The organism is Providencia sp. PROV267 (genome assembly GCF_028477825.1).
Taxonomy (GTDB): Bacteria; Pseudomonadota; Gammaproteobacteria; order Enterobacterales; family Enterobacteriaceae; genus Providencia; species Providencia stuartii.
The window spans coordinates 1-45,315 of record NZ_JAMPLX010000030.1 but is presented as its reverse complement, the minus strand read 5'-3'; the positions used below and the strand labels follow the sequence as shown (position 1 = coordinate 45,315).

At 42.2% G+C, this 45,315-nt stretch carries 39 protein-coding genes; 17 read left to right on the top strand and 22 right to left on the bottom strand.

Annotated elements, in window-relative coordinates:
• Positions 1 to 346 precede the first annotated feature (346 nt).
• On the top strand, positions 347 to 775 hold the full coding sequence (locus PR709_RS18670; protein ID WP_042116099.1) for a hypothetical protein: 429 nt from the start codon (positions 347 to 349) through the stop codon (positions 773 to 775).
• Between the two features lie 79 nt (positions 776 to 854).
• Here the strand turns inward: PR709_RS18670 and actP are convergent, their stop codons facing one another.
• From actP to acs, 3 genes are all read right to left on the bottom strand, one after another.
• A complete protein-coding gene (actP, locus tag PR709_RS18665; RefSeq protein WP_004916106.1) occupies positions 855 to 2,504 on the bottom strand; it encodes a cation/acetate symporter ActP in 1,650 nt (549 codons plus the stop codon).
• Positions 2,501 to 2,812: a DUF485 domain-containing protein gene (locus PR709_RS18660; protein WP_004916081.1), complete on the bottom strand. Its 312-nt coding sequence runs from the start codon at positions 2,810 to 2,812 to the stop codon at positions 2,501 to 2,503. Before PR709_RS18660 ends, actP begins: the two co-directional genes overlap by 4 nt.
• Positions 2,813 to 2,879: 67 nt before the next feature.
• Entirely contained in the window at positions 2,880 to 4,835 is a 1,956-nt protein-coding gene (acs, locus tag PR709_RS18655) for an acetate--CoA ligase (protein ID WP_004916080.1), read from the bottom strand.
• 423 nt (positions 4,836 to 5,258) lie between these two features.
• Between acs and sodA the strand changes: the two genes are divergently transcribed.
• The 4 genes from sodA to yiiM all read left to right on the top strand — a co-directional run bounded on the left by sodA (position 5,259) and on the right by yiiM (position 10,005).
• The gene (gene sodA, locus PR709_RS18650) at positions 5,259 to 5,885 is read left to right on the top strand and encodes a superoxide dismutase [Mn] (RefSeq protein WP_014657135.1); all 627 of its coding nucleotides are present in this window, start codon (positions 5,259 to 5,261) and stop codon (positions 5,883 to 5,885) included.
• A 207-nt stretch (positions 5,886 to 6,092) separates the two neighbouring features.
• Positions 6,093 to 7,790: an Hsp70 family protein gene (locus PR709_RS18645; RefSeq protein WP_014657134.1), complete on the top strand. Its 1,698-nt coding sequence runs from the start codon at positions 6,093 to 6,095 to the stop codon at positions 7,788 to 7,790.
• The gene (locus PR709_RS18640; protein WP_004916079.1) at positions 7,790 to 9,253 is read left to right on the top strand and encodes a J domain-containing protein; all 1,464 of its coding nucleotides are present in this window, start codon (positions 7,790 to 7,792) and stop codon (positions 9,251 to 9,253) included. The genes PR709_RS18645 and PR709_RS18640 overlap by 1 nt, the downstream gene beginning before the upstream one ends.
• Positions 9,254 to 9,324: 71 nt before the next feature.
• Positions 9,325 to 10,005, top strand: coding sequence for a 6-hydroxyaminopurine reductase (yiiM, locus tag PR709_RS18635; protein ID WP_272571097.1), 681 nt, complete (start codon positions 9,325 to 9,327; stop codon positions 10,003 to 10,005).
• Positions 10,006 to 10,010: 5 nt separating this feature from the next.
• Here yiiM and PR709_RS18630 read toward each other — a convergent pair whose 3' ends face one another.
• Complete coding sequence (locus tag PR709_RS18630; RefSeq protein WP_004916077.1) at positions 10,011 to 11,642, bottom strand: ATP-binding cassette domain-containing protein; 1,632 nt, start codon at positions 11,640 to 11,642, stop codon at positions 10,011 to 10,013.
• A complete protein-coding gene (locus PR709_RS18625) occupies positions 11,639 to 13,321 on the bottom strand; it encodes an ABC transporter ATP-binding protein (protein WP_014657129.1) in 1,683 nt (560 codons plus the stop codon). Before PR709_RS18625 ends, PR709_RS18630 begins: the two co-directional genes overlap by 4 nt.
• 186 nt (positions 13,322 to 13,507) lie before the next feature.
• On the opposite strand from PR709_RS18625, the gene PR709_RS18620 reads away from it, so the two are divergent.
• Positions 13,508 to 14,419, top strand: coding sequence for a LysR substrate-binding domain-containing protein (locus tag PR709_RS18620; RefSeq protein WP_004916076.1), 912 nt, complete (start codon positions 13,508 to 13,510; stop codon positions 14,417 to 14,419).
• 56 nt (positions 14,420 to 14,475) lie between these two features.
• Here PR709_RS18620 and PR709_RS18615 read toward each other — a convergent pair whose 3' ends face one another.
• Complete coding sequence (locus PR709_RS18615; RefSeq protein WP_004916075.1) at positions 14,476 to 15,351, bottom strand: pirin family protein; 876 nt, start codon at positions 15,349 to 15,351, stop codon at positions 14,476 to 14,478.
• Between the two features lie 266 nt (positions 15,352 to 15,617).
• Between PR709_RS18615 and PR709_RS18610 the strand changes: the two genes are divergently transcribed.
• The 3 genes from PR709_RS18610 (at position 15,618) to PR709_RS18600 (ending at position 18,190) form a co-directional block, all read left to right on the top strand.
• Complete coding sequence (locus tag PR709_RS18610) at positions 15,618 to 16,295, top strand: hydrolase (protein WP_004916074.1); 678 nt, start codon at positions 15,618 to 15,620, stop codon at positions 16,293 to 16,295.
• Between the two features lie 97 nt (positions 16,296 to 16,392).
• Positions 16,393 to 16,959 (top strand): YceI family protein, encoded by a 567-nt coding sequence (locus PR709_RS18605; protein WP_004916073.1) that lies wholly within the window; start codon positions 16,393 to 16,395, stop codon positions 16,957 to 16,959.
• 52 nt (positions 16,960 to 17,011) lie between these two features.
• A complete protein-coding gene (locus tag PR709_RS18600; protein ID WP_169342358.1) occupies positions 17,012 to 18,190 on the top strand; it encodes a lactate oxidase in 1,179 nt (392 codons plus the stop codon).
• Positions 18,191 to 18,247: 57 nt separating this feature from the next.
• Here PR709_RS18600 and PR709_RS18595 read toward each other — a convergent pair whose 3' ends face one another.
• The 12 genes from PR709_RS18595 to pilM all read right to left on the bottom strand — a co-directional run bounded on the left by PR709_RS18595 (position 18,248) and on the right by pilM (position 28,901).
• A complete protein-coding gene (locus PR709_RS18595) occupies positions 18,248 to 18,985 on the bottom strand; it encodes a 3-oxoacyl-ACP reductase family protein (RefSeq protein WP_004916069.1) in 738 nt (245 codons plus the stop codon).
• A 174-nt stretch (positions 18,986 to 19,159) separates the two neighbouring features.
• Entirely contained in the window at positions 19,160 to 20,203 is a 1,044-nt protein-coding gene (gene trpS / locus PR709_RS18590) for a tryptophan--tRNA ligase (RefSeq protein WP_102781047.1), read from the bottom strand.
• A gap of 19 nt (positions 20,204 to 20,222) precedes the next feature.
• On the bottom strand, positions 20,223 to 20,915 hold the full coding sequence (locus PR709_RS18585; protein WP_004916066.1) for a phosphoglycolate phosphatase: 693 nt from the start codon (positions 20,913 to 20,915) through the stop codon (positions 20,223 to 20,225).
• Positions 20,912 to 21,586 carry a ribulose-phosphate 3-epimerase gene (gene rpe, locus PR709_RS18580; protein ID WP_004916064.1) on the bottom strand — a complete coding sequence of 225 codons (675 nt, stop codon included), beginning with the start codon at positions 21,584 to 21,586 and terminating at the stop codon, positions 20,912 to 20,914. Before rpe ends, PR709_RS18585 begins: the two co-directional genes overlap by 4 nt.
• 34 nt (positions 21,587 to 21,620) lie before the next feature.
• Positions 21,621 to 22,505 carry an adenine-specific DNA-methyltransferase gene (dam, locus tag PR709_RS18575; protein ID WP_004916061.1) on the bottom strand — a complete coding sequence of 295 codons (885 nt, stop codon included), beginning with the start codon at positions 22,503 to 22,505 and terminating at the stop codon, positions 21,621 to 21,623.
• 80 nt (positions 22,506 to 22,585) lie between these two features.
• Positions 22,586 to 23,491 (bottom strand): SPOR domain-containing protein, encoded by a 906-nt coding sequence (locus tag PR709_RS18570; protein WP_014657126.1) that lies wholly within the window; start codon positions 23,489 to 23,491, stop codon positions 22,586 to 22,588.
• Between the two features lie 319 nt (positions 23,492 to 23,810).
• Positions 23,811 to 24,905 carry a 3-dehydroquinate synthase gene (gene aroB, locus PR709_RS18565; RefSeq protein WP_004916059.1) on the bottom strand — a complete coding sequence of 365 codons (1,095 nt, stop codon included), beginning with the start codon at positions 24,903 to 24,905 and terminating at the stop codon, positions 23,811 to 23,813.
• A 34-nt stretch (positions 24,906 to 24,939) separates the two neighbouring features.
• Positions 24,940 to 25,461, bottom strand: a complete 522-nt coding sequence (gene aroK / locus PR709_RS18560) for a shikimate kinase AroK (RefSeq protein WP_004916057.1) — start codon at positions 25,459 to 25,461, stop codon at positions 24,940 to 24,942.
• A gap of 503 nt (positions 25,462 to 25,964) precedes the next feature.
• Positions 25,965 to 27,002 carry a secretin N-terminal domain-containing protein gene (locus PR709_RS18555; protein WP_014657124.1) on the bottom strand — a complete coding sequence of 346 codons (1,038 nt, stop codon included), beginning with the start codon at positions 27,000 to 27,002 and terminating at the stop codon, positions 25,965 to 25,967.
• Positions 26,992 to 27,540, bottom strand: a complete 549-nt coding sequence (locus tag PR709_RS18550) for a hypothetical protein (RefSeq protein WP_004916055.1) — start codon at positions 27,538 to 27,540, stop codon at positions 26,992 to 26,994. Before PR709_RS18550 ends, PR709_RS18555 begins: the two co-directional genes overlap by 11 nt.
• Positions 27,533 to 28,072 (bottom strand): PilN domain-containing protein, encoded by a 540-nt coding sequence (locus tag PR709_RS18545; RefSeq protein WP_004916052.1) that lies wholly within the window; start codon positions 28,070 to 28,072, stop codon positions 27,533 to 27,535. The genes PR709_RS18550 and PR709_RS18545 overlap by 8 nt, the downstream gene beginning before the upstream one ends.
• A complete protein-coding gene (gene pilM / locus PR709_RS18540; RefSeq protein WP_014657122.1) occupies positions 28,059 to 28,901 on the bottom strand; it encodes a pilus assembly protein PilM in 843 nt (280 codons plus the stop codon). Before pilM ends, PR709_RS18545 begins: the two co-directional genes overlap by 14 nt.
• Positions 28,902 to 29,017: 116 nt before the next feature.
• On the opposite strand from pilM, the gene mrcA reads away from it, so the two are divergent.
• Positions 29,018 to 31,549: a peptidoglycan glycosyltransferase/peptidoglycan DD-transpeptidase MrcA gene (mrcA, locus tag PR709_RS18535; protein ID WP_042116095.1), complete on the top strand. Its 2,532-nt coding sequence runs from the start codon at positions 29,018 to 29,020 to the stop codon at positions 31,547 to 31,549.
• Between the two features lie 128 nt (positions 31,550 to 31,677).
• On the opposite strand, the gene nudE is transcribed toward mrcA, so the two are convergent.
• Positions 31,678 to 32,229, bottom strand: a complete 552-nt coding sequence (gene nudE, locus PR709_RS18530) for an ADP compounds hydrolase NudE (RefSeq protein ID WP_004916049.1) — start codon at positions 32,227 to 32,229, stop codon at positions 31,678 to 31,680.
• Positions 32,230 to 32,650: 421 nt separating this feature from the next.
• Here nudE and PR709_RS18525 point away from each other — a divergent pair, with 421 nt between their 5' ends.
• The 4 genes from PR709_RS18525 (at position 32,651) to pckA (ending at position 37,985) form a co-directional block, all read left to right on the top strand.
• Positions 32,651 to 34,744, top strand: coding sequence for an IgaA/UmoB family intracellular growth attenuator (locus PR709_RS18525; protein WP_004916096.1), 2,094 nt, complete (start codon positions 32,651 to 32,653; stop codon positions 34,742 to 34,744).
• A 51-nt stretch (positions 34,745 to 34,795) separates the two neighbouring features.
• Complete coding sequence (gene hslR, locus PR709_RS18520) at positions 34,796 to 35,203, top strand: ribosome-associated heat shock protein Hsp15 (protein WP_004916047.1); 408 nt, start codon at positions 34,796 to 34,798, stop codon at positions 35,201 to 35,203.
• An 85-nt stretch (positions 35,204 to 35,288) separates the two neighbouring features.
• A complete protein-coding gene (gene hslO, locus PR709_RS18515; RefSeq protein WP_004916045.1) occupies positions 35,289 to 36,161 on the top strand; it encodes an Hsp33 family molecular chaperone HslO in 873 nt (290 codons plus the stop codon).
• A gap of 204 nt (positions 36,162 to 36,365) precedes the next feature.
• Positions 36,366 to 37,985 carry a phosphoenolpyruvate carboxykinase (ATP) gene (gene pckA, locus PR709_RS18510; RefSeq protein ID WP_004916041.1) on the top strand — a complete coding sequence of 540 codons (1,620 nt, stop codon included), beginning with the start codon at positions 36,366 to 36,368 and terminating at the stop codon, positions 37,983 to 37,985.
• An 86-nt stretch (positions 37,986 to 38,071) separates the two neighbouring features.
• Here pckA and PR709_RS18505 read toward each other — a convergent pair whose 3' ends face one another.
• Positions 38,072 to 38,770 carry a pirin family protein gene (locus tag PR709_RS18505; RefSeq protein WP_004916039.1) on the bottom strand — a complete coding sequence of 233 codons (699 nt, stop codon included), beginning with the start codon at positions 38,768 to 38,770 and terminating at the stop codon, positions 38,072 to 38,074.
• 538 nt (positions 38,771 to 39,308) lie between these two features.
• Complete coding sequence (locus PR709_RS18500) at positions 39,309 to 40,511, bottom strand: NAD(P)/FAD-dependent oxidoreductase (protein WP_004916038.1); 1,203 nt, start codon at positions 40,509 to 40,511, stop codon at positions 39,309 to 39,311.
• Between the two features lie 477 nt (positions 40,512 to 40,988).
• Here PR709_RS18500 and pitA point away from each other — a divergent pair, with 477 nt between their 5' ends.
• Positions 40,989 to 42,476, top strand: a complete 1,488-nt coding sequence (gene pitA, locus PR709_RS18495; protein WP_004916035.1) for an inorganic phosphate transporter PitA — start codon at positions 40,989 to 40,991, stop codon at positions 42,474 to 42,476.
• A 120-nt stretch (positions 42,477 to 42,596) separates the two neighbouring features.
• Here the strand turns inward: pitA and uspB are convergent, their stop codons facing one another.
• On the bottom strand, positions 42,597 to 42,932 hold the full coding sequence (gene uspB, locus PR709_RS18490; protein WP_004916033.1) for a universal stress protein UspB: 336 nt from the start codon (positions 42,930 to 42,932) through the stop codon (positions 42,597 to 42,599).
• A 473-nt stretch (positions 42,933 to 43,405) separates the two neighbouring features.
• Between uspB and uspA the strand changes: the two genes are divergently transcribed.
• On the top strand, positions 43,406 to 43,840 hold the full coding sequence (uspA, locus tag PR709_RS18485) for a universal stress protein UspA (RefSeq protein WP_004916030.1): 435 nt from the start codon (positions 43,406 to 43,408) through the stop codon (positions 43,838 to 43,840).
• 265 nt (positions 43,841 to 44,105) lie between these two features.
• Positions 44,106 to 45,315: NADP-specific glutamate dehydrogenase (gene gdhA / locus PR709_RS18480; protein WP_272571096.1), on the top strand; the 1,210-nt coding region annotated here is incomplete at its 3' end.

The following is a 45,315-nucleotide window of genomic DNA, read 5'->3' as shown; positions in this document are numbered from 1 at the left end:
AAAAAGGCAATGAGCATTGATAAGCAAGCTTTATAACTTTAATAATTAATTTTTTATAAATTAATTTGTTTAAATGTTAAATAAAATCCGTTTAAGTTAGATCATTTTTCAACTTTACTTTTAATATCAATAGATAGGCCATAAACACGGTTTTGTGATCATCGGGTTTGTTGTTCTATATCTTCTATTTACCTACTCTTCTTAAGATACTTTCCCATTAAAATAGATAACAAATGTTAAATTGATGTTGCAAAAAGTTAAACATATACTATCAATAAGTAACTTAATTAGATGTTATGAATGATTTTTACACACGATAATGCGCTTGTTTATCAAGGTGAATATAATGAAGAATATAAAATCTGTTAATAGCCAAATATTTAGGGATATTGTTGCCGTTAATAAGCAAAAGGAACACGAATTCAACAATGGTCAAGATGGGGCAATTATCTTATCTCTGCTGGTGATGTTTTTTACGCCTTTCTTACTACTGAATGAGGCTCGCCAGCTTCTACACATAGATTACAGTTTTGCTGCTATGGCTGGTATAGCAGTGGTTAGTTTTGTATTGGCGGCGATCCTCTATAAGGTATTTAATATTAGCCAGAAATTTGCGAACAAAGAAATATCGCTAAATATATTATTATCAATGTATGTACCTAATAACAAATCTGAGTTTGAGAACTTTAAAGTCGAAGTAAAAAACCAACCAGCACGCTTTTTTGAGTTAGTTGATGAGTGGGTAAACACTGAAAAAATGACTTATGCGAGATAACGTGGTTTTATACAGATTAAAAAAGCGGCTTATTAAGAGCCGCTTTTTTTATGTTTCTTTCTAGAGGTAATATTAAGGGTTAGTGAGATTTACCTTGCTCAATACCTAAGCCAATTTGTGAACGTACAAATTGCTCTCTAAAGCGTTCTCTCTCGAATTTGCCTCTTTCTGAGTTATCTGTGATAGAGAATAACCAAGAAGCGACAAATGCCACTATCATCGAGAAGAATGCAGGATACTCATAAGGATAGATAGGTTTCTCATGATGTAAGATGCTTACCCAAATAGTTGGCCCTAATATCATCAGCACAACGGCGGTAATAAGTCCTAACCATCCGCCTGCTAAGGCACCACGTGTTGTTAATTTCTTCCAATACATCGATAACAGGATGATAGGGAAGTTACAGCTTGCAGCGATAGAGAATGCGAGGCCTACCATGAAGGCGATATTTTGGTTTTCGAACAAAATACCTAATCCGATAGCAACAAAGCCTAAGATCACTACCGTAATTTTGGATACACGTAACTCCTCTTTTTCATTTGCCTTACCGTCTTTGATTGCCATGGCATAAAGGTCATGGGAAACCGCTGAGGCGCCGGCGAGTGTTAGCCCCGCAACAACAGCTAATATCGTGGCGAAAGCAACAGCAGAAATAAAGCCAAGGAAGAAGTTCCCTCCGACGGCATCTGCAAGGTGTACGGCGGCCATGTTTGTTCCACCGATCAATTTGCCTGCTGCATCTTTAAAGTCAGGGTTTGCACTAACAAGAACAATCGCACCAAAACCGATAATGAAAGTTAAAATATAGAAGTAGCCAATGAAACCTGTTGCATAGAACACACTCTTACGAGCTTCTTTCGCGTCACTGACCGTAAAGAAACGCATAATGATATGAGGTAGCCCTGCTGTACCAAACATCAGCGCTAGCCCAAGTGATAAAGCCGATATAGGATCTGAAACTAATCCTCCTGGGCTCATAATGGCAATGCCATTTTTATGTACTTCGACGGCTTCTTTAAATAGGGTATTGAAATTGAAACCAACATGTTTCATGACCATTACGGCCATAAATGTTGCGCCTGCTAATAAGAGAATTGCTTTGATGATTTGTACCCATGTAGTGGCTAACATTCCACCAAATAGGACGTATAACACCATCAAAATACCTACAATTACGACGGCAACATGGTAATTAAGACCAAACAGTAGTTCGATCAACTTCCCTGCACCAACCATTTGTGCAATGAGGTAGAGTGCAACGACAACAAGAGAGCCAACGGCAGACAGTATCCGTATTGGTCTTTGTTTTAATCGATATGACGCAACATCGGCGAAGGTATAACGACCGAGGTTACGTAAGCGTTCAGCAATTAAGAAAAGAATAATAGGCCAGCCAATTAAGAAGCCGATGGAGTAGATCAAGCCATCATAACCGGAGGTGTAAACCAGTGCTGAAATACCTAAGAATGAGGCTGCGGACATAAAGTCACCCGCAATGGCCATCCCATTTTGAAAACCTGTAATTTTACCGCCTGCGGTGTAGTAGTCTGAGCGAGAACGCGTTCTTTTAGATGCCCAATAAGTAATATAGAGAGTAAACCCGACGAATAACAAGAACATGATAATGGCTTGAATATTCACAGGTTGCCGCTCGACATCCCCTGTCAGTGCATCAGAAAATGCGGCTGAAGAGGCGAAAAGTAAGATGAGAGGAAGGAGTTTTATCATTTTTGCACCTCTTTTAAGATTTCAGCCGTTAAACGGTCGTATTCACCATTTGCCCGAATAACATATAGGCCAGTTAATAAGAAAGAGATGACAATCAATCCTACACCAATAGGTATACCTCGTGTGATATAGGATCCTTCACTAATCGGCGTTCCAAGCCAACTTGGGTTAAAAGCAATAAGAAAGATAAAACCGACATACAATATTAATGTGATAGCTGACAACAACCATGAAAATCGACCGCGTTTCCTTACCAATTCTTTAAAGCGAGGGTTATTCTCTACCTCTTGATAAGCAGTAGCATTCATCAGAGTTCTCCTCTGTTATCGTCTTATTGGAATGTATGTAAGGTCGCCATAAAGGCGACCTTCAGGCTTATGACATACTCATTGATTGTTTTTCTTCGAGTAGTTTTTCGACAACGCCAGGATCTGCCAGTGTGGAAGTATCTCCTAAGTTACTAGTATCTCCTGAGGCAATTTTACGTAGGATACGGCGCATGATCTTACCGGAGCGGGTTTTAGGTAAAGAGTCCGTCCAGTGTAGAACATCAGGTGTTGCAATTGGACCGATTTCTTTTCGAACCCAATTACGAACTTCGGTATATAGCTCAGGTGAAGGCTCTTCCCCCGAAATTAAGGTGACATAAGCATAGATAGCTTGCCCCTTAATATTATGAGGAATACCAACAACGGCTGCTTCTGCAATTTTTGGGTGTGCAACTAATGCAGATTCAATTTCAGCAGTACCTAGGCGGTGACCGGAAATATTTAATACATCATCAACACGGCCCGTGATCCAGAAATAGCCATCTTCATCGCGGCGAGCACCATCGCCACTGAAATACATACCTTTAAAAGTAGAAAAGTAGGTTTGCTCAAAACGCTCGTGGTCACCAAATAAGGTACGTGCTTGACCAGGCCATGAGTCAACAATGACGAGGTTACCCTCTGTTGCACCTTCTAATGGTTCCCCAAGATTATCAACAAGAGCAGGACGAACCCCGAAGAAAGGTAACGTTGCTGAGCCTGGTTTTAGCATGGTCGCTCCCGGTAGCGGAGTGATCATAAAGCCGCCAGTTTCTGTTTGCCACCATGTATCAACAATTGGGCAACGACTATCACCAATCTTCTTATAGAACCATTCCCATGCTTCAGGGTTGATAGGTTCACCAACGGATCCTAGGATACGCAACGAGCTACGGTTGGTGCCTTCAATGGCTTTATCACCTTCAGCCATTAGGGCGCGGATAGCAGTCGGCGCGGTATACAGGATATTAACTTGGTGCTTATCGACCACTTGGCTCATGCGATTGACCGCAGGGTAGTTAGGCACGCCTTCAAACATCAATGTCTTGGCACCATTAGATAGAGGGCCATATAACAAATAGCTGTGACCCGTTACCCAGCCAACATCGGCAGTACACCAATACACTTCACCGGGATGGTAGTCGAAAGTATATTTAAAGGTGAGTGTTGCATAGACTAAATAACCGCCAGTAGTATGCAGTACACCTTTTGGTTTACCTGTTGAGCCTGAAGTATACAGAATGAATAATGGGTCTTCTGCGTTCATTTCTTCAGGTGGGCAGTCGGCGCTGACGCCATCAATCACATCATGCCACCATAAGTCACGCCCTTCTACCCAGCTTGGAACATTCCCAGTACGACGGTAGACAATGACATTCTTAACGGTGGTGACATTGGCATTGGTTAATGCGTCATCAACGTTTTTCTTGAGAGGTATTGAGCGGCCAGCACGTAGGCCTTCATCGGCTGTAATAATCAGTTTTGCTTTACAGTCGATAACACGACCCGATACCGCTTCTGGAGAGAAGCCAGCAAAGATAACAGTATGAATCGCCCCAATGCGAGCACAAGCTAACATTGCGACGGCAGCTTCAACCACCATTGGCATGTAAATCGCGACAACATCGCCTTTACGAATACCATGTTGTTTTAATACGTTAGCGAACTGACTAACATCATGATGCAGTTCACGGTAAGTGACATTTTTTGATTGAGAAGGGTCATCACCTTCCCATATGATTGCGGTTTGATCGCCCTTATCTGCCAGATGACGATCTAAACAGTTAGCGCTTAAGTTAAGGGTGCCATCTTCAAACCAGCGAATGCTGATATGGCCAGGATCGAAGGAGGTGTTTTTTACTCGGGTATACGGCTTAATCCAATCAACAACCTTTCCTTTCTCCCCCCAAAACGTTTCAGGGTCTTGAATAGAGAGTTGATACTCATTGTTGTACTGTTGCTCGTTTATCAGGGCATTTTCTGCAATTTCAGCAGTAACGGGATGCTTAGTTATTTGAGTCATATTTTTATCTCCTTGCAGATGTTAATACTATGTCAAAAAATGGTTAACTAAAGCAGGAAATATAAATTTGTTTTTCTTTTGAGCGGGAGATCACGTATTAATTGTAATGGATTTAACAGGATTATCATTTGATGCGAAATCGTCAATTAGATTAATCATCTGATTATCTGTATAAGGGTAGAATTAAAGAAAAACAAAGCAGGGCGATATTGGTATTAGTTGCTAAATAAATCAACAATGATAGTTGATGAGAAAGACCATATAAATATCATGGGTTTGATAATGATTTTCATTAACAGTAAAATAACTATAATTGATACCGACTCACAAGGTGTGAAGTTTCTGAAGTGTATACCCTATGTGTCTTGGCATTGAGTGAGAGATATAGAGGTATATGTCAATAAGTCACTGGAGACAAATACAATGAGCTATACATTACCTGCTTTACCTTATGCTTATGATGCGCTGGAACCTCATTTCGATAAGCAAACAATGGAAATCCATCACACCAAGCATCATCAAACCTACGTTAACAACACTAACACTGCGTTAGAAAAATTACCTGAACTGGCTAACCTAGACATTGATGATCTGATCCAACAATTGGATAAAGTTCCTGCTGATCAACGTACTTTTGTTCGTAACAATGCTGGTGGTCACTCAAACCACAGCCTGTTCTGGAAAGGCCTAAAATTAGGTACTGAACTAAGCGGTGATCTGAAAGCAGCTATCGAGCGTGATTTTGGTAGTGTTGACGCTTTCAAAGAACAATTTGAGAAAGCAGCAGCTTCTCGTTTTGGTTCTGGCTGGGCATGGCTAGTTCTAAAAGATGACGGTAAGCTAGCGGTTGTTTCTACAGCTAACCAAGACAGCCCTCTGATGGGTGAAGCGATTTCTGGTACTTCAGGTTACCCAATTATTGGCCTTGATGTTTGGGAACACGCTTATTATCTGAAATATCAAAACCGTCGTCCTGACTACATCAAAGCATTCTGGTCAGTCGTTAACTGGGATGAAGCTGCAAAACGTTTTGCAGAAAAAACTAAATAATTCATTAAATTAAATGATAATTAGATGGGCGTAACCCTTTTGGGGTTGCGCTTTTTTTATGCCTCTCTTTTTCTTTTTTCTATTAATCTCAGCTTTGTCTCGTTTTAATATCTTGTGTTTTGTTCATAATGTGTCTCATAAGTACAAAAAACAGATTGATATTCTATCCAGTAATAATTCAATAAAGTGAATGATAAGGGAGATAATATGGCGGCTGACATGGTTATGGGGATTGATCTTGGGACCAGTAATAGTGCAGTGAGTTTATGGATTGAAGGGCGAGCGGTATTGGTACCCAATAAACAAGGTGATGTTTTAACGCCATCTGTTGTTGCTCTTGATGATGATGACCAGATCTTGGTCGGAAAATTCGCTCGTGAACGTCTACAGAGTCACCCCCATTTAACCCAAGCCAGCTTTAAGCGCTTTATGGGCACGGATGCAACGTTATCATTAGGCTCTCTGACTTTTCGGGCTGAGGAGCTTTCTGCTTTATTATTACGGCAATTAAAAGAGGATGTTGAAGCTTGGCTTGGTTACCCCGTTAAAGATGCAGTGATCACGGTTCCTGCTTATTTTAATGATGTTCAGCGTCGGGCGGTTAAAACAGCGGGACAACTCGCTGGGCTAAATGTTTTAAGGTTATTGAATGAACCTACTGCGGCATCGTTGGCCTTTGGGTTACTCGAAAACAAAGAACACAAATACCTAACCTTTGACCTTGGTGGGGGAACGTTTGATGTTTCGATAATTGATATGTTTGAAGGCGTTATTGAGGTTTGCGCGAGTAGTGGCGATGTCCGTTTAGGCGGTGATGATTTCAGTGAAGCTATTTATCTGTGGATGTTAAAGCAGCATCCTGAACTGAAAGAAGCCCAAGCAGATATTCGCGCGGAATTACTCAAACAAGCAGAAACATTAAAAATCGCATTAGGTCAAAGCAATGAAGCGACGGCTTCGCTACGGTGGAATGATCAGGATTGGCATTGGACAATGACAGATCAGGAGCTAGCTTCTTGTTGTCAATCTTTATTAGCACGATTGCAACAACCTATTTTGCAGGCTTTGCATGATTCTCGTTTTACTCTTAATGATTTGGACGACATCTTATTAGTTGGTGGTGCAACACGAATGCCACTTATCCGACAAACGGTAGCGCGTCTGTTTGGACGTTTTCCTCGCCATGACCTTAATCCAGATGAAGCCGTTGCATTAGGTGCAGGGGTTCAAGCGGGTATGGTGATGGCAGATACAGCCCTTGATGATGTTATTTTAACCGACGTAATGCCATTTTCTTTGGGGATTGAAACCTCAAAAAGAAACGGAACCCATTATGATTCGGGTTATTTTTTACCTTTAATTGAGCGAAATACCTTTTTACCTGTGAGCAAGATGCAAACGGTCAGCACGATTGAAGATAACCAAAAAATGATTTTATTAAAGATTTATCAGGGGGAAGCGCGTCGCGTCCAAGATAACGTATTTTTGGGGGAGATGGCGATTGATATCCCTCAGAAGCCTGCTGGAGAAGTGGATATTGATGTCCGGTTTACCTATACCGTTGATGGATTACTAGAAGTTGAGTGTCGTTATCAAGGTAACCCTGAGGTGTTTCGGCTAGTGATAGAGAAAGTTCCGGGGCAAATGAATGAAGCGCAAATCGAACAAAGCTTATTAAAAATTGCTGATTTAAAACAGCATCCGAGGGATAGAAAAGAGAATCGCGTGTTATTGTCACGCTGTGCTCGGTTATATGAGTTTTTACTGGGTGAGGATCGCTATTGGATGGATCAAGTCACAACGGAGTTTGAAAGAGCGCTCGATAGCCAAGATCCACGCCGTATTGCGGCCATTCGTCAACAAGTGGAACAATTTTTGAGTCGCTATGAGGGAGACTCGCATTAATGAGTATATGGCAAACATTGGGAATCACTCAAACAAACGATGAAAAGGAAATTCGGCGTGCTTATGCGCGGCAGGTAAAAAAATATCGACCCGATAGCCACCCTGAAGAGTATCAACAATTACGTGAAGCTTTTGAGGAGGCAAAAAGATATGCCGCTTACGCTATTTATGATGATGAATCTGCCGATGATGAATATGTTGAAGAGCAGGCGAATATAGACGTTGATGTGCCTCATTTAGAAAGCCTCTTACACCAAGAGGCTGTTAATGAAGAAGCCGTTGATGATGATCAACAACAGCAAGAGCTGTCTGAAATTCAGATTACTTACCCATTTTCAGATGTGTTGTTAGATGATTATCAACCATCGATTAATGAATTACCGGTTGTTGAAACAGCTTATACCCAAGAGTTAATTGATTGGCTCGCGAAGCTGTTTATTATTGATGAAAACGCGGCAAAACGTGAATTAGTCGAATTGTGGGAAAACGTCTCTCAAAAAGGCAGTTTGCAGACACATCAGCAATTTCATCAAGATTTTGCGTGGGCATTATCAGAGCAAGAAGGTTTAACCGAAGCTGTTGTGGAACATGTTTCGTCTCTATTAGGCTGGCGGCTTGATGAATATAACTCAGAGCAAATTATCCCGTTTTATATTCAAAACGCATTAACTGAACAGCTACGCCAGACTGAGGTGGCTCGAGCATGGAAGCAGTGTCAGATTGATGCTGTCCATGGAGACTATATCGTTTCTCAATCTTTACGTGTACTGACGAGTAAAAATGAGAAAGTTTCTTATAAAGTTCGCTTGATACCTGGATTGATCCCTCAAATCGCTGAGCAAGTGAAACAACGAACCAGTGAATACCCAGAGCTAAAGGATAAATTTAACCCTGCTATTTTATCTTTCATACAGCAGCCTAGGCTAGCGTTCAACTGGCGCGGGGTCTTCTTATGTATTTTTTGGGGATTGTTATTGAACATGGTTGCTACTCAGCCTGATGTTAATAGCGGCGTGGCAATAGTTGCTGGTGTGATTATTTTATTCTATTTATTTTTCAATGACCTGATTATGTTTGGGCTTCATTCTAGGAAAAAAGCATTCACTGTATTTTTGGTCAGTGAATTTTTTATAACGTTATTCGTTATCCTGATCTTTTTTCTTGGTCTGTCTGAGGTACTCTTATTCTTTATCACTGGCTTGGATATTGGGCCTGCACATGGTGCACAAGCGATGGTGATTTTTATTCTTATGTGGCTTTTTTGGTATGCATGGCCGAAAGATAAACCTAGTATACGCAGACCGGGCATAATGATGTATCGGGTGTTTGCGAGTCCATGGAAATTTTTGGAGTACTTTAAGTTTTCATGGTTTTCACTCGTTTGGTTAGTTATTATCTATTTGATTTATTATAGTGCTATGCATAACTTATTGAAGTATTGTACAGAATTTCTAGTAAATTGAACTCTGATGCTCGTTCAACGTGATAATGATGAGTTCATTGAATTTAAAGCCACGATAAAGGTGTAATCGCAATGCAAATTCATCCTCAAGTCTATATCGGCGAAGTCAAAGCCACATTAGATTGTGGTCAGAGCGCTATTCATAAGCGTCAAGTGGATGGGCCGTTGCCATTAGGGCAATTAGGGCTTGAGGGAGATGAGCAAGCTGAAAAACGCTTTCATGGTGGCCCTGATCGGGCGCTATGCCATTATCCGGCAGAGCACTATCAATTCTGGGCTAATGCTTATCCTGAACTTGAATCTCTTTTTACGCCACCAGCGTTTGGTGAAAATATCTCGACTCAAGGTATGACAGAAGAGAATGTCTTTATTGGTGATATTTATGCTTGGGGTGATGCTCGTATTCAAGTCACCCAACCACGCTCGCCATGCTATAAGCTCAATGGCCTGACAGGCGTTGAAAACTTTGCTCAAATAATGCAAGAAAATGGTCGTTGTGGTTGGTTGTATCGAGTGATAAAGACGGGGTCAGTCAGTGCCGCAACACCGATCACCCTTTTAAGTCGTAATAGCGATATTTCTGTTCAAGAAGCGATTATGAGCGCTTTTCATGCCCCATTCGATGAAGAGTTATATCAACGTTTGCTAGGAGCCGCGGGGCTGTCTGCAAGTTGGAGCCTGACGATGCAAAATAGGCTTGAGCATCGCCGTATTGAAGAGTTCAGCCATCGCTTATTTGGTAAGCGAGGCTGATATTCTTAAAGGCTGCCGCTGATAAATTGTTGATACCAAGGCTCACGGGCTAATAATTCTGCATGTGTTCCTTGGTCAACGATTTCGCCAGATGCCATCACAATAATATGATCGGCTTGGCTGGCAAGCATCGGTTGGTGAGTCACAACAATACGTGTCTGCTGGTTGGCAGTGAGTAGCTGTTCAATAACAGCGGCAGTATTGATGTAATCAAGGCTAGCTGTCGGCTCATCCATCAAAATAATATCAGGACGGCTTAATAGTAGTCTTGCAATACACAAACGTTGCCTTTGTCCACCAGAGAAAATTTGCCCGCCAGCACCTACATCTCCATCTAGTAAAGTATGATCTGCATCGATATTGAGTTGTTGAAGCATGGCGATGATTGATGGATCATCGATCTCTTCTGAACTGGCAGTCATATTTTGCCGTAAACTGCCTTTAAACAGCCGGTTATCTTGAAATAATATGCCTCGCTTACTACAGAGCACTGCTTGCGATAATTGAGCGATATCTTTATTGCCATACCGCACTACGCCTTGTGAAGGGTCTTGCAAGCGCGCCAACAAATTCAATAACGTGCTTTTTCCAGCGCCAGACGCCCCCACAATGGCCGTGAATGTATTTGCTTTAAAAGTTAAGTCGAGCGGTTTTAATAGGACTTTCCCCTCCTCTGTACGCTGAGATAAGGCGTTACAGCTCACGGTATTTTCAGATGGGGTTTGAGATGAACGAACAAAATTAAGCTCAGGTGTTTCCAGTGCTTGGGTTATCTGATTGAGCGATTTTTTAGCTTGGCGTAATGCTTGGTCTAAATGGGAAAGCAACCAGAGTGGCTCAATAAAACGCGCTAATAACAGCATGGCGGCTAACCACATAGGTAGGGTAAGTGTTTCACGATTGACCGCCAATAAGCCGAAAGCTAATAAGCCGATAAAGGTTACTTGAATAGCGAATGAAAACAGCAAATGAAAAGGCAAGCTACGGCGTTGAAGTTGTTTTTGTGTCTGATATTGCTGAGTCAGGCTCTGCTCTAAACCTTGCTGCTGCTGTTGACTGACACCCGCTCTGCGAAGCAGCGGTTGATGTGTGGCAAAGTGGCCTAATTCATCGATAACCTTCTGCTGTGAGGCGTGTACTTGCTTTTCGGCGAATGACACGTGTTTGGCGGAAAAACGTAAAATAAGTAATAACATGAAGCCAATCATTAACAGGATGCTTCCTAGCCAAAAGTTCAGAATCAATGCCCCTAAGATCACGGTTAAAGGGGTGACAATACCGCTAATGATTGGGTGTAATAAGTGAGCAGGAATGGACATCACATGGGAAATTGGCCCAGAAACTAAACTTGTCGCACTCGGGATTGGTTTTAATGAGACAGGTAGATGGCGTATTAATGCGTTGGTGAGCGTGCGCATAACAATGCCACCTGCAAGGTAGCCTTTCTGAGTGGCGATAAAAATAACGGTTAATGACACTAAGCTACTCACCAGTAGCCAAATCAGCGCACTTATATCGTCGGAGCCCCAATTGATGATCACAGGAACGAGTAGCAACCCGCTGATACCATCTAAGATAGCAGCGAATATCATCCATAATAGCGCACGACGGACGGTACTTAAGAACAGACGGATCATGCGGCGTCCTCCAATGCACTTAGTAATTGTTGATATTGGGGAGTATGTTCAGATAACTGTAGGTGTGTACCTTGAGCAATTATTTGCCCTTCTTCCAGTAAGATCACCGTATCTGCATGGCATAAATAGCTCAGATCATGGGTGACCAAGACTCGTGTACGCTGCTCTTGGTTTAAAAGCTGGAAAAATAACTCGGCATTTTGCGGATCTAATGCAGATGTTGGCTCATCAAACAACAAAATAGGGACTTTAGAGAGCAGCACGCGAGCGATGGCTAAACGTTGAGCTTCACCACCTGATAAGGTGATATCATGACCGACTAAACTGTCTAGCCCCTTTGGTAATTGCTGGAGCCGTGTTAGTAGATTTAATTTTTCAAGGTAGTCAGTGATTTCGACCGCTGTCGCATCGGGGGCAAATAGCTGTAGATTTTCTTTCAGCGAACACGGCATAGGTTGAGTATTCTGCATCACAATAGATACTTGCTGGTTTAACCCTGCTAATGAGAATTGAGGTAGGGGCGTCGTATTAAAGTATAACTCGCCACGAGTTGGGTCGAGGAACCGTGCCATCAATTGTAAAAGTGTACTTTTTCCTGCTCCCGATGCACCAACAATAGCGACAAGCTGACCGGGTTGAATGGTTAAGTTGATGTTAGAGAGTAAAGTTTTATCCTGTACACAATAATCCACATCGTGAATATGAACGGCACAAGGCGCTCCTTGCAGTGATTTATCACCATACTGCATTTCTGTTTGCTCAAGAAAATGGCGAATACGCTCTGAAGCGGCGACTGCATGGTTGAGGGCATCGGCACCATGCCCCATGGCAGCGATTGGAGCGGTAATGCTATGCATCAAAAGAATAAACAACACCATTTGCGACAGTGACACCGAGGTCGGCACTACCAACGACCCAATAATCACCCATAACGTCAGTAATGTGGTACTCATTCCAATTTGAGTCAGTGAACTGAATGCGCCGATTTTGTTAATCCAGCGATTAAAGGCCACGAGAAAAGCGGAGAGTGCTTGTGTCACAGCAAGTTGAATGGCGCGGTTTGGATACTGTCTTGCAAGTAATGGGTTATCGGCAAACTCTGCATATTGAGCATATAAATTCCCCATCGTCTGGTCACGAGCAGTGAATAGCGATTGATAACGTGGTGAGCGTAGCTGGCGGAAAAGGTAAATGGTGATGATTAAAGGAAGTAGGCAAAAAATCATTAATGCCCAGTTGGTCCATAATAAGATCAGCGTTGCGGTTATTGGAACGACAAACAGTTGAGCCAAGTCGGCAGGTGCATGGGCGGTGAGTTGATGCAGCAAGCGCACATCGCGATCAACAATTTTTTGGATCCCTTCTTTACCTGAATAAACAAACTCACTCAAAGGAAGTCGATTGAGTTTATTGAGTATTTTTAGCCTTAATTGATAGCACAATTGGTTATCCGTTTGATGGGTTAGGTATAGGGCAAGTGTTTGGCAAACGAGCCATACGACTCCGCTAATAAATGCAATAATGACCCAAGTGTTCCCTTGTTCAACAGGGGATAAGGCGATTTGGCTAATTGCAACCCAAGGGATCAGGGAGCTAATGCCAGCGATAGCTTGTAAAATAACAGCAAATATTAAAACGAAACGATAAGGGCGTAACAATGCCCAAAGTGCGCGGTACATAGAAACCTCCATAGCCGGGTAGTTACTTTAATTGATTTCCTTGTTTAACTGGCAATGAGTTGTTTCGATACCGAAACTATTTGTTTGGCTAACGGGTCTTATTGACGGGGTAAATGGCGTAATTTAAGCAGACTTATTATCGATTTTCAGTAATATAAATAGGTTTTAGTAAAAAGGGGAATAGGGATGCGGTACGATTTAAATGACCTCTACTACTATGTCAAAGTAGTCGAGCATGGCGGGTTTTCACAAGCAGGTCTTGCTTTGGGGATCCCGAAATCTAAACTTAGCCGCCGTATTGCTGATCTTGAGCAGAAACTCAATGTTTCCTTAATTTATCGTTCAACACGCCAGTTCCATGTGACTGAAATCGGCCAAACCTTTTATCAACAATGCAAAAATGTTGTCGATGAAGCGAAAATTGCTGAGGAGCTGATCTGCTCTGTACAAACTGACCCGAAAGGGATCATTAAATTGTCTTGTCCTGTCGCTTTACTTCAAGTGTATCTGCAAGATTTATTAGTCGATTTTATGGTGAAGTATCCGGAGATCGATGTACAAATCTTAGCTGTTAATCGGCCCGTTGATGTGATCAGTGAAGGGTTAGATATGGCGCTGCGAGTGCGTTCGCTGCCGTTAGATGATTCGGGTTTAATGATGAAAGTATTGGGTTATTCACGGCGGGTTTTGGTCGCTAGCCCGCTGTTATTTAAAGGCGGAGAGCCGCTGCAACAACCTGAAGAGTTAGTGAATTACCCAATATTGGCAAATACCGAACATTCCCAAAATTATACGGTGACACTGAAAAACAGTGAGGACTTAAGCTTCACTCAGCACTTTATCCCCAAATTAGCAACAACCGATATTTTGACCTTGTATAAAGCCGCATTAAAGGGGATTGGTATTGCTCGATTGCCTTATGGTGTGGTGGAAAAAGACTTAAGTTCAGGGGCATTGATTGAAATATTACCTGAATGGCGTTTTCCTGAAGATATTATTCATGCGGTTTACCCATCAAGAAAAGGTTTATTGCCATCAGTACAACTATTATTAAATTATTTGGCTGAGAATATTTCACCAACTGTTAAATCATCATAATCCATCACCGTAAAAAGATAACTCCTCAATAGTCACCCTATCGAGGAGTTATTATCTTATTGATTTTGAGGGATTCGGCCAAATTTACCACGATTAAAATCATTAACCGCTTCGATAATTTCTTTATCGCTATTCATCACAAAGGGACCATAGCCGACAACGGGTTCATCAATGGGCTCACCGCTTAAGAAGAGTACAACAGCATCTTCCGTGGCTTCCATAACAATATTACTGTCACTACTATCAAGGATGAGCAGCTCTCCCTCATTTAAACTAGCGTGACCATCAACAATTAACGAGCCATGTAACATCACTAAACCAACATTACGGCCGGCTTTAGTTTGTAACCCTACTGTTTTACCTTTTTTCAGTTTGAGATCCCAAACATCTAAAGGGGTAAATGTACGTGCAGCACCATTATTTCCTAGATAGTTACCTGCAATGACGCGTAAATAGCCTGCATCATTAGGTAAAGCAATATTCGGAATATGGCTACTTTTTAGCAGTTGGTATCCCGGAGACGCCAATTTATCTTTAGCCGGTAAGTTGACCCACAGTTGCACCATATCTAAGGTGCCGCCATTTTTCATAAAATCATCGGATTGGTATTCTTGATGTAAAATACCGGATGCCGCAGTCATCCACTGAACATCTCCTGGACCAATCACGCCCCCTTCACCTGTAGAATCATGATGTGCAACCTCACCATCATAGACGATAGTTACTGTTTCGAACCCTTTGTGCGGATGCTCTCCAACACCACGGTTCTCAGCATCTGAGCTTGGGAAGGTAAAAGGCCCCGCTCTATCAAGTAAAAGAAATGGGTTGAGATATTTCCCGTGGTTGTTATAGCTAAATAATGAGCGAACAGGGAAGCCATCTCCAACCCAATGACTGCGAGGTGCGTTATAAATACCAATGATCTTTTTCATGGTTATGCTCCTAAAATAGATTCTGATGTATTTATCATAGGGGCACGATTTCGTTATCAGTAGTGGTAAAAATAGGTTTCATTGTTTCATTATTAGAACAATAGTTCTGGTTTCCATTATCCTATTTTTAGAACAGTGTTTACTAAAAACCGGACTACTCAACAAAAAATCGATGAATTAATGTAAATAACAAGAGAGCGGGGCAACGATTGTTCTATTTCTCGTTTAAAAGCATTTCATTATTTTATTGATTGAGAGGTTTCATTATGAGTAATCCGGCAAACTTCAATGGACAGCGTCCTGTTATTAATCCAGATGATGCAGTGATGTTATTGATAGACCATCAAAGCGGCTTGTTCCAAACTGTCGGTGATATGCCAATGACAGAGCTGCGAGCACGTGCTGCTGTTCTCGCAAAAATAGCTTCATTGGCAAAAATGCCTGTCATCACAACAGCATCTGTACCACAAGGCCCGAATGGCCCTCTGATCCCTGAAATTCACCAAAATGCGCCACATGCACAATATATTGCACGTCGCGGTGAAATCAACGCATGGGATAACCCTGAATTTGTTGAAGCAGTTAAAGCAACGGGTAAAAAACAACTGATTATCGCGGGCACGATAACCAGTGTTTGCATGGCTTTCCCTGCTATTAGTGCGGTAGCTGACGGTTACCAAGTTTTTGTCGTCATTGATGCATCTGGTACTTATAGCAAAATGGCACAAGAAATCACCTTAGCACGCATGGTCCAAGCTGGTGTGGTACCAATGGATACAGCCGCGGTCGCGTCTGAAATTCAGAAAACGTGGAATCGTGAAGATGCGGCAGAATGGGCACAAGCTTACACGCAAATTTTCCCTGCATATCAACTGCTCATTGAAAGCTATATGAAAGCTCAAGATGTTTTGAAAAACAATGAGCAATTAGATTCAGAACGCTAAGCCTCATTTTTAACTCGAATTATCCGTAGCCTTTACTAAAAGTAGAGGCTACCTATCTGTATTAATTTAGATAAAACAAATAATTAGGATGTATTCCATGAAAAAGATTGTATTGCCATTATTGGCTTCACTATTGGTAGCCGGTACTGCTCAAGCCGCAAATTATCAGTTAGATCCAACCCATACTAAAGCGGTTTTCTATATTGATCACTTTAATACATCGACCAATAGCGGTGGTTTCTACAACATTCGTGGTGATATGAGCTATTCCCCAGAAAAAAACAAGGGAAGCATTAATGTCAAAATCCCAGCGGAGACATTAAATACCGGTCTAACAGCGTTTGATAACCATATTAAGAGCGCCGATATGTTAGATGTAGCGAAATACCCAACCATCGAATTTAAATCAACTAAATGGAACTTTGCGGATAATAAACCTGTTTCTATTGATGGCATTTTAACCATGAAAGGACAGTCTCATCCCGTTCAGTTGAAAACAACGAAATTCGGCTGTTATTTCAGTCCTATTTTTAAAGCGGATGTTTGTGGTGGTGACTTTGAAACGACCATTGACCGTACAAAATGGGGGGTGGATTTCCTTGCAAAAGAGGGAATGGCAAAAGAGGTAGTGATAAAAATACAAGCGGAAGCTATCAAACAATAAGTTGAGGAGGTGGAGTATGTTACACAGAGCAAAAAAACAGCCCATCGCGGTGATGTCATCGGCGATACTGGCTTTGACCTTATCCGTTGGGGCTGCACAAGCCGCGGATTATCAAGCGAGTACCAAAGAAGGACCGATTAAAATTATCAATTTAGATGAGCTAGAAGACCAAGTTGCGAAAAACATGGAAAAAGGGGCTTTTGGCTATATTCGAGGTGGGGCCGAAGATGAGCTGAACTTAGATAAAAATACGCGTAGCTTTGATAGAAAATACATTATGCCGCGGGTAATGCAGGGGATTGAAATTAAAGATATTGACTTATCAACCCAATTTTTAGGGATTGATTTAAAAACGCCAATTATTCAAGCCCCAATGGCAGCTCAAGGTTTGGCCCATCAAGACGGTGAAATTGCGACAGCCAAAGGGATGGCGAAAGCTGGCTCAATTTTTTCATTAAGTACTTATGGTAACAAGACTATTGAAGAAGTCGCCGAAGTTTCAGGGGAAAGCCCATTCTTCTTCCAACTTTATATGAGCAAGAATAATGCTTTCAATGAGTTTACCTTGAAACGAGCTAAAGAGAGTGGTGCTAAAGCGATTATTTTAACGGTGGATTCGCCTGTTGGTGGCTATCGCGAAGATGATATTCGCAATAACTTCCAATTCCCACTTGGTTTTGCCAATTTAGAACTGTTCGCTAAACAAAATGATGATGGCTCTAAAACAGGTAAAGGGGCAGGGATCAGCGAAATTTATGCTCAAGCTAAACAAGCCTTTACCCCAGCAGATATTGCTTACGTGAAAAAACTATCGGGTTTGCCTGTGATAGTGAAAGGGATCCAATCACCTGAAGATGCAGATAGAGTGATCAAGGCTGGTGCAGATGCAATTTGGGTATCTAACCATGGTGGGCGACAATTAGATAGCGGCCCAGCTTCTTTTGATGTTTTGCCTTCCATTGCAAAAGTGGTCAACAAACGTGTTCCTATTGTTTTTGATAGTGGTGTTCGCCGTGGCTCCCATGTGTTTAAAGCGCTAGCAAGTGGTGCTGATGTTGTCGCGGTGGGTCGTCCAATTTTATATGGATTAAATTTAGGGGGCGCGGAAGGGGTGAATTCCGTTATTCAGCAACTGAATAAAGAATTATCCATTAATATGATGTTGGGTGGCGCGAAAAATATTGAAAGTGTAAAAGCAACGAAGCTTTATACCGATATGGATTTTCAATAAATTTCATTAAGTGAAAAAACGGGAGATGCCTCCCGTTTTTTTATGCTATTAAGATAATTAGATGCTAAATCCACCATCAATATTTAAGCTTGCACCTGTGATATAAGCAGCGGCAGGGCTGGCTAAATAAACGACAAAACTGGCTATTTCATCGGCGCTGGCATAACGTTTTAATGCCATGATCTGTTTTAAACTCTCTGCAAACTCACCTTGTTCAGGATTCATGTCCGTGTTGACAGGACCGGGCTGGATATTATTCACAGTAATGCCTCGGCTAGCGACATCACGAGCCATCCCTTTAGTAAGCCCTACGATAGCGGCTTTGCTCATCGCATAAGCACTACCGCCTTCAAATGGTACTCTTTGTGCGTTAATGCTACCAATATGAATAATGCGCCCATTATTATTCATCACTTCTAATGCAGCTTGGCTGGCAATAAATAGGCTGCGAACATTGAGGTGATAGGAGCGATCGAACGCTTCTAATGATAGGGTATCTAATGTTCCTAGCTCTAAAGTACCAACATTGTTAACTAAGATATCAAGGCTACCAAATGTATTGGCGGCTTGTGTGATGGCGGCTTTTATTTCATTTTCATCAGCGCTATTTGCTTTGATTGCCAATACGTTACCTGAAAATTGCTCAATTTCAGCCACTAAAGCTTTAGCTTTATCGTCAGAAGAGGCGTAGGTAAAAGCGACACTGGCCCCAGCTTGAGCAAATTGTTTGACGATAGCAGCACCGATACCTCTTGATCCACCTTGAACAAAAGCATATTTATTTTTGAATAACATAGATTCACCTTAACGTTATTACATATCAATGAGTGAGCTATTTGACTGAGAAAAGCACAGAGACACCAGAGAGATAAATCGATGAGGTTGTTGAAAATAATTGAAGGTGAAGAGAAAGGTGAGTTTTTAAATTAAAAGCCCTTACCTTTTAGAAGAGATAAGGGCGTGTATGAATTACAGCTGAGGGCGTTTTACAAAACCAATGGCTTCATAAACTTTATCAACGGTTTCTTGCGCGCGTGCAGCCGCTTTGGTTGCGCCTTCATCCATAATTTTGTTGAGCAGCGCTTCGTCATTACGGAATTGATGATAACGCTCTTGGAGTGTAGCCAACATGCCAGAGACGGCATCTGCCACTGCCCCTTTAAGATGACCGTACATTTGACCTTCAAATTCGGCTTCAAGCTCGGCAATCTTTTTACCCGTTACGCCAGATAAAATATCTAGCAGGTTTGAAACACCTGGTTTGTTTTCGATGTCATAACGAACACGAGGCGGCTCTTCTGAGTCAGTGACCGCACGTTTGATTTTTTTCGCTGCTGATTTTGGATCTTCAAGCAGGGCGATAACGTTATTGCGGTTATCATCAGACTTAGACATTTTCTTCATTGGATCTTGCAAAGCCATGACACGAGCGCCACCTCCAGTCGGAATAAAAGGATCTGGCACGGTAAAGATATCGCCATAAATCGCGTTAAAACGCTGTGCAATATCACGGCTTAACTCAAGATGCTGTTTTTGGTCGATACCAACAGGAACTTGGTTAGTTTGATAAAGTAAAATATCGGCAGCCATTAATACAGGATAATCAAATAAACCAGCGTTAATGTTTTCTGCATGACGCGCTGATTTATCTTTAAATTGTGTCATACGGCTTAGTTCGCCGAAGTAAGTGTAACAGTTTAGCGCCCAGCTAAGTTGCGCATGTTGCGGCACATGGGATTGAACAAAAATAGTGCTTTTACTCGGGTCAATGCCACAAGCGAGGTAGAGTGCTAAGGTATCGAGGGTTCTTTTGCGTAGCTCGTCAGGGTCTTGACGTACAGTGATCGCATGTTGGTCAACGATACAATAGATGCAGTCGTAATCATCTTGCATTTGTACCCACTGACGTAGCGCACCCATGTAGTTACCGATGGTCAATTCACCGGAAGGCTGCGCGCCGCTGAATACGATAGGTTTTTGGGTTTGCTTTTGTTTTTCAGTGGGTTCACTCATTTCTTTTTATATCCTTTAATTATTTTGTGTCAGATAAACCGATGGTAGGCAGGATATCTGAAAAGTGTGTTAATACACAGTCAGGCTCACTCAGAGCGATTGATTCACCATAGTTATAACCGTAAGTTAGGCCAACGCTAGGGCATTGTGCGCTTTTTGCCGCAATAATATCATTACGGGAATCACCGACAAAAAGCAATTCCTCTTTACGTAAACCAAGCTTGCCCATGGTGAGATACAGTGGCGCTGGGTGTGGCTTTTTCTCTTTCACATCATCGCCGCCAAGCACTAACGAAAAATAGCGATCAATGGCTAATTTTTTCAGTAATGGCGCGATAAAAGGTGTGGGTTTATTGGTCACTATGGCCATAGGGATGTTATGGAATGCGAGCTTTTCTAACGTCTCTTTGACTTCTGGAAATAGTTCGCTGCCCGTTGTCACAGCGGTGGCATAGAATTTATCAAAACTGTCACGGGTCGCTTGGTGAAGCTCGGGAGTGATGGTTGCTCCCGCCCATGTTAATGCGCGTTCAATCATGACATCGGCACCGTTACCTACCCAAATTGAAACACGCTCTTTCCCTGCTGGTGGAAAACCTTGTTCTTTTAATGCGTTATCTAGCGCTTCAGCTAATCCACCGGCACTGTCAACGAGAGTACCATCTAAATCAAAGGCAATTGCTTTGATGTTTTCTAAACTCGGTTGTGTCATTGAGATACCTTTTGTAATTCCTTACGCATTTGATCAATGACGGTTTTGTAATCAGGCTGACCAAAAATTGCAGATCCTGCAACAAAGGTGTCGGCACCAGCAGCGGCAATTTCGGCAATATTATCAACTTTAACACCGCCATCGATTTCTAAACGAATATCATAGCCACTTTCATCGATCATTTTACGGACTTGGCGCAATTTAGTCAGCGTATGTGGAATAAAGGATTGACCACCAAAGCCTGGGTTTACCGACATGAGTAGGATCATATCGACTTTATCCATCACATACTCTAGGTGGCTCAATGGTGTTGCTGGGTTGAAAACGAGGCCAGCAGTACAGCCATGTTCTTTGATTAACTGTAGTGTTCTATCGACATGTTCGCTGGCTTCAACGTGGAAGCTGATATGATTTGCGCCTGCTTTTGCAAAGTCAGGGATAATTCTGTCGACAGGTTTAACCATCAAGTGGACATCGATTGGCGCAGTAATTCCGTAGTCGCGTAGGGCTTTACAAATCGGTGCACCGAACGTGAGGTTAGGAACATAGTGGTTGTCCATAACGTCAAAATGCACGATATCCGCGCCAGCGGCTAGTACTTTTGCGGTATCTTCGCCTAAACGGGCAAAATCTGCAGATAAAATAGATGGGGCAATGAGAAAATCTTTCATTATTGTCTCCGATTATTTAAACGTCACCTGAGAGTCATTCCACGCCAGACGAGAGGCGCTTGATGTTTTTCTTATCAGCGTTTTTGGGGAGTTTTAGCGCAGGCTCCCCGTTATATAGTGCCAACAACTCATTGACTTTCGCGCGATTAAGTATGTTTCGACTGATTGTTCGACGCACTTTGACAATGTGTAATTTAGCTTGATGATACCACTCTCTTGTTGCTGGCGTGTCATGATTTGAAATCAGAACCGGAATTTTGCGATCTGAAGACAAATAATGGGCTAATCGCGCAAGATTTTGTTGTTCTTGAGCGCTAAAGGCATTGGTGTGATAGGCCGTAAAGTTCGCTGTTTCGGAAAGCGGAGCATACGGAGGGTCACAATAAACGACCGAGCCTGATTCCGCAGATAGCAGCGTACTTTCATAATCTTGGGTCACAAAGGTCGCTTTTTGCGCTTTATCGGCAAACCACAGTAGTTCTTCTTCTGGAAAGTAGGGCTTTTTATAACGACCAAAAGGCACATTAAATTCGCCGCGTGAATTATAACGACATAGCCCGTTGTAGCAGTGGCGATTTAGATATAAAAATAATACGCTACGTTTGATAGGGTCTGTAGATTGGTTAAATTCTTGACGTTTAATGTAATACTGCTCGGCGGTATTAAATTCAGGCGTAAAGATCTCGCGTACTTCTCCGATGAAAGAGTCTGTACGGTATTTTACGGTATTGTAGAGGTTAATGAGGTCGCTGTTGATATCAGCTAGGACATAAGCATCGTAGCTGGTATTTAGGAAAACAGAACCTGCTCCTACAAAGGGCTCGATCAAGCAATCACCCTGTGGAAGATGTTTTTTGATATCTTCCACTAGAGGGTATTTGCCGCCGGCCCATTTCAAAAAAGCGCGTGTTTTTTTCATGCCGTCTTATTGTTACAAACGTTTAGAGTAGTATTGGGTACTCTGTCAGGACAGCATAATGCGCCCGCTATAAAACGTTGTTATTTCTGATCCTGTTGAACTTGCTTCATATTTCTAACCCATGGTTTTTTCGCTTGAATTTCGGCTGGTAAAGTCGCAATAGCGCTTTTAGCTTCATTGACGGAGCGATAGTTGCCGTGGATCAGAACATACCAAGTTTGCCCATTACGGATTGTTTTATAAACTTTATAGTTATTGAGTTTATGTTGTTTAGCGAAAGCTTCTAGTGTATCAGAACGGCTTGCACTGCTTAATTGTAATGTGTAGTTACTCGCAGGCGCTGACATTAAGTTACCACTTTGATTTTGGTTCGCCGTGGTTGTTTTTGCTGGCTGCTTAGGTTGAGCCGGTTGTTTAGTTTCAACAGGCTTTGTTTGCGTCCTCTCTGGTTTTGCAGGCACCGTTTGTGGCTTTTGAGCCGGTGGCGTTTGTGTCACAGGAGGCGGTGCAATATTTTGTGCCGGCGTATTCGCCGTGCCTTGGTTGAGTGATTGACCTTGGTTTAGAGCATCGACAACATCACCCGGGATTTCAATCCGTTCACCATAATTATTTGTTTGTTGCTGTTGAGTACCTTGGGTAGGTACTGGGTTCACAGGCGGTACGTTTATCTCTTGTGCCTGGCCTGATGGGCTTTGATTATTGCTAAGCGATGAAGAGCTAGACAAATCGATATTACGCTCGTTTGCCGTTGTATCAGTTTGCTGCTTTTCATGCTCTGTTGGAGCTTTTAAGGCTGAGCTAATGGCGATAATCAGTAATAACAGCACCAAAACACCTACACCAATCATAATATGTTGGCGAGATATCGTGAGTTTAGGTTTTGCTGTTGATGATGGACGGCTACGACCTGCCGGTCGGTCGGATGTATCTGGCCGTAGATCATTTTGTGTATTAGGCTGATTATCTGGTTTAAATTCGTCCATTTTGCCCTCCCGAATAAATATCACCTTGTAATCGAGATAAAATTTCTCTTTTCATTACGGCCTCTTCACGAGTAAATAGTGTATACCCGCGATGTTGCAAAGGATAGTCTTATACTTGTCATATCGTCTTCATATGATTAATACGACATATGATATTGCATGTCTAAAAGTCTAAGTGTTTGAGAGTGTGTTGTAACCTGAAACTTTAGGCATAGCTTATAATTTAACGATTTTAAGACATATCTGCCAGAAACATTTTAAAACCTCAAATTATCTGGATGGTTTTATCTGTTTCTGGCTGATAATCACACAAGATGGCTTAGGTTTCGGGTAAACAGGACGATATCGCATCTCGTACTGTTTGTGTTTCAATATCTGAGCGCATTTCTGCATGGCCGATTGTGGTAGGTAAGATAAGATGGAGTTTCCCGCCCATGACCTTTTTATCCCGCATCATATGAGGTAAATAGTCATCCGGTTTCATTTGCTCAGGACCCGTCACAGGTAGCTCAGCGCGTTCTAACAAGGCGATAATTCGCTGAGTTTGGTGTGCGGTGAATGTGCCTATGCGTTCTGCCGTTTTAGCCGCCATCACCATACCTGCTGCAACGGCTTCACCGTGCAGCCAAACGCCATAGCCCATATGGGCTTCAATAGCATGACCAAAAGTATGGCCAAGGTTAAGTAGCGCCCTTAAGCCGCTAGTCTCTTTCTCATCAGCCGCGACGACCTGTGCTTTTAATTCACAGCAGCGACGGATGCAGTAAGCCATGGCTTGATTATCAAGAGCCATTAGAGCGTCGATATTCGCTTCTAGCCAGCTGAAAAACTCACCATCAAGGATGATGCCATACTTGATGACTTCAGCAAGACCAGATGAAAGCTCTCTTTTCGGTAACGTTTTTAAGCAATCAAGGTCGATGATGACAGAGGCGGGCTGATAAAATGCCCCGATCATATTTTTGCCTAATGGATGGTTTACCGCGGTTTTGCCGCCTACGGATGAATCTACTTGTGATAACAAGGTGGTTGGTACTTGGATAAAACGAACCCCACGTTGATAACTTGCTGCGGCGAAACCTGTTAGGTCACCGATAACACCCCCACCAAGTGCTATGAGGGTGGTATCGCGATTATGGCGTTTTTCGAGTAAGGCAGTGAAAACATCGTTCATAATGAACAAGGATTTATACTGTTCCCCATCCGGTAAAATGATTGAATCTACTGTTACCCCTGCTGCTTCAAGAGCACGCGTCACTTTCTCAAGATAGATAGGCGCAAGTGTCTCGTTGGTCACCAACATAGCTCGTTGACCCGCTTTGAGTGGCCAAAAAGCATCTGGTTGGTTATAAAGACCCGGAGCAATTGTGATTGGATAACTGCGTTCATCCAGAGTAACAGTGACTTTTTCCATCTTGCTTTACCTTGTTGCCATGAGTAATGTTAAGTTAGTTTTTTTCTAACAGCTCAATGATTTGGCTTGCGACAACTTTGGCACTTTGCTCATCAGTATGAATGGTGATATCAGCAATTTCTTCATACATCGGGTTGCGTTCAGATGCCAATTTTTCAAGAACTTCACGAGCCGGTTCATCCACTTGTAATAGTGGCCGTTTTTTATCACGTTGAGTTCGAGACAACTGTTTCTCGATAGTGGTTTCGAGATACACAACAACACCACGAGCAGATAGGCGATTGCGAGTTTCTTTCGATTTTACTGAACCGCCACCCGTTGCCAGTACGATGCCTTGTTTTTCGGTAAGCTCATTGATGATTTTTTCTTCGCGCTCGCGGAAGCCTTCCTCGCCTTCTAGGTCAAAGACCCAGCCTACATCTGCACCTGTACGTTTTTCAATCTCGTGATCAGAGTCGAAAAACTCCATATTAAGCTGTTGAGCCAATTGACGACCAATAGTGCTTTTGCCGGCACCCATCGGTCCAACCAGAAAGATATTGCGTTTCTCTGCCATGTTTTTTGGTATTACTACGATTATTCGTTAATGATAACCCGCCCCGCCAATCGAATTAGCGACGGGACCTAAACTGAAACCTCATGAGTGATAAGTGAGATCAGATAAGAAAATTATCTCAATACATCAACCTGAATTGCAACTATATAAATGTGGCACTGAGCGAACAAAGTGCCACATTTGTGTTACTGGTTTCTTTTATTATGCCGTCTATTTTGCCTAACGTTTTGTTCAACATGAGTTTTAACAGTATTGCCACTGCATATAAAAGCAGAGGAACGTGTTAATTTATAGAGCAAATTGATTGCGGCTATTTTATAAGCGGCTGATAGCTTGTTCTTTAATCTACTGATAGTTAGAACACTCAATGGGTAACCTTGTATGCTAAAACGACGTCAGCGTCAAATTTATCCGGTAAGTTTATGGCATAAAAAATAATTTTCTCTGCTCACATTTCCTTTATATTCATTCAACTACTTGAAGTATCAATATTATTTTTTTATCTAAATATTGATCAGCTTTGGTGTGATAAAAACCACAAGAACTCTACGGTCAATATGTTCACCTGTATTGGTAAATAACTTTCCCAAAAGGGGAATGTTGGAAAGAAAAGGTAGGCCTGTTTCTGTTTTTTCTTGCTTCTGTTGAAAAATGCCGCCGAGTATCAATGTTTCATTGTTGCGTATCGTGACAGAGGTAGCGATTTCTTGCTTATTGATCGCTAAATAGTGTTCATCACTGGTGGTAATCGCTTTATCAGGGGAGTTATGACTGATTTTCAGTAGTAGCTCAACGTGATCTCCGCGTGAGAGAGTTGGCGTGACCTCCATTCCTAATACCGCATCTTTAAACTGAACGTGTGTTTTCTTTTCTGTGCTAGTGACATAGGGGATTTCAGACCCTTGCTGAATACTGGCGGGGTGTTTGTGTGAAGCCATCAAACGAGGGCTTGCGATAATAGAGAGCAAATTTTCTTTTTCTAAAGCATTAAGTTTAAGTTCTAACAGCCCTTCGCCCAGCCGAAGTAAATTAAACTGACCTGATGAAGAGTCATAGCGGTTATAACGCTGGTAGCGGCTATTATTGGGGCTACCCGATAACATTCCCCACTCCAAGCCTAACTCTTGCAGGGCTGTCCGGCTGCTGCTGATAATGTGTGCGGTAATTTGGACTTGCTGTTTAGGAACATCAAGTTGCTTTAACCACTCTTCAATCAGTTGTAAGCGGGTTTTTGTCTCTTTTATCACTAAACTATTTGTTGCAAAGTGGCTGATGGCGGTAGCTTGGCTCGATAATAAAGCATTTTCAGGGTGTTTTAACTGTTCGAGGGCATCTGTTGCACTTATGGATGTGAGTTTAAAGATTTTTTCGATGAATGGATTCTCGACGGGTTGATGAGAGGGAGTTGGTGAGGGAGAGGCGAGCTTTTGGTGAGTTTCATCTAAAGGCAGAGGGATGAAGGGGTCGCGCATCTCTTGAGCGATCACGTTTAAGGGAATAGTAAAAACAATGATTACAGCTAAAAACAGTTTATTGTTCATTAATATCATCCTTGATAAATGAGAGGGTGAATGTGGCTGTTAACTCGCCATTGCGAGGCGAAAAACGTACCTCAGAAATGAGACCTGTTTGGTATGATGCGGGCGTGATAATGGCATGGATGAAGCGGTAAATTTGCGGGTAATCACCTTGAACTTCAACCTGATAACGCTGCTCATTGGCCGCTACAGCCGCCGAGGGTTGTAAACGGTTAAGTACGACCTTTGTTTGGGTAACCATGTGTTGTATATGAGCCACAAATTGTGTTGCGTTTTGTTTTGATAATGTTAATTCTTGCTCCAGAGCCACCATTTGTTGCTCAAGTTGATGGAGTGAAGGAAGTTGTGTTAGTGCCTGCGTATATTGTTGTGATTGAGAGGCGATATGCTGAGTTTTATTTTTAAGTTCAGTCAGTTGAGACTCCACTTCCTGCCAATAAAAAAAGGTGTAAGCCAGTAAGATAGCAATCGTAGCAACCCAAAGAGGAATAGTTTGTTGCCAAAAAGGGCGATACCAAAACCCAGAGGCATTATCATTCATTCGTCTCCTCCTGATAGTGTGCACTTACATGCAAGTAGTTAACCTGACGAGTTTTCCCCATTTTTATGAGTTGTACTTGATGCAATAACGGGTTGCTTTCTAAGCGAGTGATCAATTGGCTAATATCGTGAAAATCATAGCTAACAGCAGCTATTTCTAGGTTATTACCAGTGAGTGAGACCTTCGCGAGCCAGCTTTTTTGCGGTGTAAGTTCAGGTAGCTTATAAAGAAGATTTAACCGAGTTCGGTTACTTTGTGCTTGCCGATTAAGGTGTTGTCGGTGCGTTTGCCATTCAGCGAGCTTGGCTTGTTTTTCGTTAATCACCTTTATCTGTTGCTGCTTTTGCGCGACATGTTGTTCGAGTTGCATTTTGGTGATCTGCCACTGTGTTTGTTCGAACTGCTGTTGTGAAGAACTGTAGATAACCACGATCGCGACTAGACAACTTTGCAGAATAAATAGCGCGAAACACCGCCGTTTATTGCGAGTAATACGCTGTTGCCGCCAAGGTAAAAAATTAACTTGATACATGGTCACGATCCTTATCGCGTAACGCTAAACCTGTTGCAACCACAAAATCACCGAGTTGGTGAGGGAGCCTAACGGTATGGTTATGAAAGGCTTGCAATAGGCTCCATGAATGTACTGCCTGAGACTTATGGTGATCGCCGATATAATAGAGAGGCAATTTTAGTGGTCCATTGTTTTCATTGAGTAGAGCGATAATTTGTGGAAGTGTGGTGATGTCATTTTCTTGGATTTGATTATAAGTTGCAGGTTGACTGACGGGGCCAGTCCATAGCCACTCCCCTTGGCGATAATGTATTAGCCAACTCTCATCGGGTAACCCAGCATAGCGTGCAATGTAACGTAAGACACAAGGGGCGACATCAATTGCGGTTAGCAAGAAGCCACTGTCATGTAATAAATTTTGCCAAAACACGATCTCTGACTTACGTACCCCGTTTAGGTAGGCTCGATTGTCTATCACACGATAATCGATCACCAAATCTTCTGAACTTAGTGGAAACAATTTTTCGGCGCAGCTTTGTAAGTACCAACCTAGCTCAGGTTGCTTTAAAGTCACTTGTTCAGGTAAAGTCACTTGCTGTTTTAATGTTCTCAGAGCAGAAAATGCCATTGAGACCTGACAATTTTTAGGTAATTTCCGACGCCATTGTATTAAAATTTTCAGTAGCATCTCGTATCTATCATGTTCAGATTGGCTGGTGATTTCGTTTGGAATATTATGTTGCCAACACTCGCATAAGTACCGCCGTTTGCGGTTTTGTTTTGTGGCAACAAGTTGAATTGAGGCTTGGCAAAGGTCTATTCCGATGTTCCATTTTTGTGAATACATAGATAATTTCCTTATCATCAACAAATAAATTACGATTTCTATTGAGCTGTATAAGCTTTATACTACGCGCCAGCTATATCTAAACCCTCCTGTCTGTTGAGTATGGGAATTATCCGGTGAAGTTCGTAAAATATTTTTTTATTATTGTTATTTGTTGCATTTTTTTGGGAACCGCCTCGATTTTTGGCATGTACAAATATGTCGAAAATGAGTTACCTGACGTCGCAACAATGAAAGACATCCGCCTACAAACGCCGATGCAAATCTTCAGTGCTGATGGTGAATTAATTGCACAATATGGTGAAAAACGCCGTATTCCGCTGCCATTAGCTGATATCCCACCCCTGATGATCAAGGCCTTTATTGCAACGGAAGATAGCCGTTTTTATGAGCATCATGGTATCGACCCTGTGGGTATTTTCCGTGCCGTTACGGTAATGGCATCTTCGGGTCGTGCTTCCCAAGGGGCGAGTACAATCACCCAGCAATTAGCCAGAAACTTTTACTTAAGCCCAGAAAGAACCATAATGCGTAAGGTAAAAGAGGTCTTTCTTGCGGTGAGAATTGAGCAGTTATTCACCAAAAATGAGATCATGGAACTGTATCTCAATAAAATTTACCTTGGTAACCGTGCATATGGGGTTGGCGCAGCCGCGTATGTGTATTTTGGTAAAACGGTCAATGAATTAACGCTCAGTGAAATGGCGATGATCGCGGGTTTACCAAAAGCACCTTCGACATCAAATCCTTTATTCTCTTATGAAAAAGCGATTAGCCGTCGTAATGTGGTGCTTGGGCGTATGCTAGAAGAAAAATACATCACCCAAGCAGAATATGAACAGGCAAAAAATGAGCGAATTGAAGCGTCTTATCACGCACCGAAAATTGATTTCTCAGCACCTTACCTCGCCGAAATGGCACGCCAAACATTGTATGAGCAACATGGTGAAGATGCTTATACTGACGGTTACAAAGTCTACACAACGGTTATTCGCAAAGACCAACTCGCAGCCACTGATGCGGTACGCAATAATTTAATTGATTATGATGTCCGTCATGGTTATCGCGGGCCAGCAGACGTGTTGTGGACAGCAGGAGAGCCTGCCTGGACGACAGAAAAAATTATCGAAAAACTTAAAAAATCCCCTGTTTATGGGCCATTATTACCTGCTGTTGTCCTTTCCTCAACGGACAGCGAAGCGACGGTGCAATTGGCCGATGGCTCAACAGAGAAAATCACTTTAGCGGGTGTGCGTTGGGCGCGTAAATTCATTTCCGATACCCAGCAAGGTGCCACGCCAAGTAAAGTGAATGCGGTGATGAAAGCAGGTGAGCAAGTTTGGATCCGCAAAGTAAAAGATATTTGGTGGCTGGGACAGGTTCCTGAAGTTAACGGGGCTTTTGTGGCATTGAACCCAAATAATGGTGCGATTATCGCCTTAGTGGGTGGCTTTGACTTTAATATGAGTGAGTTTAACCGCGTCACTCAGTCATTACGCCAAGTTGGCTCGAATATCAAACCTTTCTTGTATACAGCAGCGATGGATAAAGGCTTGACGCTGGCATCACTGTTAAATGATGTTCCTATCAGTCGTTGGGATGCGGGAGCAGGGTCAGATTGGCGGCCGAAAAACTCACCGCCTCGTTATGCAGGCCCTATCCGCTTAAGACAAGGGTTAGGTGAATCAAAGAACGTGGTTATGGTACGCGCCATGAGAGCGATGGGGGTTGACTATGCAGCCGATTACCTCACACGTTTTGGCTTCCCTGCGGAAAATATCAATCGAACTGAAGCCTTAGCGCTCGGTGCGCCATCATTTACGCCAATGCAGATGGTGCGAGGCTATGCGGTGATGGTGAATGGTGGTTATCTGATTGACCCTTACTATATCCAAAAAATTGAGAATGCAGAGGGTGAGGTGCTTTTTGAAGCTAATCCAAGAATAGCTTGCCCTGATTGTACTGATATTCCAGTGATTTATGGAAATACGGAGCGTACGATCGCCCTTAAAGGCGTTGATGACGAGTCGACAGAAGAAATTACTCAATCAGATGATAAACCAACGGAGCAAGAGCCAACGATGGAAGTGACATCTGCGGCACCAAAAGAAGCGACACCTCAAGATATGTATGCGCCTCATGTTATCAGCACACCTTTAGCGTTCTTAATTAGGGATGCAATGATGACGAATATCTATGGTGAACCAGGCTGGTTAGGTACTGGCTGGCGTGCAGCGAGAGATCTAGGTGGTCGCCGTGATATTGGTGGTAAAACAGGCACAACGAATAGCTCGAAAGATGCTTGGTTCTCCGGTTACGGCCCTGATGTTGTCGCCTCGGCTTGGATTGGTTTTGATGATAATAGGCGTACCTTAGGGCGCACAGCAATCAGCGGTGGTGAAGCGGGGGCGAAAAGCGCTCAACCAATATGGGATGACTTTATGAAGTCAATCTTAGAAGGTGTACCGGTTACGATGATGAAGCCACCGAAAGGGATCATTGCTGTTTCTATTGATAGTCGGACGGGTAAGCTAGGCAATTCTCGTAAAGAGTATTTTATTGAGGGTACTGAGCCTAAAGAGCATGCTATTCAAGAGGTTGGAACGACTATCTTTGAAGAGGGCGGCGAGAGCCAAGAACTGTTCTAATGTGTTTGGCTCCCTGTTCAAAGGGGAGCTAACAAGAGAGTAAATGTTAAATAGGAAAATCGTTGTATTGATTTTCCTATTTATTTTTAACGCAAAAATTAATTGGCGATCTATTTGGAAAAATGGCGCTAATTGTATTTTTTTAAATAACGCTCAAGATAGAATAAGGCACTGATATTACGCGCTTCATTGAAATCAGGGTGTTCAAGTAACTCCATCATGCGTGCAATTGGCCATCTAACCTGTTGTAAAGGCTCTGGTTCATCCCCTTCTAGCTTTTCATGGTAGAGGTCGCTTGCGATGAGAATATTCATCTTACTAGAGAAGTAAGAGGGTGACATGGTGAGTTTCGCCACTTGTGTGATGTGATTGGCACCAAAACCGATTTCTTCTTTTAACTCGCGTTGTGCTGCTTCTATTGGGGTTTCACCGGGATCGATAGCGCCTTTAGGGAACCCTAATTCGTAATCTTCAATACCGACAGCATATTCACGGATTAGGATCAAACTATCATTGATGATAGGAACAATGAGTACGGCCTCACGTTTCCCTGGACGCATCCTTTCATAAATGCGTTTTTCGCCGTTGCTAAACTCGAGGTCAACAGATTGGATACTGAATAACTTGGAATGAGCAACATCCTGAATATTCAAGATTTTTGGCTTTTTAAGCTCAGTCATAACAATTCCCGAATAGGGTGAGTGAATAAAAATATCAGCGACGCTACAATGTCGCTATTACACTGTTGTTAACTATGACCCATATCAAAAAAAATTGATAGAGATTATCGGGTTGATAAAATGCTGTTAGTATACCTATCGCACTTCTAGTTGTGTGAGAGGTATGATAATAAGGTACAGTGCTTCGTCTCTTAGGTTTTTATATTAAAATGGCGTACTTAGCATGTATACAAACATACAACTTGAATTATTTTATGTATATATGAAGTGTATAAAAAGAGCACAGATTAATAAATAAAATTTTTTAATTACAACATATTGTAAATTAACATAAAAACTAAAAATAGAATAGGAATTGGCTTATATAGCGATAGCGCCGTGATTGCTATGCTTTTCTTGATATTATTTCACTGGGGAAAAAATGCTTACTTACGTCATTATAATGGCTATTTTTATAATTAGCCTAACTATAATGGCTTCCTTTCTGTATTTCAGGCGGGGGCGGAATTCTGGTGTCTATCAGATCCCTTCTCAAGCTGAGCCATCTTACCGGAAGATGATAGATAACGACTATCAAATCATCTCTCAGTACTTACGTACCAACCCTTTTCCTTCCCAAAGCGCTGAGCAAACACCGTGGCAATTGAAGAAAAATGCCGTGATCGCAACGGTGTGTAATTCAGTCACTCGATTTAATTTGCGGCAAGAGCAAGCGAATAGTTGGCGTTATTTTATTGATACCATTGAAGTTAAACTTCCCCACCAGCTTGAACCTTATTTACAGCAAAAAAATGTGATGGAGTTAGTTGAAACTAACCATCTACCATTAATTATTTCTCTAAATAATTTCTCGTTAAAAGATTTTAATTATGAGTGGACCTCTGATGATATTCAGGAAATTGTTACCCCTGAAGCGGCAATTCATGAAAGAGGAGAACCTAATGTTCAAGTATTGCGTGTTCGCAAAGAAACTATTGAGGAGCATCGGCTAAATCATTCCTCTGGTTGGCTAGGCACTTTACTGATTTGTTTGAGCTTTTTACTTGGGTATTTAGCACTAATTGCCATTCCTTTTTTGCAGTCATGGGGGTTTGTCGGAGCCTTTTTCTGTTTTGTTGCGGGCCTATTGGCTCTCTTTCGCTTACGTGTCTTCCCTAAGAAATTACAAGATGTGCAGTGCGTTTTTGGGCAGCCGAAACGGTGGGAACTGTATGGGGAATTAGATAAAAGGCAATCATCGACCGTCTCTATAGGGGGGATCGATCTCTATTATCCTTCCCATTGGGAACCTTATATCCACCATGAGTTAAACAAAGCGACTCAGATAGACATGTACCCGTCAGGGCAGGTTTTGCGGCATGGGCAATTTCTATCATTGCACGAAGAGGAGCGCTATTACCCTTATCGGCGATATAAAAAAAATCTCCTGATACTCGCAACTGGTTTACTGGTTTTATTTTTGATGTTTTCCTACCAATCCATGTGCTTACCCATCAAACTCGGGTTTGCATGGCTTGAGGGCGCTGAAAAGATCAAGGTCATGAATGTGGCTGAACTGGAAACGCGAAAATTAAAAGTTGGTGATAGCTTAAGTGCGAAAGGGGTTGGGATGTGCTATCGGCCGCCTAATCTGTCTGATACGAATCATGCTCAGTTTGCGCCTTTTGATTGTTCAGGTGTGTATTGGAACAATATGAATTTGACGCCAGACCCGGAATCTGAAGTGATAGAGCGCGCAATTAGGCTACTTAATACAGTGCAAAAGCAGCTACACCCTGAAAAAAACAGTGTTGGGGTTAACCCGCGCTTACAGCGTGATATTATGAAATCAGGGATGAATATTATTTTTGATTTCTCTGAAATTATATTGAAAACCAACGAGTTATGTTACCAAGAACATGCCTGCTCTAAGCTGAAAAGTGCGCTAACCAATTTAGGCAGCACCGATGATTGGGGAACACTTGTTGTTAAAGCGTCCACAGGGAAATTAAGTGGCGCTCATGTTTTATTACGCGCAGGTAGTGCCGAGGCCTTGGAAAAGCTAGTTGAAGTCACCACATATGAATTTATCAAAGTCGAAGTTGAAAAAGAGGCTGCAAAACTGAATAGCCCTCCACCGGGTGGCGTGCTACTGATCAGTGATGAAAATAAAGCGCTCGTCGATTTTATCGTGGGGAGCACATTCAACGATATGACGCCTTTGCAACGCTGGGTGGAGCTTAAACGGATAGCGGGCTTGCTTATCAACACCCCGTTTGATGTCGAAGGTATTATCACGGATTTGTCGACGGATGCGAACGGGACATTACATATCACCCTTCATAGCAAACCGGATGAGAAGGTATTGTCGCAATATGTGATCAGTTCCTTATTCACTCTCTTTCTCGGCATTGGCGTGTTATTAAATGGTACTTTAGTCATATTCCGTATCATGAATAATAAAAAGCGATTACGTAATATTAAACGATATTATGATAAGTGCTTTGAGGCAGACAATCCCTCCAATCAAAGTTAGTTTCTAAATGATGGAGGCCTCATTTTAAAGATTGGCACTGAGGATAACATCATGAAACAATCACCTACAGAACAAGTTCGCCTAGATAAATGGTTATGGGCAGCGCGTTTTTACAAAACACGCTCGATAGCTCGCGATATGATTGATGGCGGAAAAGTTCATTACAACGGGCAAAGGACCAAGCCCGGTAAAATTGTTGAACTGAATGCGTTAATCAGGCTAAGGCAAGGTAATGATGAACGGACTGTCGAAGTATTGGAAGTGAGTGGTCAGCGCAGAGGCGCGCCAGAAGCCCAATTACTTTATCGTGAAACCCCCGAGAGCCAAGAGCAGCGTGAAAAATTGGCCCAAGCTCGGAAGATGAACGCATTAACGATGCCGCATCCAGAACGGCGACCCGATAAAAAAGAGCGTCGAACCCTGCTAAAATTTAAGCAGACAAATTCCCATGACGTGTAACCGTTGATGTTATTCGTATTTAAAAACATTTTAATCAAGGTGAGAGGTTTTTAACGAGGCCTCTCATAAGCAATAGAGAGAAATTATGGCTAAACAAGACCTACTCCACCGTTTCCTTTTTGAACAGCATGCTGTACGTGGGGAGATGATCACTGTCGATGAGACATTTCAGCAGATCCTGAACAATCATGACTACCCAGATGCCGTTAAAGGACTATTAGGTGAATTGCTTGTTGCTACCAGCCTGCTTACCGCAACATTGAAATTTGACGGTGATATTACTGTACAAATCCAAGGTGATGGCCCAGTGAATTTGGCTGTTATTAATGGCAATAACTTACAACAAATGCGGGGTGTTGCGCGTGTTGATGGTCCCGTGGTTGCTGGGAGCACACTAAAGCAGATGATTGGCAATGGCTATATGGTCATTACTATCACACCCAATCAAGGGGAGCGTTATCAAGGGATTGTTGCAATCGAAGGTGAAACGCTAGAAGAGTGCATTGATGCTTACTTTATGCAGTCAGAACAGTTACCAACGCGCTTGTTTATTCGCGTTGGTGAATCACAAGGTAAAGCGATTGCCGGCGGCATGTTACTGCAAGTACTCCCTGCTGCGGATGAAGGTAGCCATGATATCTTTGATCACTTAGTGCAGTTGACCGCGACCATTAAAGGCGAAGAGTTGAGTGAGCTGGATGTCAAAGAGGTGCTACATCGTTTATATCATGAAGAAGATGTCACGCTATACGACCCACAATCCGTTGAATTTCGTTGCACTTGCTCACGGGAGCGTTGTGAAAGCACATTAATGACTTTACCTGAAGAAGATGTTATCGATATATTGCAAAAAGATGGAAAAATTGATATGGAGTGTGAATATTGTGGCTCACACTACGTATTTATTGAATCCGATATTCAAGGGTTGAAAAATGAGCAAAATCAGCAACTTCACTGATACGATTTAGCAACCTAATTATGTGACGAGGGTGCAATTTTGCACCCTTTTTTTATAATTTTAAAGGCTTATTACGTGCTCTAAGTCTCATAATGAATTAAAAAAAATTATACATTTTCAATTCTTTGATAGCTATCGCTGTTAATTAGTCGTAAAGAATTATGATCATCTGTAGATTAGTTATGATTACCAGGAGCAATAATAATGAGCGCTAAAAGTATTACCCCGAAGGAACTCGAACAATATGGCATTCATGATGTAGCCGAAGTTGTCTATAACCCTAGTTATGAACTGCTATTCAAGGAAGAAACTAAACCTGGATTAGAAGGCTATGAGCGTGGCACAGTGACCACGTTAGGTGCTGTTGCGGTTGATACCGGTATTTTTACTGGTCGTTCACCAAAAGATAAGTACATTGTGCGTGATGATGTCACCCGTGATACTGTCTGGTGGGCTGATCAGGGCAAAGGTAAAAACGACAACAAACCAATGACCCAAGAAGTTTGGAGTGAATTAAAACATTTAGTGACAGAGCAGCTATCAGGTAAACGTTTGTTTATCGTTGATGCATTCTGTGGCGCGAATGCGGACACTCGCTTAAAAGTGCGTTTTATCACGGAAGTGGCATGGCAGGCGCATTTCGTTAAAAACATGTTTATTCGCCCAACTGACGCAGAACTGGTTGGTTTTGAGCCAGACTTTATCGTTATGAACGGTGCAAAATGCACTAACCCAAATTGGAAAGAGCAAGGTCTGAACTCAGAAAACTTTGTGGCTTTCAACCTAACAGAGCGCATGCAGTTAATCGGTGGTTCTTGGTACGGCGGCGAAATGAAAAAAGGTATGTTCTCAATGATGAACTACCTGCTGCCACTTAAAGGCATCGCATCAATGCACTGTTCTGCTAACGTTGGTGAAAAAGGCGATGTCGCTATTTTCTTCGGCCTGTCTGGTACAGGTAAAACAACATTGTCTACAGATCCAAAACGTAAGCTAATCGGTGACGATGAGCACGGTTGGGATGACGATGGTGTGTTTAACTTTGAAGGTGGTTGCTATGCAAAAACTATCCACCTTTCTAAAGAAGCTGAGCCAGATATCTATGGTGCCATCAAACGTGATGCTCTGTTAGAAAACGTCACGGTACTGGCGGATGGTAGCGTTGATTTTGACGATGGTTCGAAAACAGAAAACACGCGTGTTTCTTACCCAATCTACCATATCGAAAACATTGTTAAGCCAGTCTCTAAAGCGGGTCACGCGACGAAAGTCATTTTCTTAACGGCAGATGCGTTTGGGGTGTTACCTCCAGTTTCACGTTTGACGCCAGAGCAAACACAGTATCATTTCCTATCTGGCTTTACGGCTAAGTTGGCAGGTACTGAGCGTGGTGTCACTGAACCAACACCAACCTTCTCTGCCTGTTTTGGTGCGGCATTCCTATCACTGCACCCAACACAATATGCTGAAGTATTAGTTAAGCGTATGGAAGCCGCCGGCGCGAAAGCTTACTTAGTGAATACGGGTTGGAACGGTACTGGTAAACGTATTTCTATTAAAGATACGCGCGCTATTATTGACGCTATCTTAAGTGGTGATATCGAAAAAGCAGATACCATTAAGCTGCCAATCTTTGATTTGGAAGTTCCAACAGCATTACCGGGCGTTGATACCAATATCCTTGACCCTCGTAATACCTATGCTGATAAATCACAATGGGATGAGAAAGCGAAAGACTTGGCTGATCGTTTCGTGAAGAACTTCGACAAATATACTGACACGCCAGCAGGTGCAGCATTAGTGAAAGCAGGCCCTAAACTGTAATGGGTTTGTTGAACAAATAATTATAAGGCCCTGAATTCAGGGCCTTTGTTTTTTATTGAGTGGGTAAATCTGCATGCAGTCATCTATTAGTCAGCCGCAGGTAAATCAAACAGTAAAATTTCGCTGTCTTCACTCGCTGTCATTGTGAGGCTAGCTTCTTGCCAGATCGCTAAGCCATCGCTGGTTGTGGCAGTTTGGCCATTAACCTCGATGTTGCCTTTAACCACTTGGATCCAAACAACGCGTTTGTCGGCAATCGCATAGGTTTGGGTGTCATTGTTCGATAACGCCCAACGCCACAATGTCATGTCTTGATACACTTTTAGCGAGCCATCTCTCGCATCAGGTGATAGCACCAGCTGTTTCCCATCCTTTGAATCAAAACGTTTTTGCTCATAACGTGGCTCGATACCGGCCTTTTCCGGCAAAATCCAGATTTGATAAAGGTGAAGGCGGTTTTTATCATCAGGGTTGTACTCAGAATGACGTACCCCCGTACCCGCACTCATTATTTGAAATTCACCGGCTGGGATCTGCTCCATATTGCCCATGCTGTCTTTATGTTCAACGGTGCCTTCTAGAACATAGGTGAGGATCTCCATATCTTTATGAGGATGGGTACCAAAGCCTTGCCCTGCATCGATAACGTCTTCGTTGATGACACGGAGCGCAGAGAAGCCCATAAATTGCTTATCATAATAATTGGCAAACGAAAAAGTATGCCAGCTATCTAGCCAACCATGATTAGCATGGCCACGTTCATTTGCTTTGCGTAAATAGATCATTGTGTCATCTCCTTAAAAGCCTATCGCCAACCGATGTTGGAACAGTGCTAAATTTGTTGATGACAGTTTAAACAATTTAATAATAGAGAGAAGCCGTTACGATTGACCATAGAATTCAAAAAGTTTGAACAAGATCAGGAGATAAAAAAGTAGCCAGCACAAGGCTGGCTAAACTAAACACTGGAAGCAATGTGAGCAATGTCGTACTGCCAAGACAGTGACTGTATCAGTGATGTCGAGGTAGTGATTTGATGATAATAGTTATCACTATCGTTTGTAAAGTGTTTTTTTTAATCAAAATCGTATAAATTACAATAAAAATCGCAATTATATGATTTCTATCAAATTAAATAATATCCATTATTTTTCAATGGATTAACTTTTTATAGGTTCAGCGAGATTTTTGAACGATACATAGGGAAAGTAGGGGTATTATTGAGGTTAGAATGCCTCGCTATTACCCCGTTTAATCATGTTTATGCAAAAACCATTGCGTGGCTTTAAATGATTTTTTGCGTAGGTTACGCCTTTAAATAGTTTATTGCTCTGTATGTAACGGCAGATTTTCCGCGCAAGCCGCAGCCGAACTCCACGCCCATTGGAAGTTATAACCGCCTAGCCAGCCTGTGACATCCAAAACCTCACCGATGAAATATAATCCTTCTGTTTTTAGTGAGCCCATCGTTTTCGATGAAATTTCGCGGGTATCAACGCCACCTAAAGTGACCTCAGCGGTACGATAGCCTTCAGTACCATTAGGTTGTATTTGCCACTGATGTAAGTTGTTATGCAGTGTCTCAATTTGTGGGTGGGTAAGTTGTTTAAGTGCGCAATCAGGTATCTGGCCTAGCGTTTGCAAAACTTCAACTAACCGTTTTGGTAATAATTTGGCGAGTGTTGTTTTAAGGGATTGGTTTGGATGTGTTTGCTTTTCTTCAGCCAAATAATCCGTCAGAGAGTGTTCAGGAAGTAAGTTAATACTTACAAACTCTCCGGGGTTCCAATAATTGGAGATCTGTAAAATAGCGGGGCCAGATAGGCCACGGTGAGTAAAAAGAATATTTTCTTTAAATAAAGTACCATCGGCGGAGGTAACGGTTGCTGCAACAGAGACACCCGAGAGGACTTGTAGCGTCTCTAACAGAGGCTTATGCAGTGTAAAAGGAACTAACGCTGCGCGGGTCGGTAAAATCTGATGACCGAACTGTTCGGCAATTCGATAACCAAAAGGTGTCGCTCCTAGTCCGGGCATGGATAGGCCGCCCGTTGCGACAACAAGTGAGTGTGCACTCACTTTATTTCCGTTCACTGTTACCACAAAACCGTTGTCTATTTTTTCAACGCCAGTCACTTCGCTACGCAATTTTATGGTGATATTGGGTAAGCGGCACTCTTCTTCGAGCATATCAACAATATCTTGGGCGCTATTGTCACAGAATAATTGGCCTAATGTTTTCTCGTGGTAAGGGATATTATATTTATTAACCAACGCAATGAAATCCCACTGTGTATAGCGAGCAAGTGCTGACTTACAAAAGTGAGGGTTGGCGGAAAGGTAATTACTGTGTTCGGCATAGATATTGGTAAAGTTACAACGCCCGCCTCCTGACATGAGGATTTTTCTGCCAAGTTTTTTTCCGTTATCCAAGACTAGTGTATTCAAACCACGCTTCCCTGCGAGTGATGCACAAAAAAGTCCTGCGGCACCTGCACCCAGAATAATGACGTCATAATTTTTCACAATAAGAAATTCTCTATCTGTTTGATTTTAAAAGACACTACAATTTTATGAGTGGCTAGAGTTCGTTAAACTTTTATCGTTGCGATACCATGTATCGTGTAACAACTGATGAAAAGTATTGAATACATATTATAATTAGGGTCTGCTGAACTTTTAGGCTTATTTTTTGGTCAGTGATTAATCAATGACGCTGACTCAAAATTGGTTTTAGGGTTTTTCTAAAAGATCAGCGGTTCGTTCGATATTCGCCAAAAAAGATGAATTTACTCTGATTTGCGTGAAATTCTAACGAAAAAGAGAAAAAAAATCAGAATAAAAACAAATTGTGTAATATGCTGATAATTATAGGATAATAATCATGTTGTACTTTTTTCAACAGTAGTGAAATCAAAAAAAGGTTAGATTTTGCTTCCACCGCTAGCGTTTGTCACTGATAATGCGCCGCGTTCATGACCAACATAAAATGGCTTAACGTCTATGCTACATCTTTTTACAGGTTTGGAATTTTACACCGGCCTACTGTTAGTACTGGCACTGTTATTTGTGCTGTTCTATGAGGCTATAAATGGCTTCCATGATACCGCGAATGCGGTAGCGACAGTTATTTATACCCGTGCAATGCGCGCTCAGTTCGCGGTTGTTATGGCGGGTGTTTTTAACTTTTTTGGCGTTCTGCTCGGGGGGTTAAGCGTTGCTTATGCAATTGTGCACCTATTGCCGACAGATCTTTTGCTTAATGTGAGTTCAGCTCACGGCCTAGCAATGGTCTTTTCATTGCTATTGGCTGCAATTATCTGGAACCTTGGAACCTGGTACTTTGGTATCCCTGCATCCAGTTCTCATACGTTAATCGGGGCGATTATTGGTGTTGGTTTAACCAATGCAATTGTGACTGATTCATCGGTTGTGGATGCCCTCAACATACCCAAAATGATCAGTATTTTCATGTCCCTTATCCTTTCTCCTGCTATTGGTTTTGTGATCGCGGGCTTGATGATATTTGTTCTACGCCGTTACTGGAGTGGTACGAAAAAACGTCGCCGTATTCACTTAACGCCCGCAGAGCGTGAGAAAAAAGATGGTAAGCGCAAGCCACCATTCTGGACCCGTACTGCACTGATTCTTTCCGCCGTTGGCGTGAGTTTCTCACATGGTGCAAATGACGGTCAGAAAGGCATCGGTCTTATCATGTTAGTACTGATTGGTGTTGCGCCAGCCGGTTTTGTCGTCAATATGAATTCAAGCGGTTACGATATCGCAAGAACGCATGATGCTGTTGTTCACTTGCAACAATACTATGAGACACATAAACCAGCACTCAACCATGCAATTGAAAATACACCAGCAGTGACTGGCACCGATGAAATTGGCGAAGAGTTCCATTGTGATAGCTCACGTACGGCTATCGTTCTGAGCCAAGCTCAAAAGCTGTTGAATGGCGTACAAAGCTACGATGAGTTATCACCAGAGCAACGTAATCATATGCGTCGCTTATTAATGTGTATCTCTGATACCGCAAATGCGGTTGCTAAGCTGCCAGAAACTAGCTCTCAAGATGCAAGCTTGCTGAAAAAATTGAGTAATGACTTACTGTATACCGTTGAGTATGCGCCATTGTGGATCATTATTTCAGTTGCTTTAGCACTGTCTCTCGGAACAATGTTTGGTTGGAAACGCGTTGCTGTCACTATCGGTGAGAAAATCGGTAAGAAAGGCATGACATATGCGCAAGGTGTTTCTGCTCAGGTGACTGCCGCTGTTTCAATCGGTGTTGCGAGCTACACAGGGATGCCTGTTTCGACGACTCAGGTATTATCTTCCGCAGTTGCGGGAACCATGGTCGTTGACGGTGGGGGTGTTCAGAGCAAGACAATTAAGAGTATTGCTTTGGCATGGTTATTAACACTGCCTGTTTCTATCTGTCTATCTGGTGGTTTGTACTGGATTGCATTGATGATTATCTAGAACAGTTTCACAAACTGTTGATAGAATGAATACAACATAATAGTGATGAGCTGCTCAGTTCATCACTATTTTTTTGCCTTGAAAACCGTGGAGTATCGAGTTTGTTTTTTTACCCTGCTATTAAGCAAAAATAAGTAGGTAAATTAAGCTAACAATCACTAAGATGCTTAGCTGACTAATTTGTAGAAATTGTTTGCGTATCCTCTCACACCGTAATATGACCTCATCGTCAAAATGCTCAAGGTATTGCTTACTATTGATATAACGAACCAGTTTTAGCTGTTTGTTTAACTGGCCGTGGGTTGTGAAAAAGCCATTACCGTCGACAGATTGATAAAGCAACGGGTCGGTATCCCGTAGGATATAAAGCAAAACACGGATGGAAGAAAAGTAGCGTATCATATTGATGATACACAAAAAGCATAAAGCCCAGAACAAGGCAACCATACTGAACATACTCACCTCCTTAGGTATCAGCTTGCGCTGTTGCTACAAAGGAAATAAAGCAAACACAGTGTTAAGCTAGCTTATTGTTTATTGTAGGATAATAAGTTGCCTAAAAAAAGTGCAAACTCGAGGATTTTTGAGCGATTTTTATCCGAATTTAAGCTGATAAAAAAGAGATATTGGGTAAAAGTGTGTAATAACAGAATGATTATCTAAGAAATAGGCTACTGCTTGTTTATATTGAAAAATATCACACATAACTCTCGTTTATATATTAATATTGTAGAGATGATGTTATTGTTTTCTAAAATGTTATGTGATGAAAGATTCACTAGGCTAATCTGCACAGATGTGATCAAAACGACACTTATCTATCATAGTATGCAGGTATAGTATTTATAAGCGATTGGTGAGTTAAGAGGCTAAGAATAGGATAGGCTCTTAACTTATCACAAAATCAGCATTCGGAAGGAGTTTACTTTATGGCGTACAAACATATTCTCGTAGCGGTAGATTTATCACCTGAAAGTAAAATATTACTGGATAAAGCCGTCTCTATGGCAAAACCTTACGGGGCTAAAGTATCCATGATCCATGTTGATGTGAACTACTCAGATCTCTACACTGGCCTTATTGATGTGAATTTGGGCGACATGCAACAGCGTATCACGGATGAAACTCGTAATTCACTCAAAGACCTCTCCGCAGGCGCAGGTTATGAAATTCAAGAAACATTGAGCGGTAGTGGTGATCTTGGTCAGGTCTTGGTTGATGCAATCAAAAAATATGATATGGACTTAGTGGTCTGTGGTCACCACCAAGATTTTTGGAGCAAGTTGATGTCTTCAGCTCGCCAGTTGATTAATACTGTCCATGTTGATATGTTGATTGTTCCACTGAATGACGATGATGAATAATCCATTCAGTTAAAAATGAAAAACTATTCGCTAAAAACGCTTGCTTATGCAGGCGTTTTTTTTGGCTTAAAAAATTTAAATTAAGTTACTTATTGTCGGGTCAAGAAAAATTTTTTTGTATTAGAGTAAAAAAAACCTTGAAACTTGAATACAAACTAGTGATATATTCAATAGGCAAATGCAAATCAACCTCACATTTCCCCAAAAATTATCACAAGAAAGAGTGAGGAATATCACAACAAAAAATTTAAAAAGGAAGATATAGATGAATTCACTATCATCGTTCTTGGAGTCTGTACAAAAAAGAGACCCTCAGCAACCTGAATTCCTCCAGGCTGTTCGCGAAGTCTTTACCTCACTTTGGCCATTCTTAGAAAATAATCCTAAATATCGTGAACAAGCACTACTTGAGCGTTTTGTTGAGCCTGAAAGAGTGATTCAGTTTCGTGTTTGTTGGGTGGATGACCAAGGTAAAGTGCAAGTGAATAGGGCTTGGCGGGTTCAATATAGCTCTGCTATCGGCCCATTTAAAGGCGGTATGCGTTTCCACCCTTCAGTTAACCTTTCCATTCTAAAATTCTTAGGCTTTGAACAGACACTAAAAAATGCACTGACAACCTTACCAATGGGCGGTGGCAAGGGTGGCTCTGACTTTGATCCGAAAGGCAAAAGCTATGGTGAAGTGATGCGCTTTTGCCAAGCACTGATGACCGAATTGTATCGCCATTTAGGCGCGGATACTGACGTACCCGCGGGTGATATCGGGGTTGGTGGTCGTGAAGTTGGTTTTATGGCTGGGATGATGAAGAAATTATCGAATGATACTTCATGTGTTTTCACGGGTAAGGGACTCTCTTTCGGGGGGAGCTTAATTCGCCCAGAAGCAACCGGTTACGGTTTAGTGTATTTCACAAATGCGATGTTAAAACGCCATGGTTTAGGTTTTGAAGGCATGCGTGTAGCTGTATCTGGCTCTGGTAACGTTGCGCAGTATACGATTGAAAAATGTATGGAGCTTGGCGCAACGGTCGTCACGGCATCCGACTCAAATGGTACTGTTGTTGATGAAGCTGGCTTTACACCAGAAAAATTAGCGCGTTTGGAAGAAATTAAAAACAATTATGGTCGTGTAGAAGCCTATGCAAAAGAGTTTGGCTTAACCTACTTAGCAGGTCAGCAACCTTGGTGTGTACCTGTTGATATTGCTCTACCATGTGCGACACAAAACGAATTAGATACTGCAGCCGCAGAATTGCTGATCAAAAATGGTGTTAAAGCGGTTGCTGAAGGCGCGAATATGCCAACGACAATCCCAGCGACTGAGCTTTTCCTTGAGGCCGGTGTTTTATTTGCACCAGGTAAGGCCGCGAATGCGGGAGGAGTGGCGACATCCGGTTTAGAGATGGCACAAAACGCAGCCCGTATGGGATGGAAAGCTGAGAAGGTTGATGCGCGTTTGCATCATATTATGTTAG

Bases quoted from the DNA above. Each gene is read 5' to 3' on its own strand.
- PR709_RS18645 (WP_014657134.1), top strand. From the start codon at position 6,093: ATGGCGGCTGACATGGTTATGGGGATTGATCTTGGGACCAGTAATAGT.
- PR709_RS18610 (WP_004916074.1), top strand. From the start codon at position 15,618: ATGAGTAATCCGGCAAACTTCAATGGACAGCGTCCTGTTATTAATCCA.
- pckA (WP_004916041.1), top strand. From the start codon at position 36,366: ATGAGCGCTAAAAGTATTACCCCGAAGGAACTCGAACAATATGGCATT.
- PR709_RS18620 (WP_004916076.1), top strand. From the start codon at position 13,508: ATGCGGTACGATTTAAATGACCTCTACTACTATGTCAAAGTAGTCGAG.
- pitA (WP_004916035.1), top strand. From the start codon at position 40,989: ATGCTACATCTTTTTACAGGTTTGGAATTTTACACCGGCCTACTGTTA.
- PR709_RS18660 (WP_004916081.1), bottom strand. From the start codon at position 2,812: ATGAATGCTACTGCTTATCAAGAGGTAGAGAATAACCCTCGCTTTAAA.
- uspB (WP_004916033.1), bottom strand. From the start codon at position 42,932: ATGTTCAGTATGGTTGCCTTGTTCTGGGCTTTATGCTTTTTGTGTATC.
- PR709_RS18625 (WP_014657129.1), bottom strand. From the start codon at position 13,321: ATGTACCGCGCACTTTGGGCATTGTTACGCCCTTATCGTTTCGTTTTA.
- pilM (WP_014657122.1), bottom strand. From the start codon at position 28,901: ATGTATTCACAAAAATGGAACATCGGAATAGACCTTTGCCAAGCCTCA.
- trpS (WP_102781047.1), bottom strand. From the start codon at position 20,203: ATGAGTGAACCCACTGAAAAACAAAAGCAAACCCAAAAACCTATCGTA.
- PR709_RS18525 (WP_004916096.1), top strand. From the start codon at position 32,651: ATGCTTACTTACGTCATTATAATGGCTATTTTTATAATTAGCCTAACT.
- yiiM (WP_272571097.1), top strand. From the start codon at position 9,325: ATGCAAATTCATCCTCAAGTCTATATCGGCGAAGTCAAAGCCACATTA.
- aroB (WP_004916059.1), bottom strand. From the start codon at position 24,905: ATGGAAAAAGTCACTGTTACTCTGGATGAACGCAGTTATCCAATCACA.
- acs (WP_004916080.1), bottom strand. From the start codon at position 4,835: ATGACTCAAATAACTAAGCATCCCGTTACTGCTGAAATTGCAGAAAAT.
- PR709_RS18550 (WP_004916055.1), bottom strand. From the start codon at position 27,540: ATGAATGATAATGCCTCTGGGTTTTGGTATCGCCCTTTTTGGCAACAA.
- PR709_RS18615 (WP_004916075.1), bottom strand. From the start codon at position 15,351: ATGAAAAAGATCATTGGTATTTATAACGCACCTCGCAGTCATTGGGTT.
- PR709_RS18630 (WP_004916077.1), bottom strand. From the start codon at position 11,642: ATGATCCGTCTGTTCTTAAGTACCGTCCGTCGTGCGCTATTATGGATG.
- hslO (WP_004916045.1), top strand. From the start codon at position 35,289: ATGGCTAAACAAGACCTACTCCACCGTTTCCTTTTTGAACAGCATGCT.
- PR709_RS18605 (WP_004916073.1), top strand. From the start codon at position 16,393: ATGAAAAAGATTGTATTGCCATTATTGGCTTCACTATTGGTAGCCGGT.
- PR709_RS18640 (WP_004916079.1), top strand. From the start codon at position 7,790: ATGAGTATATGGCAAACATTGGGAATCACTCAAACAAACGATGAAAAG.
- PR709_RS18600 (WP_169342358.1), top strand. From the start codon at position 17,012: ATGTCATCGGCGATACTGGCTTTGACCTTATCCGTTGGGGCTGCACAA.
- dam (WP_004916061.1), bottom strand. From the start codon at position 22,505: ATGAAAAAAACACGCGCTTTTTTGAAATGGGCCGGCGGCAAATACCCT.
- actP (WP_004916106.1), bottom strand. From the start codon at position 2,504: ATGATAAAACTCCTTCCTCTCATCTTACTTTTCGCCTCTTCAGCCGCA.
- aroK (WP_004916057.1), bottom strand. From the start codon at position 25,461: ATGGCAGAGAAACGCAATATCTTTCTGGTTGGACCGATGGGTGCCGGC.
- PR709_RS18595 (WP_004916069.1), bottom strand. From the start codon at position 18,985: ATGTTATTCAAAAATAAATATGCTTTTGTTCAAGGTGGATCAAGAGGT.
- PR709_RS18570 (WP_014657126.1), bottom strand. From the start codon at position 23,491: ATGGACGAATTTAAACCAGATAATCAGCCTAATACACAAAATGATCTA.
- sodA (WP_014657135.1), top strand. From the start codon at position 5,259: ATGAGCTATACATTACCTGCTTTACCTTATGCTTATGATGCGCTGGAA.
- PR709_RS18545 (WP_004916052.1), bottom strand. From the start codon at position 28,072: ATGTATCAAGTTAATTTTTTACCTTGGCGGCAACAGCGTATTACTCGC.
- nudE (WP_004916049.1), bottom strand. From the start codon at position 32,229: ATGACTGAGCTTAAAAAGCCAAAAATCTTGAATATTCAGGATGTTGCT.
- PR709_RS18670 (WP_042116099.1), top strand. From the start codon at position 347: ATGAAGAATATAAAATCTGTTAATAGCCAAATATTTAGGGATATTGTT.
- PR709_RS18555 (WP_014657124.1), bottom strand. From the start codon at position 27,002: ATGAACAATAAACTGTTTTTAGCTGTAATCATTGTTTTTACTATTCCC.
- PR709_RS18585 (WP_004916066.1), bottom strand. From the start codon at position 20,915: ATGACACAACCGAGTTTAGAAAACATCAAAGCAATTGCCTTTGATTTA.
- uspA (WP_004916030.1), top strand. From the start codon at position 43,406: ATGGCGTACAAACATATTCTCGTAGCGGTAGATTTATCACCTGAAAGT.
- PR709_RS18505 (WP_004916039.1), bottom strand. From the start codon at position 38,770: ATGATCTATTTACGCAAAGCAAATGAACGTGGCCATGCTAATCATGGT.
- rpe (WP_004916064.1), bottom strand. From the start codon at position 21,586: ATGAAAGATTTTCTCATTGCCCCATCTATTTTATCTGCAGATTTTGCC.
- hslR (WP_004916047.1), top strand. From the start codon at position 34,796: ATGAAACAATCACCTACAGAACAAGTTCGCCTAGATAAATGGTTATGG.